Source organism: Streptomyces melanosporofaciens (assembly GCF_900105695.1).
GTDB lineage: Bacteria > Actinomycetota > Actinomycetes > Streptomycetales > Streptomycetaceae > Streptomyces > Streptomyces antimycoticus.
This window is the reverse complement of sequence record NZ_FNST01000002.1, coordinates 6,001,851-6,059,521: the sequence shown is the minus strand read 5'-3', so window position 1 is coordinate 6,059,521 and position 57,671 is coordinate 6,001,851. Positions and strand designations below refer to the sequence as shown.

Here is a 57,671-nt window from a genome sequence, read left to right as displayed (position 1 = left end):
TCAGCCGGTCGGCGAGCCGGGTCGCCGGGGGCAGATGCCGGGGGGCGCCGCGGACGAGCCAGCGCACCATCCGGATCTTCCAGCCCGGCTCGGGTCCCGGCGGGATGTGGTCGAAGAGGGCGTGGATATTGCCCGGGGAGTAGAACTCGGAGGGCGGGACGATCGTGGCGAACATCCCGACCATGCCGCTGCCGTGGTGCGGGCTGCGTGCCATCGCCCGGATGAACTCCAGCTCCTCGCGGTTGTAGTCGGCGAGCGCGGCGTGGTCGCGGGTGTACCGGAAGTGGCCGCTCACCAGGGCGTCGCGGCGCCGGGCGTAGTCGGCGAGCGCGGTGGCGAGGTCACGGTCGCCGGACAGGGCGGGCTCCACGGCCTCCACGAGCAGTTCGGCACCGCGCAGCGAGTCGGTGATGCCGGCGGCGGTGATGGGATCGCGGGTGTAGCCCGCGTCGCCGACCAGGACCCAGCCCGGACCGTGGCAGTGGCGCAGGAAGTTGGGGACCGCGCCGGTCATCCACTTGTCGACGCGCCGGGTCTCCCGCAGCCGCGCCGCGAACTCGGGGTCGACGTCCTCGAAGGCGGCGATGACCGTGGCGTCGCGCTCCTCGTCGGGCGACGCCTTGAAGTCCCCCACCGGCAGGGCCACTCCGACGATGGTGAGGCCGTCGTGGGTGGGCCAGGTGAAGGCGTGCTGATGGCGGTGGCGGTAGGTGCGTACCTTGCCGTCGTGCGGCAGATCCGCCCAGTACGACCAGTGGCTCTTGTTGAGCACCGGGTGGGAGTCGTACTTCTCGGCGCCCACCAGCCGGGCGACGGTGGAGTTGGAGCCGTCGGCGCCCACCACCAGCCGGGCGTGCTCGACGAGGGGGGTGCGGTCCTCGGTCTCGGCCCGGACGCCGATGACGGTGCCCTGGCCGTCCGTCAGCAGCTCGCGCAGTGCGACCTGCTCCCGCAGCTCCGCCCCGGCCTTGACGGCGGCCTCGAGCAGGATCTCGTCCAGCTTGGCGCGCTCCGGGGAGTACGCCTCGGCCACGCCCTCGACGGCGGGCAGCTTGGCCATCAGCTGGACGGGGCCGCTCTGCAGACCGTAGGAGTGGATGGGCGGGCAGCCGGTGGCCGCCACCTCGTCCAGCAGTCCCCAGCGCTTCAGCCGGAGAATTCCCGGGGGTGGACCAGATTTGTGGCGGCCCCCTTGCCGCCGGGGAATTTGGCCCGGTCGAGGAGAAGGACTCGGTATCCCGCTCGTGCCAGGAGCATCGCCGTCGATGCCCCACTGATGCGCGCTCCTACCACAATGACGTCGTACATAGCGACCCCCATACCCAACGGTCACCCGGGGTCCGGGGACCGGTGGATCATCTTTTTCGCTCTGTCTTCGCTCTGTCGAATTTAGTTGCGCGACCGACTCGGAAGGTTTCCCGGGTATGAATCTTCGGCGGCACCCGAAGAAATCACCTTCGTTTCGCCGGATACGGTGCGGCCGCGCGGTGCCGTGAGAATGGCCAGACAGCCGAGGGCGGCGATTCCGGCGCCGATCCAGGCGGCGGGCCGCAACCCGTCCACGAATTCCTGGGGCGAGCCGTATCCGCCCAGCGTGGTGAATACGGAGGTGAGCACCGCGACGCCGAGTGCGCCGCCGAGCTCCCGGAACGTGTTGTTGGCGCCCGAGGCTATTCCCTGGTCGCGCGGTGCGACGATACTCATCGCCATTTCCGCGACGGGCGAGAAGAACAGCCCGAGGCCGATTCCGCCCAGCACCAGGCCGGGCACCTGATCGGCATAGGCGGTGTCCGCGCTCACCACGGACGCCAGCCAGCCCAGCCCCACGGCCTCGAACAGCAACCCCGCCGCGACCACCAGACGGTTGCCGAGCCGGGCGGTCAGCAGCGCCGCCAGCGGCGCGACGACGACCGGCATCGCCGTCCACGGCAGCATCTTCACGCCCGCCTCCAGCGGCGAGAAGCCCTGGATGTTCTGCATGAACTGAGTGAGCAGGAAGACCAGTCCGAACATGGCCGCGAACATCAGCAGACTGGCCGCGTTGACCGCGCTGAACGCGCGGTTGCGGAACAGCCGCATCGGCAGCATGGGTTCGGCGGTGCGCAGCTCCCAGCCGACGAAGAGCGCGAGGACCACGAGGCCGCCGGCCAGGAAGCCGATCACCCGGCCGCTGGACCAGCCGTGTTCGGTGGTGGACACCAGCGCGTAGACCACGCCGAACACCCCGAGGCTGACCAGGACGGTGCCCACCGGGTCGAGCGAGGTGTCCGGGCGGGTGGACTCGGCCAGCTTCCAGAGGCCGAGCACCAGCACCAGCACGCCGATCGGCACATTGACCCAGAAGATCCACTCCCAGGAGATCTTCTCCACCACGGCCCCGCCGATCAGCGGGCCGAGCGCGACCGCGAGCCCGCTGAGGGCGCCCCAGACGCCCAGCGCGAGACCGCGCCGGCGCTCGGGGACGGCGACCGTCAGCAGCGTCAGCGTCAGCGGCATCACCACGGCCGCCCCGAGGCCCTGTACGGCCCGGGCGGCGATCAGGGCGTCCGCGCTGCCGGACAGCGCCGCGGCGGCGGAGGCCCCGGTGAAGACGACGAGGCCGGCCAGGAACACCCGGCGGCGCCCGAACCGGTCCCCGGCGGCCGCACCGGCCATCAGGAAGACCGAGAAGGTGAGGGTGTAGCCGTTCACCGTCCACTCCAGGTCCTGGAGGCTGGTGCCCAGGTCCTTCTGGATGGCGGGCAGCGCGGTGATGACGACGAGGTTGTCCAAGGCGGCCATGAAGACGGTGAGTCCGGACACCACCAGCGTCCACACGGGGTTCATTCCGCTCGGGCCGGAACGGTCAGTCATGAATACCTTTCCTATGACGGCGCGTTTGCTGTGCGACAGATTGGCTCACGTCGATATCCGGCCGACGGATAAACGGACAGACAGCGGCAACGCTAACCGGCCACGATCCTCCCGGGAACTGTACTTTGGTACAGGTGCCGGTAGCTGAGGGCGACGAGGCCGGCCTGTAGCCGCGATTCCACCTGCAGTTTCGCGAGTATTGAGGCCACATGCGCCTTCACCGTGCGCTCGGTCACCTGCAGCCGCAGCGCGATACGGCGGTTGGACCAGCCGGCGCCGAGCAGCGCAAACGCCTGGGCCTCCCTGGCCGATAACAACGGCACACGCTCCAGCTCCCGCGACCAGTTGGGCACCGGAATATCGGGCACGACGGCAAGACCGCCCCTGTCGGACACGGTGACATTTCCCCCTAGTGTGCGGCGCGTCGAGCCGCCGCTCATGCAAGAATCAGACTTGATTGCCCTCTTGATTATTGCGGCCGCACGCCCATACGAGTCAAGGATTTCCGACCCTTTCTCGCCTCGCGAGAAAGACCTGGTGAAGCGTGGGGAATGCGCTTCACATTTACTCCTGTTACCTTAAATTTACTTCATTCTCGAATCGTTTCCATCCGGGGTGGCGGGTTGCCCACGCCCCAGATCGGCCAGCGCCGCCGCCGTCTGCTCCACCGCCCCGATGACGGTCACCGGACACCGCGTCATGACCTGTTTGGGCTTCATCACCAGCACCGAGCCCATCACCAGCCCGTCCCAGGTGACCGGCGCCGCACACTCGTTCCACCCCGCCGCGCACTCCTCGTGGCCCAGCGCGTAGCCCCGCGCCCTGATCCGGTCCAGCGAGGCGAGGAGCCGCACATCGTCCCGGAAGGCCCCGGGACCGGCCTCGGTGGGCACCGGCCGGTCCAGCACCTCCGACTGGATCGTCTCCGGGAGATACGCCAGGATCGCCCGCCCCGCGGCGCCCACCCGCAGCGAGTGCTCGACGGTCTGCACCGCCCGCGGCGTCATCCCCAGCTCCGTCAGATCGGAGTCGCCGACGGCCATATCGGCGCACTGCCGGTGGGCGCCGCCGAACGGCGCCAGCAGATAGAGGAAGGCCAGCCCCCCGGTGGCCCGGCGCAGCGCCTCCAGCAGGGCGTGGGCCGCGTCCGGCGCGGGCGAGTGGGCCAGCGCCTTGAGACCGAGCTGCGGGGCGGCCGAGCCCAGCCGGTACAGCCCCCGGCCCTCGCGGACGAAGATGCCCTGGTGCACCCCGGACTGCAGAATCCGGTACACGGTCGAATCGTCCAGCTCCGCCGCTCTGGCCAGCGCCCCGGGCCCATGGGCCCGTCCGCCGAGCTGGGTGAAGGCCCGCTGCACGCGGAACACCCTCTCGGCATGGCTGCTTCCGCCCACGGCCCTGTTCTTGGCCACCCCGTTAGCCCCCCGTGCAGATTCCCCCGTTGCCGTGCCCAACGTGCCATGCGACCACACCCATTCCCGATCCGGGGTAGGTGGTCCGCTTGTGGACAACAAGGCCCCGCCGGGTTGCCCGGCGGGGCCTGATGCTTTATGGAGGCGCTGTTCCCGGAGCGGCTACTTGCCGGTCTCCTTCTCGTACGCCTTGATGACCTCGTCGGTCGGGCCGTCCATCAGCAGCTCGCCCTTCTCCAGCCACAGCACCCGGTCACAGGTGTCCCGGATCGACTTGTTGTTGTGGCTGACGAGGAAGACCGTGCCGGCCTCCTGGCGAAGCTCGCGAATACGGGCCTCGGAGCGCTTCTGGAACTTCCTGTCGCCGGTGGCCAGCGCCTCGTCGATCATCAGCACATCGTGGTCCTTGGCCGCGGCGATGGAGAAGCGCAGCCGGGCCGCCATACCGGAGGAGTACGTGCGCATCGGCAGGGTGATGAAGTCGCCCTTCTCGTTGATGCCCGAGAAGTCCACGATGTCCTGATAGCGCTCCCGGACCTGCTCACGCGACATGCCCATGGCCAGACCGCCGAGTATGACGTTCCGCTCACCGGTGAGGTCGTTCATCAGCGCCGCGTTCACACCGAGCAGCGACGGCTGGCCATCGGTGTAGACGCTGCCGCGCTCGGTGGGCAGCAGCCCCGCGACGGCCTTGAGCAGGGTCGACTTACCGGAGCCGTTGGACCCGATCAGGCCGATCGACTCGCCCTTGTACGCCACGAAGGTGACCCCGCGCACGGCGTGCACCTCGCGCATACCGGGAGAGCCCTTGCGGCGCAGTATGCGGCTCAGGGCGGCGGTGGCGCTGCCGCGCCCCTTGGGGCCGCCGTTGACGCGGTAGACGATATGGACGTCGTCGGCGACGACGGTGGGCACACGGGCCTCAGCGGGCGTCGCCCGCTCGACGGTTTCGAGTGTCTGTTCAGCCACGGCCGTACTGCTCCTCCGCCTTCCAGAAATATACGAAGCCCGCCGAGCCGGCCAGGACCGCCCAGCCGAGCGCGAAGGCCCAGACGTGATCCGGCAGGTTCGACGCGGAGTACCCGTCGATCAGCGCGTACCGGATGAGGTCCATATAGACGGCCGCCGGGTTCCACTGAAGGACGTCGGTGACCCACCCGGGCACGTCCTTCTCCGCCAGCATGTGCGGGATGCTGAACATCACCCCGGACGCGTACATCCACGTCCGCAGCACGAACGGCATCAGCTGCGCGAGGTCGGGCGTCTTGGCGCCCATCCGGGCGACGATCAGCGAGAGGCCGGTGTTGAACACGAACTGGAGCGCCAGCGCCGGGATCACCAGCAGCCACGACAGACCGGGGTAGCTGCCGAAGCCGACCATGATGACGACCAGCACGATCATCGAGAACAGCAGCTGCTGAAGCTGCTGGAGCGAGAACGAGATCGGCAGCGAGGCGCGCGGGAAGTGCAGGGCCCTGACCAGGCCCAGATTGCCCGAGATGGACCTCACACCGGCGAGGACCGAGTTCTGCGTGAAGGTGAAGACGAAGACACCCGTCACGAGGAACGGAATGAACACCTCATGCGGCATGCCGCGGCTGGTGCTCAGCAGCAACCCGAAGATGAGGTAGTACACCAGCGCGTTGAGGAGCGGCGTCGCCACCTGCCACAGCTGGCCCAGCTTGGCCTGGCTGTACTGCGCGGTGAGCTTGGCCTGCGAAAAGGCCAGGATGAAGTGACGTCGGCCCCACATCTGGCGGAGGTAATCGCCGAGGCCCACCCGGGCGCCGCTCACCGACAGCCCGTACTTCGTCGCCAGCTCGGACGGGGACAGGCCGTCGTCGGCCGATGGCGGGGCACTCACGGCTACCGCACCGTCGTGCGTAGTCTCGCTCACAGTTGACACTTTCGTCTTCAGGGTGCGCTGAGCGGGGCCGCGCCCCGGGTCGCGCCCGATGCTCTTCGATACGAGCTTGTCAGATGACAGGAGGTCGGCCCAGTCGGGTCAGGCGCCATACCGTACGCCACTTCATGGGTCGGCGGGGACCACACGGTGTCTTCCAGCCCTCCCTGAAGCCCCCGAACCAGGCCCGAAGTGCGGTTTTCGACGGACGCCTGGCCAGTGTGAGCAGCAGCCAGACGCCCAGATAGACGGGCACGAGCAGCGCAGGAAGGTTACGCCGGGCCAGCCAGACCCGGTTGCGGGCCACCATCCGGTGGTAGACCGCGTGCCTGCTCGGTGCGGTGGTCGGATGGTGCAGCACCATGTCCGACCGGTAATCGATCATCCAGCCGGCATCCAGCGCCCGCCAGGCCAGATCGGTCTCCTCATGCGCGTAGAAGAAGTCGTCCGGCAACCCCCCGACCTGCTGGAACACCGTGGTACGGACCGCGTTGGCCCCGCCCAGGAAGGTGGTCACCCGGGAGGACCGCAGCGGGTCGGAGGCACGCAGCCGAGGCACATGGCGACGCTGGGTGACGCCGGTGTCGGGGTCGGCGATGCGGAACGAGATGATGCCCAGCTCCGGATCATCGGCGAACGCCCGGCGGCACAGCTCGGCCGTGTCGGTGCCCGGCAGCAGCCCGTCGTCATCAAGGAAGAGCAGTACATCGACGTCCGAGCCGCTGGGCCCGAACGCCTCGATGCCGACATTGCGGCCCGCCGGGATGCCCACGTTCTCGGGCAGCTCGACGGTCCGGACGCCCTCGGGGAGCGCGGGCAGCGGCGAGCCGTTGCCCACGACGACCACCTCGACCGGGTCGCCGTCCTGCTTGGCGACCGAGTCGAGGAGTTCGCGCAGCTCCTCGGGGCGATTGCCCATCGTGAGGACGACCGCTCCGACCTTCATGGCGCTCATGCTCACTTGAGCCTGCTCGACGCGAGGATGGACACGAGGTGGAGCAGGGTTTGCAGCAGGGCGATACCGGCCAGTACGGCGACTCCCAGCCGGGTGAGGAACAGGTCCCCGCGCACCTGGTCCACGATCGCCAGCACCAGGATGAGCAGCGACGCCTCGACCCCGAGGACCAGCCGGTGGAACTTCAGCGCCGCGGCCGCCCTGCGGGCCAGCGCCACACCGGACGAGCGCGGCTCGGCGGCCGCCTCCTTGACCGGCGGCAGACCGCCCTGGTGCCGGGCGACCCCGACGAGATCGGTCTCGGCCTTGATCAGGATGGCACCGAGCGCGGCGAGGGTGCCGAGGAACGCCCACAGCCAGTCGATCCGCCCGGGGCCCCACAGGTCGGCGGCGCGCAGACCGAAGCCGACGAGCACCGCGGCGTCGCACAGGTAGGCACCGACCCGGTCCAGGTACACACCGCCCAGCGAGAACTGCTTCTTCCAGCGGGCTATCTCGCCGTCGACGCAGTCCAGCAGCAGGTAGAGCTGCACCATCAGCACCCGAGCACGGCGCCCGCGATCCCCGGCACCAGCAGGGCCGGGGCGGCGAGGGCGCCGAAGACGGTCATCAGATACGTGAGCTGGTTGGGCGTGACCCGGGTGTTCACCAGGTGCCGGTCGCAGCGCAGCGAGATTTCCCGCATGTACAGGCGCCCGGCCCAGTGCTCACCGCTCCGCCGGTCCTTGACCCCCGCGGGGTGGACGACCGGGCGGAGTTCAGCCACTGATGGCTTGACTGACTGCTTTGGCATAGTCGGCGTATGCGTCCCTGATCGCGTCGGATGAGAGGTCGAGGTGCTCGAGGATCGTGTAGCGGCCGGGGCGCGTCTTCGGAGCGAACTCCACGATCTGGACGAACTCGTCCACCGTGAAGCCGATCTCCTCGGGCAGCACGGGCAGACCGTGCCGGTGCAGCACCTCGGCCATGTGCTCCGACTCCTCATGCGCCCCGCGCAGCCGCATCGCGAAGGCGGCGGCCAGCCCGCACTGCTCGCCGTGGCTGGCGGCGCGCTTGGGGAAGAGGAGGTCGAAGGCGTGGTTGATCTCGTGGCAGGCACCGGAGGCCGGGCGGGAGTCCCCCGCGACCGACATGGAGATGCCGGTGAGCACCAGTCCCTCGGCCAGCACCTGGAGGAAGCCGTCGTCGCCGACCCCGCCGGGGTGGCGCAGCACGGCCTCGCCCGCCTGGCGCGCCATCGCGGCCGCGAGGCCGTCGATCTGCTCGCCTGTCTCGCGGTGGGACAGCTCCCAGTCGGCGACCGCGGAGATATTGGACAGGGCGTCGCCGATACCGGAGCGGACGAAGCGGACCGGCGCCTCACGGATCACATCGAGGTCGATGACCACCGCGATCGGGTTGGGCACCCCGTACGAACCGCGTCCGGCGTCGTTGTCCAGGGTCGCCACCGGGGAGCACAGACCGTCGTGCGAGAGGTTGGTGGCGACGGCGACCAGCGGAAGGCCGATGCGCGCCGCGGCGAACTTCGCACAGTCGATGATCTTTCCGCCGCCCAGCCCCACGACCGCGTCGTAGTGCCCCGACTTCATGGCGTCGGCGAGCTTGATCGCGTCATCCAGCGTGCCGCCGCCGACCTCGTACCAGCTCGCGCCCGGCAGCGCCGGTGACAGCCGCTCGCGCAGCAGGGCACCGGAGCCGCCGCTGATGGCGATGGCCAGCTTGCCGGAGGCGGAGATCCGCTGGTCGGCGAGGACCCCCGCGAGATCGTCCAGGGCGCCCGCGCGGATGTCGACGACGAGCGGCGAGGGGATGAGCCTCGTCAGTACTGGCACGCGATGTCACGGCCCTTCGCCAGATCGTCGTGGTTGTCGATCTCGACCCACTTGACGTCGCCGATCGGGGCCACGTCGACCTTGAAGCCGCGGTTGACCAGCTCCTGGTAGCCGTCCTCGTAGTAGAGGTCGGGGTCGCGCTCGAAGGTGGCCTTCAGCGCGTCCGCGAGATCGGCGGCGGCCTCGCCCTCGATGAGGGTGACGCCGATGTACTCACCGGTCGCCTCGGCCGGGTCCATCAGCTTGGTGATCTTCTGGACGCCCTTGTCGGGGTCGGCGACGACCTTCATCTCCTCGTCGGCGAGCTGCTTGACCGTGTCCAGGGCCAGGATGATCTTCTGGCCGTTGCCACGCGCGGCCAGCAGGGTCTTCTCGACCGAGACCGGGTGCACGGTGTCGCCGTTGGCGAGGATCACGGTGTGCTGGATCGCGTCACGGGCGCACCAAAGGGAGTAGGCGTTGTTCCACTCCTCGGCCTTGTCGTTGTCGATCAGCGTGAGCTTGAGGCCGTACTTCTGCTCCAGGGCCTCCTTGCGTTCGTACACGGCCTCCTTGCGGTAGCCGACGACGATGGCGACCTCGGTCAGACCGATCTCCGCGAAGTTACCGAGGGTCAGGTCCAGGACGGTGGGCTCGCCTTCCTTCCCCTCGGGCCCCACGGGCACCAGGGCCTTGGGAAGCGTGTCGGTGTAAGGGCGCAGACGCCGTCCGGCGCCGGCCGCGAGCACGAGGCCGATCATGCGGGTTCTCCTGTTTCGTCGTGTACGGCGGGTGCTCCTGAGGACACCCAGAAGCGGATGCTCTCGATGAGCACCGCCAGCGCGATGACCGCCGCCAAAGCGGTCAACGCGATGGTGAAACCTTGGTTCTGGTCGTGCAGCAGGGCAACGGCGGCCGTGACCACCACCGTCCGCCCCTCGTGCCCGCCGATCGCCCGCACCAGCCGGCGCGGGGGCGCCCCCGTGCCGCCGCGGATGCGGTACACCGTGTCGTAGTGATGGTAGGCGACCGCCGCAACCAGCCCGAAAGCAGCGGGCAAGGCACCGTTCATCTCCGCGTAAGCCGCCAGGATCAGGATGGTCCCGTATTCGGCGGCGCGGAAGAGTGGCGGCACCAGCCAGTCGAGGGGGCCCGTGAGCGGCGCGGCGACGGCGACGCCCGCGAGGACCGCGTAGAGCACGGCGCATCCCAGAGGCACCCAGGAGCCGAAACCGGCGGCCGCGGTGCCGGCCAGGACGGCCGCGGCACCGAGGGCGGCCGAGAGCGGGGCGAGGTACGAACTCGCCCTGTGCGGGGCGGCCTTGGCGACCAGTTCCGCCAACGGACCAGAGTCCGCGAGTTCGGCGAGGGCGTGGGCGGCCCGGTCCGTGCGCTCCGCGCGGCGGGTCAGCGAGCGCAGCACCCGGCCGGCGGTGGTGTAGCAGGCGGCCAGCGCACAGCCGATGAGCAGCACGTAGAAGGTGATCCGGGGCGTGGTGAACGCCGTCAGTACGGCGATCATCGCCCAGCGCTCACCGATCGGCAGCACGATCATGCGGCGCACCCAGACCGTCCAGCCGACGCTGTCGAGGCGGCCGGAGAGGGCGGCGGTTGGGCTGGTGTTGCCGGTGGCGTCGTGGTTGGCCTCGTTGAAGGCGAAGTCCACGACATGGCGGCAGGTCTGGAGGACCATCGCGCCGAGCGCGAGCGCCCATACGTCGTCACCGCCGCGGGCGGCGCCGAGGGCGAGCCCCGCGTAGTAGGCGTACTCCTTGGCGCGGTCGAAGGTGGCGTCCAGCCAGGCGCCGAGGGTGGAGTACTGCAGCGAGTAGCGGGCGAGCTGTCCGTCGGTGCAGTCGAGCACGAACGAGGCGATCAGCAGCACACCGGCCGAGACGAACCCGGGCCGGGTGCCGGTGGCGGCGCAGGCCGCCGCGATGAGGGCGGTGAGGAGGGAGGCGGTGGTGACCTGATTGGGGGTCAGCCCGCGCCGGGCGCACCAGCGGGCGATATAGCGGGAGTACGGGCTGATGCAGAACGTCGTGAAGAAACCGTCCCGCGCCTTCACGGCGGACCGCAGCCGCACCCGCTCCTCGTCCACCGCGGCCACCGCGTCGCGCGCCGCGGCCTGTGCCTCGGCGTCCGCGGGCACGTCGGCCACGAGCACACCGAGCTCGGGGCGGTGAACGGCGACGCCTTCGGCGTCGAGGGCGGCGGCGAGGTCGTCCACGCGGGAGTGGGCGGTGGCCGCTCCGTCCGTGGCGGTCGCCCCGGCGACGGCCACCGACCGCGCGGCGGAGCCGGTGGGGGCCGTCGCTTCGGTGCGCTCGGCGGCCGTCACCGCGCGGATCAGCGCCGTACGGGCCTCCGCCTGGACGCTGAGCGCGCCGCGCACCGCGGCCGCGGGGAAGCGGGGGTCGGTGAGGGCCAGCCGCAGGGCATGGACATGGCCGACGAAGCGCGGGTCCACAAGGGCCACCCGCTCATGCGTCGGGACCGTGGCGAGCTCCGCCGTGACCGCGGCGGCATCGGTCGCCGTACGCACGTCGAAGCCCAGCGATCGCAGGCCGTCCTCGAGGGACGAGCCGGCGACCGGCGCACCGGTGAGAATCGCGGTCGACAGACGAACTCACTCCTTGGCAGCTGACATGGTGGCCGCGCCACTGATGGCACTGGCCTGGGCCCTCCGGGCCATGGGCATCGCACGCCCTGACCCCGCGGGGCTGGCGGCACGTCCGGCAGAGGCTATCGGATTGATGGAAGCCGCCGTTCACCGCACATTCACCACACGATCGGGGGAACGACCACTTCCGCGCGCCGCGGATCATCATGGTGGATGGCTGCTGTCCTCCACAAACGGCGACCGCCCCGCCACGGATAGGGTGCGGGGCATGACATGGCTGATCACAGGTGGTGCCGGATATATCGGGTCGCATGTCGTGCGGGCCATGGCCGAGGCGGGCGAGACCGTGGCCGTGCTCGACGACCTGTCCAGCGGGGTCCGGGCGCGGCTGCCCGAGGACGTACCGCTGGTGAGCGGCTCCCTCCTGGACCGTGCGCTGCTGGACCGCACCCTCGCTGACCTGCGGGTCACCGGTGTGGTGCACCTCGCGGCGAAGAAGCAGGTCGGGGAGTCCGTGGAGCAGCCGCTGCGCTACTACCGCGAGAATGTGCACGGCCTCACGGTGCTGCTGGAGGCGGCCGTCGCGGCCGGTGTCAGCCGCTTCCTCTTCTCCTCCTCCGCGGCCGTCTACGGCATGCCCGATGTGGAACTCGTCACCGAGGACACCCCGTGCCTGCCGATCAATCCGTACGGGGAGACCAAGCTGGCCGGAGAATGGCTGGTCAGGGCGGCGGGCGCGGCCCACTCCCTCTCCACGGCCTGTCTGCGCTACTTCAATGTGGCGGGTGCCACGCGCCCCGAGCTGGCCGACACCGGAGTGTTCAACATCATCCCGATGATGTTCGAGCGGATCACCGAGGGAGAGCCGCCCCGGATCTTCGGTGAGGACTACGACACCCCCGACGGCACCTGCGTCCGCGATTACATCCATGTCGAGGATCTGGCCTCGGCCCATCTGGCCGTGGCCCGCCGGCTGGCCACGCAGCGGCAGCCGGGCGACCTCACGGTGAACATCGGCACCGGCCAGGGCGTCTCGGTGCGCGAGATGTCCGATCTGATCGGGGAGGTCACCGGCCGCCCGGAGCTCACCCCGGTGGTCGGGCCGCGCCGGGCGGGCGATCCTGCCCGGGTCGTCGGATCCACCGAACTGATCGCCAAGGAGCTGGGCTGGAGCGCCCGGCACGATGTGCGCGCGATGGTGGAGTCGGCCTGGGAGGGCTGGTGCCTGCACCACCCCGAGGCCCGGCGCGGCTGAGGGGGCACGGGCTGTCCCGAGCCGGGCGCTGGTGCCACTGCCGGGGCGTCCGCGCGGCTGACCGGGCACCGGCGCGGCTGACCGGGCCACCGGCGCGGCTGATCCGGCCGCGCCCCGGCGCCGTAGTTCACTGGTGAGTAGGGGACCGCGCCGCCGGGAGGAGGGCCCTACGCACATGGGCGCAGGTCATGACCACGCGCGCGGCCACACCACCGCCGGCGCCGCCCACCGGTGGCGGCTGCGGATCGCCCTGGCCATCACGCTCACGGTGATGGCCGTGGAGATCATCGGCGGCCTGCTCGCCGGCTCCCTCGCCCTGCTCGCGGACGCCGGCCATATGGCGACGGACGCGCTCGGGCTCGCGATGGCGCTGCTGGCGATTCATTTCGCGGGCCGTCCCCCGAGCCCGCACCGCACCTACGGCTATGCCCGCGCCGAGATCCTGGCGGCCCTCGGCAACTGTCTGCTGCTGTTCGGCGTCGGCGGCTACATCCTCTCCGCGGCGGTGCTGCGGTTCCTCACCCCGGCCGCCACCGAGGGCGGACTGACCATCGTCTTCGGCGCCGTCGGCCTGGCGGCGAACCTGGTGTCGCTCGCCCTGCTCAGGGGCGGCCAGCGCACGAGCCTGAACGTCCGGGGCGCCTTCCTGGAGGTCGCGGCGGACGCGCTGGGCTCGGTCGCGGTGCTGGTGTCCGCCGGGATCATCCTCGCGACCGGCTGGCAGGCGGCCGACCCCGTCGCCTCCCTGGTGATCGGCCTCATGATCGTCCCGCGGACGTACAAGCTGCTGCGCGAGACGCTGAACGTGCTCCTGGAGGCGGCGCCGCGAAATGTCGATATGGCGGCCGTACGCGCCCACATCCTCGGCCTGCCCGGGGTCGAGGGGCTGCACGATCTCCACGTGTGGACCATCACCTCGGGAATGCCGGTGCTCTCCGCGCATGTGGTGGTCGCTCCCGGGGCTCTGGACGCGATGGGCCACGAGCGGATGCTGCACGCCTTGCAGGGATGCCTGGGGGAGCACTTCGACGTCGGGCACTGCACGTTCCAGCTGGAACCGGGTGGGCATGCTGATCACGAAGCCAAGCTGTGCCACTGACACAGACAGGGGGCACATGTGCGGCAGACTTGGATGTTCACGAGTCGGAACTATGAGGATGGTCATGCCGATCACACCTGCCAGCGGCGCCTCCGCCGAGACCGCCGCGCCCTCCGCGCCGAGCGGTTCCGCAGACCCGATCATGCTCGAGCTGGTCGACGAGGACGGTACGACGATCGGCACCGCGGAGAAGCTCTCCGCACATCTCGCGCCCGGCAAGCTGCACCGGGCGTTCTCCGTCTTCCTCTTCGACGACCGGGGGCGGCTGCTGCTGCAGCGCCGTGCGCTGGGCAAATACCACTCCCCCGGGGTCTGGTCCAACACCTGCTGCGGCCACCCCTACCCCGGTGAGCCGCCGTTCGTGGCCGCCGCCCGGCGCACCGGTGAGGAGCTGGGCGTGGCGCCCGCGCTGCTGCGGGAGGCGGGCACCGTCCGCTACAACCACCCCGACCCCGCCTCGGGCCTGGTGGAGCAGGAGTACAACCACCTCTTCGCCGGGCTGGTGCGGGCGACCCCGCGCCCGGATCCGGAGGAGATCGGCGAGATCGCCTTCGTCACCCCCGATGAGCTGGAGAAGCTGCGCGACGAGGGACCGTTCTCGGCGTGGTTCATGACCGTGCTGGACGCGGCCCGCCCGGCGGTCCGGGAGCTCACCGGGACGGCGGCGGGCTGGTAGCCGCCCCGGGCAGCGGCAGGGCGGCCCAGACGATCTTGCCGCCGCTCGCCGTGTGGTCGACGTCGTAGACCCCGCCCGCCGCCTCCGTGATCGCCGTCACCAGCAGCAGTCCGCGCCCGCCCGTCCCGCCCTGGTCCGCCATCAGCGCGACGGGCCGGTAGGGGTGGTTGTCCTCGACGGCGATCCGGACCCAGTCCCGGCTCAGGGAGACCTCGACGGCGATCTCTGGGGAGAGCAGCGCGGCATGCCGTACCGCGTTGGTGACCAGCTCGGAGACGATCAGAAGCAGACTCTCCACCAGTTCGTCGTCGACCGGCACGCGCTGATGGTCCAGCAGATCGCGCACCGCGTGCCGGGCCTGGGGCACGGAGGAGTCCAGGGCCGGTGCGGTGAACCGCCACGTCCCCTCGTAGGCGACCGGTGGCGGAGCCGGGGGTGGGGCGTGTTCCGCTTCGGAGGGGACTCTCCCGAGGATCTCCATGTCCGATACCCACCCCTCGCCGCGCCCGACCACTCGTACCGAGTGTTGAGAAGGTCTGGTACGGACCGATGGAGTACGCACAACTTGACGCTTATCGAGCGTTTTTGATCGTTGGCGTATGCCACGGTCACGCGCTCGACTGTTCCTGCTCGCCAGGGTTCCGACCATGGCGACTCTGCCATGACCGGCCCGAATGCCCCCGGCCCCACTCCTGTCCCGCCCCGGTCCGGATGCCGTCGAAGGGGCCCCGCGCGGCCCGGATACGATCCGCCACATGGAGCCCTGTCTGGAGCACGAGGTCGCCGACGGCATAGCGACCGTCGTCATCCGCCACCCCGCCAAGCGCAACGCGATGACCCCCGGGATGTGGCGCGCGCTGCCTCCGCTGCTGACCCGGCTCGCCGCCGACCCCGCCGTACGGGCGCTGGTGCTCACCGGTGAGGGCGACACCTTCTGCGCGGGCGCCGACATCGGCTCGCTGAGCGCCACGTACGAGGAGTCCACCGGGCTCGCGCTGCCCGCCGAGGAGGCGCTGGCCGCCTTCCCCAAGCCGACCCTGGCCGTGGTGCGCGGCTACTGCGTGGGCGGCGGCTGCCAGCTCGCGGCCGCCTGCGATCTGCGGTTCGCGGAGGAGGGCGCCCGTTTCGGGATCACCCCGGCCAAACTGGGCATCGTCTACGCCCCCAGCTCGACCCGCCGGCTGGTCGAGCTGGTGGGACCGGCCACCGCCAAGTTCCTGCTGTTCTCGGGCGAACTGATCGACGCCGAACGGGCGCTGCGCACCGGGCTGGTGGACGAGGTGCTGCCGGCGGGCGGACTCGACAAGCGGGTGGCGGAGTTCACCCGGTCGCTGGTCTCCCGGTCACAGCTCACCCAGGCGGCGGCCAAGGAGTTCGCGGCCGGGCCCGTCGAGCCGGACCGGGCGGCGTACTGGCGGGAACAGGCGCGGCACAGCGAGGAGGCCGGCGAGGGCATCGCCGCCTTCCTGGAACGCCGCACCCCGCGCTTCCGCTGGACCCCGCCGGCCGGATGACCGCGGCCGGAAGATGGCCGGATCGAGCGGGCTGATGGGGTTTGGAGGGGATCGCGACGGCGTAAGGGTGGCCGGATCCCGCGGGCCCGATGGATCTTGGGGATACCCGGGCTACCGGGGGTCACTACCTGTCGGTAGCGTGCGGCCATGACCACACTTCCCGAGCTTGCCGCCCGTCGCTGTTACAGCGTCCTCAACCCGCTCCACTCCGCCATCTACTTCGCCCCCGACTTCGGCAAGGAGCTTGCCGAGCTGGGCCTGGAGGACGGCGCGGCCGTCTACTTCGTCGGGCGGGCGGCGCCGATGGGCCGGGCGGGCGCGGGCACCGTCACCGCGACCTTCTTCAATTTCAGCCATGACCTGATCGCCCGCCACATACCGGCCGCGTGGGACGTGGTCTCCCCCGAGGCCGCCCTGGAGGCCCGGCTGCGGGCCGCCGACTCGGTGCTGCGGCGGGTGCTGGGCGAGGACGTCATCGCCTCCAAGGAGATGGCCGAGGCCGCGGAGCTGGCGCTGCGCGCCACGGAGGCGTGTTCGCGCCCGGCGCGCCCCCTGTACGCCGCCCACGCCGATCTGCCCGTCCCGGACGCCCCGCATCTGGCGCTGTGGCACGCCGCCTCGCTGCTGCGCGAACACCGCGGCGACGGCCATCTGATGACCCTGGTCAGCGCCGAGCTCGACGCGGTCGAGGCACTGGCCTCCCACACCGCGACCGGGCAGGGCATGTCCACCAAGTGGATCCTGCGGACCCGCGGCTGGAGCGCCGAGGAGTGGGAGGCGGGCCGGCAGCGGCTGCGCGACCGGGGGCTGCTCACCGCCGACAACGAGCTGACGGAGGCCGGTGAGCGGCTGCGCCGGCACCTCGAGAAGGAGACCGACCGGCTGGACGCGGCGCCGTACGAGCACCTGGGCGCCGAGGGCGTGGCCCGGCTGACCGAGCTGGCCACCGCCTTCTCCACCACCGCCCGCGAGAACGGCGCCTTCCCGGCGGACCTCCGCGGCAAGAGCTGACGGCCGGCCGACGGGCCCGCCACGCGCCCGTGCCGCGCTTCCCCGGAAGCCTCTCCCGGGAGACGCGGCACGGGCGCGACCCGTCCGGCCATCGGCCCGGCACGGGCCCGCCCGTGCCGGGCGGAGTTTGGCAGGAGCACATCGGGATACCCGCTTGTCGTGCGCGATCGGCCGTCTGACAACCGGGCGCCCACACCGCGCGCCGCGTACGCCGGCACCAGCCCGTGCGCCGCGTAGCGAACGGTGCCCGGCGGCCGCCGCCGAGCCGCCACCGACCGACAGGAGGCATCCCCGTGTTCCGTGCCATCGCCGACGTGCTCCGTGCCATCGGTGCCGCCATCGCGACCGTGGTGACGCTCCCCTTCCGCGCCGTTGCCCGCCTCTTCGGCGGCGCCTCCGACGCGGCGAGCGGGCCGCGCCGCAGGCGGGTGTGATGACCGTTTCCGGCTGATACCGGTGTCCGCCCGGCCCGTACCCCGACCCTCCCGGCCCGCCGAAAGCGTCGGCCGCGACCGCTTCGTCAGCGCCACCTGCCACAATGCAGGAGCAGTGCAGACCGAAAGCGGAGCGTGATCGTGACGACGTCCATCGAAGGCAGGATCGCCGAGGAACTCGGCGTACGGGAACGGCAGGTCAAAGCCGCCGTCGAGCTGCTCGACGGCGGCTCCACCGTGCCGTTCATCGCGCGCTACCGCAAGGAAGCGACGGAAATGCTCGACGACGCGCAGCTGCGCTCCCTGGAGGAGCGGCTGCGCTATCTGCGGGAGCTGGAGGAGCGGCGCGCCGCGATCCTCGAGTCGATCCGTTCCCAGGGCAAGCTGGACGAGGCGCTGGAGGCGCAGATCCTCGCCGCGGACTCCAAGGCCCGGCTGGAGGACATCTACCTCCCCTACAAGCCCAAGCGGCGCACCAAGGCGCAGATCGCCCGCGAGGCCGGGCTGGAGCCGCTCGCGGACGGGCTGCTGGGCGACCCGACCGTGGAGCCCACGGCCGCCGCGGCGGCCTTCGTGGACGCCGAGAAGGGCGTCGCGGACGCCGCCGCCGCGCTGGACGGGGCGCGCGCCATCCTCACCGAGCGGTTCAGCGAGGACGCGGACCTCATCGGCGAGCTGCGCGAGCGCATGTGGGAGCGCGGCCGGGCGGCCACCAAGGTGCGCGAGGGCAAGGAGGAGGCGGGCGCCAAGTTCGCCGACTACTTCGACTTCGCCGAGCCGTTCACCGAGCTGCCCTCGCACCGGGTGCTGGCGATGTTCCGCGGGGAGAAGGAGGAGGTCCTCGACCTCACCCTGGAGCCGGAGGAGCCCTCCGAGGAGACCGGCCCCACCTCCTACGAGCGCTCCATCGCCCACCGCTTCGACATCGCGGACCGCGGCCGCCCCGCCGACAAGTGGCTGGCCGACACGGTGCGCTGGGCCTGGCGCACCCGGATCCTGGTCCACCTCGGCATCGATCTGCGGCTGCGGTTGCGGCAGGCCGCCGAGGACGAGGCCGTCCGGGTCTTCGCCGCCAACCTCCGCGATCTGCTGCTCGCCGCCCCGGCGGGCACGCGCGCCACGATGGGCCTGGACCCCGGCTTCCGTACGGGGGTGAAGGTGGCCGTGGTCGACGCGACCGGCAAGGTGGCGGCCACGGACACGATCTATCCGCATGTCCCCCGCAACCAGTGGGACCAGGCCCTCGACAAGCTGGCCGCGCTGGCGCGTGAGCACAACGTGGAGCTCATCGCGATCGGGAACGGCACGGCGTCCCGCGAGACCGACAAGCTGGCGGGCGAGCTGTGCGGCAGGCATCCCGAGCTGAAGCTCACCAAGGTGATGGTCTCGGAGGCGGGCGCCTCGGTGTACTCGGCCTCCGCCTTCGCCTCACAGGAGCTGCCGGAGCTCGATGTCTCGCTGCGCGGCGCCGTCTCCATCGCGCGCCGGCTCCAGGATCCGCTGGCCGAGCTGGTCAAGATCGACCCGAAGTCGATCGGCGTCGGCCAGTACCAGCACGACCTGTCCGAGGTGAAGCTCTCCCGTTCGCTCGACGCGGTCGTCGAGGACTGTGTGAACGGTGTCGGGGTGGACGTCAACACCGCCTCCGCCCCGCTGCTCAGCCGGGTCTCGGGCATCGGCACCGGCCTCGCGGAGAACATCGTCTCCCACCGCGACGCCAACGGCCCGTTCGTCAACCGTAAGGCGCTCAAGGACGTGGCCCGGCTCGGCCCCAAGGCGTATGAGCAGTGCGCGGGCTTCCTGCGCATCCGGGGTGGCGACGACCCGCTGGACGGGTCGAGCGTGCACCCCGAGGCGTATCCGGTAGTGCGCCGGATGGTCACCAAGGCGGGCGGCGACGTGTCCACCCTCATCGGGAACACGGCGGTGCTGCGGGAGTTGCGGCCGGACGAGTTCGTGGACGACGCCTTCGGTCTGCCCACGGTCACCGACATCCTCAAGGAGCTGGAGAAGCCGGGCCGCGACCCGCGTCCCGCCTTCAAGACCGCGACCTTCAAGGAGGGCGTCGAGAAGATCGGCGACCTGTCGGCCGGGATGATCCTGGAGGGCGTCGTCACCAATGTGGCGGCGTTCGGGGCATTCGTCGACGTCGGTGTGCACCAGGACGGTCTGGTGCACGTCTCCGCGATGTCCAAGACGTTCGTCAAGGACCCGCGGGATGTGGTCAAGCCCGGTGACATCGTCCGGGTGAAGGTCCTCGACGTCGACATCCCGCGCAAGCGGATCTCCCTGACGCTCCGGCTCGACGACGAGGCGGGCGCCGCGTCCGGCGGCAGCCGGGACCGCAACCGCTCCGAGGACACCCGCGGCCAGCGCGGCGGGGGCCGCCGTGGCGCGCCCCAGCAGCGCCAGGGCGGTGCGCCTCAGCAGCGCCAGGGTGGCGGCGGCCGTGGCCAGCGTGGCGGCGGAGGCCGCGACGCGGCCCCGGTGAACGGCGCGATGGCCGACGCCCTGCGGCGGGCGGGCCTGCTCGACCCGAAGAAGCGTTAGTCCTCCGGGCAGCACCGGGTTCGTCCCGCCGCCCGGCCCCGCCATGACGGCGGGGCCGGGCGGCGGCTGTTCTCCCCTACCCGCCCCTTCCCGGCTCCTGTCGATATGCGGCTGCGCCGCGCGGGGGCTCCGCCCCGGACCCCGGTCCTCAATCGCCGGACGGGCCGAATCTCAGCCCGCCGGGCGCCTGCCGCCAGCGGTCCACGGGCGTGACCCGGACCGCGTCGCTCGTGCGGGCCGTCAGGAAGGACCGGCCGCGGACGGCGCGGGGGTCCAGGGGGATGTGGTGGGTGCCCGGGGCCAGGACGGTGTCGAAGAGCTCGTGCGCATGGGGCCGGGACAGCCGGTCGAGGCGGTGGGCCGCCAGTCTCACCCGGCAGGCGGACGCGACCTCGACCACCGCCTCGGCGCCGCCCGCCACCGCCGTCAGGCCGAGGAGGCGGCGGCGGTCGTGCGGGGTGCGGTCCAGGGCCTGTTCGACCTGGGCGACGAGCAGGGGGACGATCGGGGCGAGCGCGGTGACGCACACCGCGTCGGAGCGCGCCGCCGCGAAGGCGTCCCGGACCGCGTCACACTCGCCCGGGCGCACCGTACGGCCGAAGACCACCGCACCGTATTTGCGCAGCTCATCCGCGTGGGCGCCGACCGCGTCCAGGGTGATCTCGGCACCGATGCCGATGGTGCGCAGCGCGGCGGCCAGCTTGGCGAGGACGGCGGCGCGCTGTCCGATCAGCAGCGCTCTCGGGCCGGTCGGGACCTCGGGCGCGGGCGCGCCGTCGGCGGTCAGCAGCCGCTTCAGCGCGGCCCGGTACTGCTCGCCGCGGAAGCGGTAGGGGCCGATGTCGTGGTAGCCGTCGCGCTCGACGTCCGGGGTGTCGCCGGTCTGCCAGACGAAGTCACGCCAGACGACGTCCGGGCCGTCCCGCTCGACGACGGCGGTGACGGCCCCGCACTCCAGCCCCTCGCACTCCGGGCAGCCGTAGATGACGCGCCGGCCTCCCTCCAGCGGCGCCTCCGCCTCCAGCAGCAGCCTCCGCACCTGCTCGGCGAGGGCGGAGGGCCCGATGTCGGCGGCGAGCGGTGAGACCGCGTCGAGGTCGGCGAGGCGCGCCAGCAGCGGCCTGCCGTCCACCACGAAGTCCAGGAAGTCGCGGTGGGTTTGGTACGCGCCATCGGCCAGCACACCGCCCGCGCGGATCGCCGGCGCCAGCCCGAACGTCACGTACTCGGAGGTCATGCCCCAAGTATTCCCGTTACGGGGCTTATCGGGGGGAAACCGGCGGTGCGCCGGGCGGCCCGGGTCGCCGCTTCAGCCCGTAAGGGGCGCCGCTGATACAACGCGCCGCCCGGACCGATCGGTCCGGGCGGCAGGTCACGGCCGCGCCCTGCAGGGCGGCCAGGGCGGCCAGAGCGGCTAGCGGCGCTCGGCCGCGGCGGTGCGATCGCCCGATCCGTCCGCGCCGTCCCCGTCCCCGTCCTCGTCCCCGGACGAGGCGTCGGAGTCGGCGTCGGGCGGGGTCGCCGGGCCGATGCGGATCTCGAACTCGCCGTCGTACTTCTCATGACCGGCGATGACCGCCATCTCGACGGCCTCCTCGCCCCGCTCGCCCCGCACGATCAGCGGGTCGCGGCGCAGATCCTTCAGCAGCGCCCAGCACAGCCCCACCATCACCAGCGTGAACGGCGCGGCCACCAGGATCGTCAGGTTCTGCAAGCCGGTGAGGGCGTCGCCCCCGCCACCGCCGATCAGCAGCATCACGGCCGCCACCGCGCCCGTGATCACGCCCCAGAAGATGACGACGAAGCGGGTCGGCTCGAAGGCGCCCTTCTGCGAGAGCGTGCCCATCACGATGGACGCCGCGTCGGCGCCGGAGACGAAGAAGATGCCGACCAGGATCATCACCAGGACGCTCATCACGCCGGCGATCGGGTACTGGTCCAGCACCCCGAACAGCTGCCCCTCGGGGGTGGATTCCTTCCCCAGCCGGCCCGCGGCCTGGAGCTTCATCGACGAACCGCCGAAGATGGCGAACCAGAGCAGGCTGACGGTGCTCGGCACCAGGATCACGCCACCCACGAACTGCCGGATGGTGCGGCCGCGGCTGATCCGGGCGATGAACATGCCCACGAACGGCGTCCAGGAGATCCACCAGGCCCAGTAGAAGACCGTCCAGCTGCTCAGCCAGTCCGCGACCGACTTGCCGCCGGTGGCCTCGGTGCGGCCCACGAGCTGCGGCAGATCGCCGATGTACGAGCCGATCGAGGTCGGCAGCAGATCGAGGATGATGATCGTCGGGCCGGCCACGAAGACGAAGACCGCGAGGAAGAGCGCCAGCACCATATTGATGTTGGACAGCCACTGGATGCCCTTGGCGACGCCCGAGACGGCGGACGCGATGAAGGCGACGGTCAGGATCGCGATGACGGCGACCAGCAGCCCGGTGCCCACGTCGCTCTTCCAGCCCAGCACCTCGATACCGCTGCCGATCTGCAGCGCGCCGAGGCCGAGCGATGCGGCGGAGCCGAAGAGCGTGGCGAAGATGGCCAGGATGTCGATGACCCGGCCGGCCCAGCCGTTGGCGTTCTTCGAGCCGATGAGCGGGGTGAAGACCGCGCTGATCGTCTGCCGGCGACCGCGGCGGAAGGTGCTGTACGCGATGGCCAGGCCGACGACCGCGTAGATGGCCCAGGGGTGCAGTGTCCAGTGGAAGAGCGTGGTGGACATCGCGGTCTGCATCTTCTCGGCCGCGCTGCCGGGGTCGGTCCCGGGCGGCGGGGAGATGAAGTGCGACAGCGGCTCACTCACGCCGTAGAACATCAGACCGATGCCCATGCCCGCGCTGAACATCATCGCGACCCATGAGACGGTGCGGAATTCGGGTTCCTCGCCCTCCTTTCCGAGGGTGATCTTGCCGTAGCGGCTCATGGCCAGCCACAGGGCGAAGATGACAAACCCCGACGCGGCCAGGACGAAGGCCCATCCGCCGTTGTGTATGAGCCCGGAGAGCATGCTGTCCGAGACTCTTTCCAGGGTGTCGCTGGCAACGGACCCCCAGATGACGAAGGCCAGCGTGAGCGCGGCGGAGACGCCGAACACCACGCGGTCCGTCCGGGGGGCCGCATGGGGCCCGGCGGAGTCGGCGCCGGGATTATCCACGGTGGCCGGGGGATCGCCGCCGACGTCCCCCGCGCTTGTACCTGTCTGCGGCACGCAAAAAACCTTTCACTGGGGGTTTGGCTGACGGATTTCCGGCTACCCAGGACTCTGAGATGCATGCCAACCGGCCACGTGGTCGGTGTTTTAGTATGCCATCAAAGCGTCATGTCAGCATTTGTCCACCGGCTGCCCGGCAGTGAGGTGGTACGCGGCGCGGCCGTCCAGCAGCAGCGGTACGAGCGCGCGGGCCGACTGGCGCAGCGGCACGAAGGCACCTTTGTCGCCCTTGGCGGGGCGGGCGGTCACCCCGTGAAGGGCCAGTTCGTCCCGCACCTCGCCGTATTGGGCGGCGTCCAGCCGGTAGCCGCACGGCGGATCCTGCAGGACCGTGCCCTCCTCCGGCGGTTCGTTGTCCGCGCCGCCGAGGTAGACCGGGCCCCGGTCCGCGTAGCCGGCCAGCCGCGCCGCCGTCGTGGCCGCCTCGATCCGGCCGCGCCGCTCGGTGATGAAGTCGAAGGCGCCGTTCAGGGCGGCCAGATGGGAGCCCACCCGGCGGCGGTTGTTGACGGCGGGGTCGGCCTTCTCGGCGTCGGTCAGCGGGTCGACCCGGGTCTCGACCAGCAGCCCCACGGAGTGCTTGACGCCTGCCGTGTTCCGCAGGATCCGCTCCTGCCCGTCGCCCGCCACCTGCTTGACCGGCTCCCCGGTCTCGGGGTCGGTCCAGATGCCGTAGACGCCGGTGGTGTGGCCCGCGGCCTCGACGCTGGGGCGCACATAGGTGTCCGACAGGGTCCGCGCCTCGTGGTGCACCGGGTCCTGGGTGTTGAGGTTGCGCGGCCACAGCGCCAGCAGGTCCTTCATGTAGTACGGGACGGTCGCCCCGTACTCATGCAGGTCGTAGACGGTGTCCGGGCGCCAGTCGCGGATGACGCCCGCCATCGCGCGGGACTCGGCGGTGCTGAGCGCGACATGGTCGCGGTTGATGTCCACACCGTCGGAGTTGCCACGGGTGTCGGCGGCGCGGCCGTCGGGGTTGGCGGTCGGGACGACGAGTACCTGGGTGCGCTCCAGGAAGCGCCGCGTCCGGCGGTCCTTGGCGTAGGCGAGGTCGCGGACGGTGGACAGACACGCCTCACGGCCGGAGGGCTCGTCGCCGTGCTGGGAGCAGATCAGCAGCAGGACGTTGCCGCGCGCCGCTTTGTCCGGGTCGGCGGGTGCGGCCGGGGCGCCGATCCGCACCAGCCGCAGCGGCCGCCCCTGCGCGGTGGCCCCGATCCGGTCGACGGCCACGCGCCGGGCGGATCGGTCGACGGCCGCGAGGAAGTCCGCCTCCTCGGCCTGGGTGGTCCACCGTGCGCCATGGCTGATCTCGAACCCCGTACGCGGCGGACGCTGCTCGGCCCGCGCGGGCGCGCTGAGGAACGACCCGGTCAGCAGCGCACCGATCGCGCCGCAGGCGGCGCTGCGGAAGAGGGGTGACCGCGAGAACACGAAGGACCTCCTGGGGTGAGAGGGATACGGGGTGGCGATGTCGGTACCGGCGTCCTGCCGGGCCCGCCGCCGGTGGGCCCCGCGCGGCGGCGGGGGCCCACCGGCACGGGTCAGTCGTGCGTGGACATGAACGGGAGCGGGGTGCGGTGCTGCGGCGCCCGTACGCCCTTCAGGGGCGGGGTGGCCGCCGTGCGCGAGGGGGCGGCCGCGGCCTTGGGGGCGCCGCCGACCAGCGGCAGCCGGGCCGAGGTGCGGGGCAGGTCCAGGGTCAGCCGCGGGGTGGTGGACGGCGGTTCGAGAAGGCCCGCGTCGGTGCCGGCGATGATCAGGCCGAGGCGGTGGCCGGCCGGGACGACATGGTCGGTGGCCGCGAGGTCCAGCGTGATGGTGTACGCCTTGCCCGGGGTCAGCGGGCGGCCCTTGCCGTCGTCCGCGAAGTTGCCGAGGTCGGCCCAGCCCCGGCTGAAGACCGTGTAGCCGACGTCGGCCCGGTCCGCGGCGGTCTCCTTGAAGCAGGCGCTGTCCCCCGCCGTGCTGCTGCCCCAGCAACTCCGCCGGTCGAGGGTGGTGATGCCCTCGCCGCTCCCCGTGTAGTTCCGGATGGTGGCCGGCCCGAGGTCGACCAGGACCGCGGAGAGATGGGCGCTCGCGGTGGAGGGCGTGGCGGTGACGGTGACCGTGCCGGAGCCGGACAGCCGCAGGTCCTTCTTCAGCGGACCGGTGGTGAAACCCGCCTTGCCGGGTGTCGAGGTGTCGATCGCCGCGGACCAGTCGGCCTCGCTCAGCGCGGGGTCGTCGGTGAAGGTCTCCGTGGCGCCGGGCTCGGCCCGCTCGGTGCCGAGCACGCCCACTCCGGCCGTGACGCCGCCGCGCGGACGCAGCGTGGTCTGCCGGGTGCCGGACGGGGGCCAGACCCGGTCGGTGGACCACTGGTCGGGGGCGCGCTCGACATCGGCCATCGGCTCGCGCTCGATGCCGTTGTCGATACCGAGCAGGTAGTGGTCGAACCAGCGGTGCAGAGTGCGCACCCACTCACCGCGCCGGAAGTCGAACGGGTCGACATGCCCGGTCTGCGAGAGCCAGATCTTGCGCTCGACGCCCGCGTCGGCGAGCGCGTTCCACCACTGTCCGAGGTGCTTGGTGCGCACGTTGAGGTCCTGCGCGCCGTGGACGGCGAAGACGCTGGCCCGCACCTTGTCCGCGGCCGGCACATAGTCGCGCTCGCTCCACAGACCGGTCCAGTCGCCGCTGCGCGGGGCGCCCTCGACGAGACGTTTCTGTACGGCGGCGCAGTGGGTGTGGGCGTCATCGCTCTCGACGGCGTCCGAGAGTCCGTCGGGGCCGGAGTCGTAGAGCGCGGCGCCCTTGGCGAAGTAGTAGTCGTACCAGGAGGAGATGGCGCCGATGGGCACGATGGTCTTGAGCCCCTTGACGCCGGTGGCGGCGACCCCGTTGGCGACGGTGCCGTCGTAGCTCTTGCCGATCATGCCGGTGGCGCCGTTGGACCAGCTCGCCTTGACCGGCTGCCCGCCGGTGCGGGTGGAGTACGCGGTGGCGCGGCCGTTCAGCCAGTCGACCACGGCCTTGGCGGACAGGATGTCGGAGCGGCCGCCGACGTCCACACAGCCGTCGGAGCGGTTGGTTCCGGCGAGGTCGACCAGGACGGTGGCGTAGCCGCGCGGGACGAAGTAGTTGTCGTAGAAGAGCGGGAAGAGGACCGGATTCCCGGCGGCGTCATAGGTCTTGGTCTGGCTCTCGTTGCCGCGCCCGCAGCAGGAGTAGTACGGGCTGGCGTCCATGATGACGGGGACGCGGCGGCCCTGCGCGGCGGGTTCGCGCGGCCGCACGATGTCGACGGCGACCCGGTCGTGCTCTCCGTCCGCGTCGCCGTCGATCGTGGTGTCCACCCATACCGATTCCCGGATGGCGTTCTCGTAGGAGTAGACGGGTCTGCTCTCGGATCTGCTGTCCGGTGTGCTCGACGCGGCGGAGGCGGCCGGGGCGCCGAGCGGTGGCAGCAGGGATATGGCGGCCGCGACCAGCGCGGTGACCGCCGACAGCACGAGCGTGGTCCAGGGGATGCGGGGTGTCCGCGTCTGTAGCAGCACGGCCGGACGGTAGCGCGAGTCAACTCCCGTACAGAAGAGGGCGATACGTGTCGCGATCGTGTCCGAGTCGATTCGCGTTGCGTCCGGATGTCGATTGGATGTCGGACGGCGTGATGGACGTGAGGTGCGTGTGAGGAGTACATAAGGTCACGAGTGATCGTTCTCCCCTACGAGTTGGAGGACTCGTGCGTCACCACAGACTTCTCGTCCCGGGTGCGGCCGCGGCCTGCCTGCTGCTGGCGATCCCGGCGTCGGCGGCCGATGCCACACCGGGCGCCCCCGGCATCGGGGACTCCTACTACCCCTCGTACGGGAACGGCGGGTACGACGTCTCCCATTACGACCTTCGGCTGAAGTACCAGCCGAAGACCGACCGGCTGGAGGGCACGGCGACGATCGTGGCCGACGCCCGGCAGGATCTGTCCCGGTTCAACCTGGACTTCGCGCTCGATGTGAACGAGGTGCTGGTGGGCGGGAAGAAGGCCGCCTTCACCAAGACCGGCGACCATGAGTTGGAGATCACCCCGGCCGCGCCGCTGACCGCCGACCGCCCCTTTACCGTGGTCGTGCGCTACAGCGGTACCCCCTCGAAGGTGGTGGCGAGCGGGTTCACCTCATGGCTGCGCACCCCGGACGGCGGGATCGCGGCCAACGAGCCGGAGTCGGCGTGGTGGTGGTTCCCGAGCAATGACCATCCGCTCGACAAGGCCACCTACGACGTGTCGGTGGCGGTGCCGGACGGAACGCAGGCGATCAGCAACGGCACCCTGCAGTCGACCAGCTCCCAACTGGGCTGGACCCGCTACAACTGGCGCTCCAGCAAGCCGCAGGCCACGTATCTGACCACGCTGGCGGTCGGCAAGTTCGACATCACGACGGACACGACCGCGAACGGTCTGCCGGTGATCAACGCCTACAGCAAGGACCTCGGGGACAACGCCGGGGCGGCGCGGGCGAGCGTGGAGCGGTCGGCGGAGATCGTGGACTGGGAGTCCACCGTCTTCGGCCCGTACCCCTTCGACGCGCTGGGCGGCTATGTGCCCAATGTGCCCACGGGCTACGCGCTGGAGACCCAGACCCGGCCGTTCTACAGCCCGAAGGGGTTCGCCAAGGGCGCGAACACCTCGCTGGTCGTGCATGAGCTGGCCCATCAGTGGTTCGGCGACAGCGTCTCGCTGAAGGACTGGCGCGACATCTGGGTCAACGAGGGCTTCGCCAGCTACGCCCAGTGGCTGTGGTCGGAGAAGGAGGGCGAGGGCACCGCGCAGGAGCTGGCGGACTACACCTACGCCTCCTACCCGGCCGACGACCCCTTCTGGAAGGTCGAGCCGGGCAACCCGGGGCCGGAGAACCAGTTCCATGACGCGGTGTACGACCGGGGCGCGCTGGCCCTCCAGGCGCTGCGGAACCACATCGGCGACAAGGACTTCTTCGCGATCCTCAAGGGCTGGACGACGGAGAACCGGTACGCAAACGCCTCGGTCGAGGACTTCGTGACCTACGCGGAGAAGGTGTCCGGCAAGCCGCTGGCCGCGCTCTTCGACACCTGGCTGTTCACCCCGTCGAAGCCTGCCGCGGCGCAGGCGCGGGCGGCGGAGCTGAGCCCGGCCAAGGCGCCGGTGCGGCCGAAGTCGTGGCAGCGGATCCAGGACACCCACCGCACCCACGGCCGCTGAGCCAAAAAGCCCCGGCCGGGTCCCCCACCCCGGCCGGGGCCCGGCGTCGCCGTGATGCGTCGGCGCTCGGCGTATCCCCTGGTCACGGCCGTCCGGCGCGGGCGCGGCGCCGGGCGTCACGCGCGATGGGCAGATAGCGCAGCCGCTCCGGCAGCAGCGGGACCACGACCCGGACGACCCTCCCGAACCACCGCAGCCGCCGCTCCTGCCCCCGGGTCCATCCCAGCCCGATCGCCTCCCGCGCGTCCGGCGGCATCAGCCCGACGGTGAGGAACGCGCGGAAGCGGGTGAACAGCGGGCGCAGCAGCGGCCACAGCAGCCGGGGCGGCAGCGGGCCCGGTGGAGGGACGGGCGCGTCGGGCGCGGTCAGTGCACGGGCGACGACGGTCGGTTCCAGCCGTTCGCGCACCATCGTGCGGTAGTAGGGCCAGAACTCCTCGACGGATCCGGGCATCTCGCGGTCGTCGATGCCCAGCACCCGTCCGATCCGCAGCCATTCCCCGTACAGTTGCCGCTCCTCGGCGGCGGTGAAGGGGCGGGTGCCCAGATAGCGCTGGGCGCGCAGATAGACCGGATAGCCGGTGGCGTGCACCCAGGCATAGACGGGCGGGTCCAGCGCGCGGTACGGGCGGCCGTGTGCGTCGACGCCCTGGATGGACGCGTGGAGCCTGCGCAGCCGGCGTCCCTCCGCCTCGGCCTGTGCCCCGCCGTACACCCATAGCTGCACGGACCGCAGGGAGCGCTCGCCGCGCCCCCAGGGGTCGGTGCGGAAGACGGAGTACTGGTCCACGCCCGCCCCGACGGCCGGATGTGCCACCTGCATGGTCATCGCGGCCGGCAGGGCGAGCAGGCTGCGCAGCTCCCCCGCCACGGCCCACAGGATGCCGCCGGCGGGCGGCGGGTCGTGGCCTTCGGTGGGGCGGCGGGGGCGCTGCGTGTTCATGGGGCCATCGGTGGTGCGGTTACTTCCCTCCTGTTCCAGTGTGCGCCCCCGCGCCGCCGCTGAGCGGGCGCAGGGTGAGCGTGTAGTCGTAGGCGCTGTCGGCCTTCACCCGGTACTGGTCGCGCACCGGGTTGGGGGTGTCGCCGGCGCCGGTGACCGCGTGGTCGGCGTGCAGGGTGTTCCAGCCGTCGTTGCGCTTGAGGAAGTGCGGATAGGCGGCCCGGTCGAGCTCGTCGTACGCGCTGGCGCCCGCCTCCAGATCGCCGGAGACCAGCAGTCCGGCACCGCCGCGGTCGGTGAGGGACGCCCAGCGCACATCGTCGTGGTTGCCGTGGTCCTGGGGCTTCAGATACTCGACGTACTGGTCCTCGACCGAGGAGGACCAGACGCCCATGGGCGTGCCGTCCTTACGGTCGTTGAAGTTCTCCACCGGTCCGCGCCCGTACCACCGGAAGGTGCCGTACCGCTCGGGCACCTTCAGCTGGAGACCGATCCTGGGCAGATAGGACAGGGTGCGGAAGTCGCCGCGCGCCTCGACCTGGTGCCGGATCCGGACCTGGCCCGCGCCGTCGATCCGGTAGGCCACGGTCTGGCCGAAGGACGCGCCGGTCACATCGGGCGCGGCGGCCGTGGAGCGGACGGTGACGGTGACCGTGCCGTCGTCGCCGGGGGTCGTCTCGACCCCGTCGACGGTGGTGCGCAGCCGGTCGAGGCCCAGGGTGCGCCAGCGCTTGCCCTCGGCGGTGCCCCAGTCGGAGCGCTCATTGCTGATCGGGGCGCGCCAGGCGTCCAGTTCGGGGCCGGAGCGGAGCAGTTCGCGGCCCGCCACGCGCATCGAGGTGAGCGTGCCCTCCTTCTTGCCGAAGGTGTACTGGAAGTCCTCGCCACTGACCCGCACGGTCTGCCCGCGCTCGACGGCCTTGGCTCGCCCGCCCGCGGCCGGGGCGGGGGCGGGCTCGGGCACCTTGTCGCCGCCGACCGCGAACTGGCCGAAGGACATCACATGCCCGGCCTTGGCCCAGTCGGTGGAGTGCGCCGTGACGGCCCGCACGGTCAGATGGCGCTCATAGCCCTTGGGGCCCACGGGCGGGGCCGGGAGCTGGACCGTGGCGCTCTCGCCGGGCCCGACGTCCAGGGCGCGGGTGCCGCTCGCGACGGTCCGCGCGCCCTCGGTCACCGTCCAGCGCAGGGCGAGATCATCGGTGCCGGTGAAGGCGCGCTCATTGGTGACCTTCACCTTGCCGGTACGGGCGCCCTCGCCGCCCGGGTCGGTGATCCGGATCGGGGCCTGCACCCAGGCCAGCTGGGCGGTCTCCGGCTCCGGGTCGCGGTCGGCGGTGACCAGACCGTCCACACCGGATTCATAGAGCCCGTAGGAGAGGTAGCTGCCCTTACGGGTGAAGTCGTCGAAGTCCAGCGCGATCAGGGCGTCGCCCCGGGGGTCCTGGTCCTGGACGAGCGGCTCCGCACCGAGCGCCCTGTCATAGACCCGGACCTGGTCGATGGTGCCCTTGGCGGTCCGGCCGGTCCAGCCGTCCTCCATGGTGTCGTTGTTCCGGCCGACGCCGAGGTCGAAGCCGGTGTAGTCGATGTGCCCGCTCCACTCGGTCTTGGCGAGCTCCTTACCGTCGGCATAAAGGCGCAGCGCGGTGCCGTCGTAGGTGCCGGTGACCCGGTGCCAGGCGCCGGTCCAGCCGTCGGGCACGGACGCGGTGACGGTACGGGGCTTGCCGCCGCTGGTGATCGTGAATTCGAGGGTGTCCTCGTCCTTCATCCGCAGGACGTACTGGTCGCCCTTGCTGAGGATGGTGAAGTCCCCGGTCCAGGGCCCGGCCGGTTTGACGCGGGCGTCGAGGGTGACGGCGGTACCGGTGAGGTCGAGCTTCGGATCGCGGTAGATCTCGACGAAGTCGTCCAGCCCGGACAGATACAGCGCCTTGCCCTTCCCGCCGTAGCCGTCGACCACCTTGGGCTTGCCGGAGAGGGAGGCGGCGATGTCGTTGCCGGAGGAGTCGGGGGTGGTGATCAGCGGACGGCGGATGTTCTGCTCGGCCCAGTCCCAGATGAAGCCGCCCTGGGCGCTGGGGTAGGCGCGCATCACCTCCCAGAACTCGCGGAAGTTGCCGAGGCTGTTGCCCATGGCGTGGGCGTACTCGCCCATCACGATGGGCTTGGTGAAGGTCTTGGCCTTGGTTTCGAGGGAGGCCGGGGTCGGATAGCGGGGTCCGGCGATGTCCGCGTAGGGCGCGTCGCCGTCGGGGCTGTTGGACTGGTGGTAGAGCGGGCGGGTGGGCTCGTTGGCCCGGGTCCACTTCGCCATCGCGTAGTGCGCCTTGCCCAGCCCGGCCTCGTTTCCGGTGTCCCACATGATGACGCTGGGGTGGTTCTTGTCGCGCTCCACCATGCCCTGGTGGCGCTCCAGGAACGCCTTCTGCCATTCGGGGCGCTCGGCCAGGCAGTCGTCCGGGCAGTTCTCGTGGCTGTGGGTCTCGACCTCCATCTCGTCATCGATCAGGATGCCCTCGCGGTCGGCGAGTTCGTAGAGGTACGGGTCCGACGGGTAGTGGGAGGTGCGGATCGCGTTGACGTTCAGCCGCTTCATCAGCCGGACGTCCTGTTCCATCCGGGCGCGGGTGGCATGGCGCCCGGTGGTCGGGTCGGTCTCGGCGCGGTTGACGCCACGGATCAGGACGCGCTTGCCGTTGAGCGTGAGCTGCTTGTCCTTGACCTCGATCTCACGGAATCCGACGCTCTGGCGCACGGTCTGGATCGCCTTGCCGTCCGGATCACGCAGGGTGAGCACCAGCGCATAGAGGTTCGGCGTCTCGTCGGTCCATTTGGCGGGGTTGGCGATCTGCCCGGTCAGCTCGGCCTTCCCGGCCTTCTCCTCGGCCGTCAGACGCCCTACCTCACGCCCCTTGGGGTCGTAGAGCACCCCGGTGACCTGATGGGGTCCGCTCTTGTCGCCTCCGGTGCGGGCGATGTCCACTTCGGTGCGCAGCGTGGCGTCCCGGTAGGAGGCGTCGAGATCGGTGGTGACGTACGCGTCCTCCATGCGGGTCGTGGGCGTGGAGTACAGCGATACGGAGCGGAAGATGCCCGCGTAGCGCCACTGGTCGTAGTCCTCCAGATACGATCCCGCGCTCCAGCGGTGCACCTGGACGGCGATCCGGTTGGTGGCGCCGGGACGCAGATAGTCGGTCACGTCGAACTCGGCGGGCACATAGCCGCCCTGGTCGTAGCCGACGTAGTGGCCGTTGATCCACAGGAACCAGCCGGAGGTGACCCCGTCGAAGCGGATCACCTGCCGGCGCCCGTCCCAGTTCTGCGGCACCGTGATGTCGCGGACATACGCCCCGGTCGGATTGGTGTCACGGGGCACCTTGGGCGGATCGTCCGGCGCCACCTCGCTCTGGACGTTGCGGAACACCGGATGGTCGAGGTCGTCGGTCTGCCAGGTGTGCGGGACCTGGACGCGCTGCCACGCCGAGGCGTCGTAGCCGTCCTTCCAGAAGCCGCTCGGGGCGTCCTCCGGCCGGTCGGCCCTCGCGAACCGCCAGGATCCGTCCAGGCTGCGCTCCCATGCCTTGCGGTCGGGCCCGTCCGGCCGCAGGGGGGTGTGCGGGGGTTCCTGGCCCTCGCCGGTCCGCTCCGGGTCCTCGAGGTACGTATGCACATCGGCGGGGAACTTGCCCGCGTCCGACGACCTTCCGACGGCCGTGTCCGCGGCCGTGAGACCGAGGCCGACAGCGGTGGTCATGGCGAGCACCGCCCCGATCAGTCGCCGTATCCCATATCTGCCGCGTTCCGAGCTCAATCCGACCCCACCTCACAGATTCGGAAGAAAACCAACACAGCTGAACAGCGACGCACGCTATTCATCGGTAAAGAGACCGTCAACAGGTCGTGCTGATCCCGGTGTTGAGCCAGTGGCGGCGGAAGGTTTCACAGCGGTGCTGCGACAGCAATACTGATGAACCCGATCGGGCAGCGGCCCGGCGAAGCAGAACGACGCGGAGAGCGAGGCACGGCCGATGACCACCCCCGGCACCGAGGAACCCACCCTCACCGTCGATGAACTGGCGGCCCGCGCCGGGGTCACCGTGCGCACCGTGCGCTTCTACAGCACCCGCGGACTGCTGCCGCCGCCGGCGATCGGCCCCCGCCGAGTCGGCCACTACGGCCCCGAGCACCTCTCCCGGCTCGCGCTGATCGAACAGTTGCAGCGCCACGGCATGACCCTGTCCGCCATCGAGCGCTATCTGAGCCAATTGCCACCGGATCTGAGCGAGGACGATCTGGCGCTCCACCGGGCCCTGGTCGCCTCCTGGGGCCCGGACGCCCCCGAGGAGACGACCCGCGAACAGCTGGACCGGCGGGCCGGGCGGGAGCTCACGGAGGAGGACATCGACCGGCTGGCCGCACTGGACGCCCTGGAGCGCACCGACGACCCGGATCGCTTCCGGATCGACCCCAAGGTGCTCCATCTGGGGCTGCGGCTGCTGGACGTGCCGATCGAGATGGAGACGATACGCACGGCCCATGCGGTCGTCCTGGAACACACCCGCTCCGCGGCACGCGAGCTCAGCCGGCTGTTCCGGGACGAGGTGTGGGGGCCCGAGCGTGATCACGAGTCCGGGAGCGGACCGGAGCGGATGCAGGCGAAGAAGTCGCTGTCGGCCCATATGCAGCCGCTGGTGGTGGAGGCGCTGGTGATCGCGTTCCAGCGGTCGATGAAGCATGAGCTGCGGGCCTGGTACGGGCAGGACGCGGACTGAGCAGCGGGCTGAGCCGCGGAGTGTGAAGCGGGGTGCGGGCGCGGACTGCGACGCGGCTGTCGCGACGCGGGCTGCGAGCGCGGGCTGTGACGCGGGCCGAGCGGGCCCGGGGCGGCGCGGCGGCCGACCGCCCCGGGCACCGGCGGTGGTCATTCGCCGCCGGTGAGCGCGGCGGCCAGCTCGTCGGGGCGGGCGGCGAACGGCGAATGGCTGCCCGGCAGCGACCGCACGGTGAAGGGCTGATCCGGCATGGCCGCGTCGGCCTCCGCGATCATCAGATCCTGCAGCGCGGGGGTGCACGCCCAGTCCTCGGCGCACCGGATGAAGGTGCGCGGGATCCGGCCCCACCGCTCCCGGGTCAGGGCGATCGGGGTGGTCGGCACCGCGAAGGGCAGATCGGGGCTCAGGGCGTGGTACCAGCGGGCGAAGGACTCGGCCGGGACGTCGTGGTAGTAGGTCAGCCGCAGTTCTTCCACATACGCCGGATCGACGGAGAACGGATTGATCCGGAAAGCGCCGATGGCCTCCGGGTCGCCCAGCATCAGCCCCTGCCCCCGTACGGTCGCGGTCTGCTCGGGGGCCGCCAGATAGTCGGCGAAGCGGGGGCGCCCGGCGGGGACGAAGGACGACAGATGGATCAGCTCGTCGACGAGCTCGGGGGCCCGCTCCGCCGCCAGGGACGCCGAGGCGCCACCGGCGCTGTGCGAGACCAGCGCTACCTTCTGGTAGCGGCGCACCGATCGCAACGCGGCGACGACGGCCGCGGCACTCTCCTCCAGGGTCAGCCCGGCCAGCGCCGACTTCTCGGTGGCGAAACCCGGCTGGCCGGGGAGGTGGTGGCCCGAGGGCAGCGGTGCCTCGAAGCCGTGCCCCGGCAGGTCGACGGCGAGGCTCGCCGCACCGCGCCGGGCCAGGGCACGCTGGGTGGGCGCCCACTGCCAGGAGGCGTGCCAGGCCCCGTGGACCAGCACGAACACGGTGCCGGAGGGGTCAGAGGCGGGGTGGATATCGCTCAGGGGGTGGGAATCGCTCGACGGCGTTCTGGGGCTCATGGCACTCATGGGGAACAGTCCACCGGCACGGCTCGGCATTATCCACCGCCATATCTGACAACCCCGCCGCCGATATCTCCTGGATATCGGCTCGGATATCCTCGGTCCGATGGAGTCACGACATCTGCGGTACGCCCTGGCGGTGGCCGAGCATCAGCACTTCGGACGGGCGGCCGCCGCCCTCGGGATCGCACAGCCCCCGCTGTCCCAGCAGATCGCGGCGCTGGAGCGGGAGCTCGGCGCCCGCCTCTTCGACCGTACGGCGCGTGGGGTGTTCCCGACCGCCGCGGGCGAGGCGTTCCTGGCCAGGGCGCGCCGGGCGCTGGCCGAGATGTCGGCCGCCGTATCGGACGCGGGCCGGGCCGCCCGGGGCGAGACGGGGCAGCTTCGGCTCGGCTTCATCGGCTCGGCGCTGCTGGAGCTGCTGCCATCCGTGCTGGGCCAGTTCATCCGGGAACGCCCCGAAGTGCGACTGGGGCTGCAGGAGATGTCGACGCGCCGGTCCACGGCCGCGCTGCTCGCGGGCGAGCTGGACATCGCCATCGGACGCGGTGCGCCCCGGGGCGCGGGTGCCGAGGATCTGGTGTCGGTCACGGTCGGCCGGGACCATCTGGTGGCCGTCGTCGGCGCCGCCCATCCGTTCGCGGGACAGTCCAAGGTGAGCGTCGAGCAGCTCAGGGGACGGCATCTGATCGTGGCGCCCGCGGACGAGGAGCCGGTGGTCGCCGCCTGGCTGACCGCGCTGCTGGACGAGGGCACCGAGGCGCCCGCGCGGGCCGGTGGGGTCACCGAGGCGTGGGATGCGCACACCATCATCGGGCTGGCCTCGTGCGGGGTCGGGGTGGGGCTCGGCCCGGCGTGTCTGCGGGTGGCGGCGCGTCCGGACGTCCGGGTGTGCGAGGTGAGCCCGCGGGTGGAGCTGCCGGAACTGGTGATGTCCTTCCGCGCCCAGGACCGCTCCCCCGTGCTGGCGGCCTTCCTGGACATCACCCGGGAGCGGTGCCCGGGGGTGGGCGAGCGCCTCGAACGCCGTCTGGGCGCGCGCTGACGGGCTGGGGAAGTTGGTTCCGTTCGTGGTTCGCCACCGTGGCCGCCGTCTGGTCAGTCGGCGCTGGGGCCGTGGCGGCGGGTGCACCAGACGGCCGTGTCCGGCGGTAGTGCGTGGGCGGTCGGCGCCAGCGGTGTGCTGGCGAGGAGGGGAGCGGCCTCCTCGGGCAGGGGGATCGGTTCGTGGCCGGGGTTGAGCACGCAGCGCAACGAGCCCACCGTGAAGTCCAGCGTGCCCATGTCGGCGGAGTTCCACAGGAGTTCGGTGTCGGCCGGAACGGTGCGGCGGATACGCAGGGCCGTGCGGTAGAGGTTGAGGACGCTGTCCCGGTCGGCTCGCTGGACCGCGGCGGACAGGGCGGCGAACGAGTCGGGTTGGGGCAGCCACGGTTCGGCCGTCCCGAAGCCGTACGAGGGGGCTTCCGTGGTCCAGGGCAGCGGCACCCTGCACCCGTCGCGGCCCTTGCGCCTTCCTCCGGAGCGGCGGCGCACCGGGTCGCGCAGCACGTCGTCGGGCAGGTCCGCCACCTCGGGCAGGCCCAGTTCCTCACCTTGGTAGAGGTAGGCGGCGCCCGGCAGGGCGAGCAGCAGGAGCGCGGCGGCGCGGGCCCGGCGCAGGGCCGCCCCGGCGTCGACGGCCGGCTCGGTGCCCCCGGAGAGCAGCCAGGCTTCCGGGTCGGTGCCCGGGGGGAGCCGGAGTCGGGAGGCGTGCCGGATCACGTCGTGGTTGGACAGGACCCAGGTGGGTGCGGCGCCCGTGCTCCGGGCGAGGGCCAGCGACCGGTCGATGGTGGCGCGCAGCGCTGCCGGGTCCCACGCGGTGGTGAGGAAGTCGAAGTTGAAGGCCTGGTGGAGTTCGTCCGGGCGTGTGTAGAGGGATCGCCGCTCCAGCGCCGCCCAGCATTCGGCGACGGTGACCCGTGCCGGGGCGTAGCCGTCGACGGTCTCACGGAAGCCCCGCAGCAGGGCATGTACCTCTTCGCGGTCCCAGAAGGGATGCCCGCCCTCCCAGCCGTCCCCGACGATGGAGTGGTGCACCTGGTGCGGCCCGAGATCCCGCAGGGGCTCGGTGAGGTCCTTGGCCATGCCGTGGGCGACGTCGAAGCGGAAGCCGTCCACACCGCGGTCGAGCCAGAAGCGCAGCGTGTCGTGGAACTCGGCGGCGACCTCGGGGTGGGACCAATCGAGGTCGGGCTGTTCGGGAGCGAACAGGTGGAGGTACCACTGGCCGTCCGGGACGCGTCCCCAGGCCGGGCCGCCGAAGACCGACTGCCAGTCGGTGGGCGGCAAGGCGCCGCCGTCGCGGCCGTCGCGGAAGACGTACCGTGCGCGGGCCGGGCCGCCGGGCGGCGCGGCCAGCGCCTCCTGGAACCACCGGTGCTGGGTGGAGGTGTGGTTGGGGACCATGTCGATGATCACCCGCAGGCCGAGGTCGTGGGCGCGGGCGAGCAGGGCGTCGAAGTCGGCGAGGGTGCCGAAGAGCGGGTCGACATCGCGGGGGTCGGCGACGTCGTACCCCGCGTCGGCCATGGGTGAGCGGTAGAACGGGGTCAGCCACACGGCGTCCGCTCCGAGGTCGGCGATGTGGTCCAGCCGCGCGGTGACGCCGGGCAGGTCGCCCACGCCGTCGCCGTTGCCGTCGGCGAAGCTGCGTACGTAGATCTCGTAGACGACGGCGTTGCGCCACCATGGGGACGGTGTGGGCATGGCAGGTCTCCTGAGCGGGTCCGTGAGCCGGTCGCGAACGGTGGGGCGACGCGGTGCAGGACGGACGTGGTGTGTCGGGCGGGAGGTCCGGTCGGCCGGCCTCGTGGTGTTCACGGGCGCAGTTCGGCGTACGCGACGGCCCAGGCGGCCCCGGTGGTTTCCAGGAGGGCGACGACCACGGCGTCGGTGTCCGCCGGGATCCACTCGGGTGGTCCGATGCCGGGGACTGCCCGGCGACCGGTCGCCGCCAGGCCCGCGCCCAGGTCGGTCGCCCCGGTGAAGTCGTCCGCCACGCAGCCGAGTCGGCTCATGCCCGCTCCTCACGCGCCGTCACGGTGGCGAGTTGAGCGGTCCCGGTGCGCGAGGAGGAGAGAACCGGCACGCTGATCCGTCCGCTCGTCAGGCGGTCGACGGCGGCGGCCATCGACGCCTGGGCGAGCACCAGCACGTCGTGGTCCGCGGCCAGGCGGTGCGCCTCCGCCGCGATCAGGTCGTCATGGCGGGCCGTGTCGCCCGAGAGGCGCGCCTGGTGGGCGCCCGGACAGATGGCGGTGGTCACGGTCACGTCCGCTCGGCGGGTCGCCGCGTGGCGGCGGACGAGGTCCGCGGTGGGGCGCAGCGTGGAGTCGAGCGTGGCGAGTACGGCTATGCGGGTTCCGTGTGCCACCGCCTGTTCTGCCATGGGCTCGTCGACCCGGAACACGGGGATGTCGACGAGGGGCCGGGCCGCTTCCGCGAAGGGGCCGACCGAGGAGCAGGTGACGAGTACGGCGTCGGCGCCCGCGTTCCGGGCCGCGGTCACGTAGGTCGCGAGGCGTGCGGCCGTGCGCGGCAGGGGTCCGAGGGCCACGGTGTCGGCGAGCAGGCTCTCGTCGACGACGTGGTAGGCGTCCACACCGGGTGCGAGTTCCCGTACGAGCGGGTCGAAGACCGGCGGCAGGGCGGCGACGGTGTGCAGGACGCAGACCCGGGGTCGGGTGGCGGGCATCAGGCGGTGACCTCCTTGACGGCGGCGGTCCACCAGGGACGGCCGTGCGCATCGACGACGTCGGCGAGCCGGCGCAACCGGTCGGCGCTGGGGCCGCGGAGGGCGGCGGTGGGTTCGGGGGCGTCCAGGGCGTTGGTCCACAGGGCGCGTCCGGCGAGGAAACCGGAGGCGCCGGCGCGGCAGGCGGCCTCGACTGAGCGGGGGAAGTCGTCGGCGGAGACACCCTGGGAGAGGACGACCCAGGGCACGTCGACGGCCGCGTCGATGCGCTCCGCCTGGGCCGCGATCTCCGCGACGGTCCCCCTGCCGCCGTTCGGGACCTGGCACTTGTAGACCGACGGCCCGGAGGGGGCGAGTTCGCGGGCGGCCTCGACGATGGAGTCGTTGAGGCGGAAGGTGCCCGCCGCCTCTTCCTCCGGGGTGGGCCGGGCGACGGGCTCGAGGACGGAGGCGAGACCGGCGTCGCGGCACAGCTGTACGAATCGGTGGGCCAGGGCGACGCGTCGGTCGCGCTGGTCGTCCCGGCGCCAGATGAGGAGGAGTTTCAGTCCGCGGCAGCCCTCGGCGGCAGCGGCCTTCAGGTCGGTCTCCTCGTCGAGGGACGTGTCGTGGACGGCGCCGCCGGGGGGCTGGTCGAGGACGTCGACGGCGAGGATGGGTGCGCAACCGGCCGGCAGGGCGCCCTCGGCCGTCACCTGGTGGTAGCCGTAGTCGCGGTCGAGGAGCAGCGCGGAGGCGAGGGGGCCGAGCTCGCGCGCGACGGCGAGTTTGAAAGCGGTGAGCCGGTCGTCGGGCACGGCGTCGCCGGGCACCCCGGCGCGCTCGGCCAGCATCGTGCGCAGTGAGTCCCGCTGGTCGGCGGCGACCATGGCGAAGGTGCCCGACGGACGGGCGAGGGCGGCCGGTGCTACGGAGCCTCCGGCCAGGGTGCCCGGGTGGCGGGGGGCGGTCATGAACGGTCTCCTCGGTGGTGGGGTCCGGCGTCGGTCGCGGACGGGCGCGGTGCCGTCTCCGGCAGGTCCGGCCCGGTGGACGGCTCGGTGGATCGGGTGACGTGGGGCAGGAACCGGTGCCGGTGCTCGGTGCGGTAGGCGCGGGCGGTGTCCGGGTCCGGGACGAGTTCGGTGGCGGTGGCCCGCAGGGCTGCGGGATCGTGGCCGAGGGCGGCGCCGGACCAGGCGGCGGCGCCGAGCGCGGGCGCCTCGGGTTCGTGACACAGGCGGACGGGCCAGGGACTGACGGCCGCCTTGACCGCGGTCCAGGTGTGCTGCCGCGTGGAGCCTCCGAGGAGGGTCACGGACGCCGGGGGGCGTGCGGTGAGGGCGGCCTGGGCGTCGGTCATCCACCGCACGTGGTGCGCGGCCCCTTCGAGCAGGGCCCGGGCCAGGTCGGCGAGGCCGTGGCGGGAACTCATGCCGAGGATGTCGCAGCGGGCGTCCGGGGCGGGTTCGGGGCAGGCCCGGCCCTCGGGGTAGGGCGCGAGGAGCATGCCTGTCGGGCCTTGCGGGGCCGCCTCGACGAGGCGGGCGAACGCGTCGTACCGTTCGGCGCCCCGGGCGGCGGCCATCCCCATGAAGCGGTCGCAGAACCACTCGACGAGTGCTCCGGAGCTGCGCATCCCGGCCAGCACGATCCAGTGGGCGCCGTCGACGTGGCGGCCGTAGGACATACCCTGCCGGGCCGCGGCGGTCGTGTCCGGCACCTCGGCGGTGACGGTGAGGACCGCCTCGGCCGTTCCCATCGAGTCGGCGACCTGTCCCGCCGCGCGTACGCCCGCCGCCCAGGCTCCGACCAGGTGGTCGTGGCCGGCGACGACGACCGGGGTGCCGGCGGTCAGTCCGGTGGCGGCGGCCGCCCCGGTGGTGACGCGGCCGACCGGGTGGCCCGGCGGACGCACGGGCGGCATATGGTCCTCGGTCAGCCCCGACTCGGCCAGCAGCCCCGGGTCCCAGGAGCCGGTGTGCGGACTCCAGGCCAGTGTGCGCTGGGCGAAGGTGGCGTCCGTGCCGAGCCTGCCGGTGAGGGTGTGGGCCACGAGGTCCGCGGCGCCCGCCCAGGCCCTGGCCCGGGACGGCAGGTCGGGGTTTTCGGCGACCAGGGCGCACCACTTGGCCAGCGGGACCTTCGCGCTGGGCAGGACCCCGGTGCGGGCGTGCAGGGCGAGAGCCCCGTAGGCGGTGCGCAGCCGGTCGGCGTGGGGGGCCGGCCCCGGGTCGGACCAGGCGAGCACGGGGGTGAGCGTGCGTCCGTCCGGCCCGAGCAGAGCACCGGCCTCGGCCATTCCGGTCAGCCCCACGGCGGCGGGTGCGCGTCCTGCCCGCCGTACGCAGCTGCGCAGCGCGTCCAGGGCGGCGTCGACGATTTCGCCCGCCGGGTGGGTGTGGCCGTCCGGGCCGCGCGGGGTGCCGCGCTGGGCGCGGGCCACCACGTTCCCGGCGAGGTCGGTGAGCAGCGCCTTGCAGTGGGTGCTGCCGATGTCGACGCCGGCGAGCAGCGGGGGGTCGGGGTACGTGTTCATACCGCCTCTTGTAGGGGCCGGGCGACCGGCGACGGCGGCGGCGCGACCGGGGGACGGCGCCCTGGCGTGCTTCGGCCGGTCCCGCGGGGTGCGCGGGTGGCGGCGTTCCGGCGCCCTTTGCCACGGTCGTCCGGCGGCCTCGTCGCCACTCGGAGGGGGTTCACCGGCCCGTCCCCGTGGGCGGGAGGACAGCGGGGATGGCGCCTTCCGCGGCCGCCCGCGCGTACCAGTGGCCGCTGTCCTTGATCGTGCGGCGCTGCGTCTCCCGGTCGACGTGGACGAGCCCGAAGCGGGGCCAATAGCCCATCGCCCACTCGAAGTTGTCCATCAGCGACCAGTGGTAGTAGCCCTCCACGGGCGCGCCGAGGGCGAGCGCCTCGTGGACGGCCCTGAGGTGGCCGTGGAGGAAGTCGATGCGGCGTTCGTCGTGCACGGCGCCGTCGGCGGCGGGCTCGTCGCGGTAGATGGCGCCGTTCTCCGTCACCAGCAGCGGTACGCCGGGGTAGTCGGCGTGCAGCCTCAGCAGCAGCTCCCGCAGGTCGCCCGGGACTATCTCCCAGCCGAGGTCGGTGCGCGGCACGCCGGGGCGCCCTTCGACGACCTTCCAGGGCCAGGGACCGTCGCCGTGGTCGGCGCGGATGATGCGGCGGGTGTAGTAGTTGACGCCGATGAAGTCGCTGCCGGCGGCGACGGTGGCGAGGTCGCCGTCCCGGACGAAGTCGAGGTCGCCGACGGCCCGTTCCCAGTGCCGGCGCATGTCCGCGGGGTAGCCGCGTCCGTGGACGGGGTCGAGGAACCAGCGGTTGACGTATCCGTCGGAGTGCCGCGACGCCTCCCGGTCGGCGGGGTCGACGGCGTCGTCGGGAGTGTGCGGGAAGAGGCTGTAGGCGATGCCGGCCCTGGTGCCGGCGTGTGTGCCGGCCCGCAGTTCGGCTGCCGCCAGGCCGTGGGCCAGGAGCAGGTGGTGCATGACCGTGACCGAGGCTTTGAGGTCCTTCTCCCCCGGTGCGTGCAGGCCGAGCTGGTGGCCGAGGAGGCCGACGATCCACGGCTCGTTGACGGTCACCCAGTCGCGCACCCGGTCGCCGAAGGCGTCCCGGCAGACGGCCGCGTACCGGGCGAAGTGCTCGGCGGTGTCCCGGTTGCGCCAGCCCCCGGCGTCCTGCAGCGGCTGGGGCAGATCCCAGTGGTAGAGCGTGACCAGGGGTTCGATGCCCTGTTCGAGCAGGGAGTCGATGAAACGGTCGTAGTGGGCGAGCCCGCGTTTCTCCACCCGGCCGCGTCCGTCGGGGAGTATCCGGGGCCATGCCAGGGAGAAGCGGTGGGCGTTGGTGTTGAGGCGGGCCATGAGGGCGACGTCCTCGTGGTGACGCCGGTAGTGGTCGCAGGCGACGTCGCCGGTGTCCCCGTTCTCGACGGCACCGGGCACGCGGCTGAAGCGGTCCCAGATGGACTCGCCCCGCCCGTCGGCGTCGACCGCGCCCTCGACCTGGTACGCCGAGGTCGAGGTGCCCCAGCGGAATCCGGGCGGGAAGCGCAGTACGGCAGCGTGTCCGGGACGGTCGGTGGTCACAGGTCCTCCTGGAATTCCGGCAGGTCGAGGGCGTGTTCGCAGGCGTACAGCAGGACGCCCGCGGACCAGGCGTGGGAGAGGGTGAGCAGCATGCCCTTGGCCTGGAAGCAGTCGGTCTGGTAGAAGCGTTCGCTGACCATGCCGCGGTAGGCGTTGAAGTCGCCGTCGGCGCGGGCGACGAACTGCCGGAAGCAGTCGAGGTTCTCGCGCGCCGAGCGCAGGTAGTACGGATCACCGAGATGCCGCGCGAGGCGGACGGTCTCGGGCAGGCAGATGAGCCCGAAGGCGTGCAGGTGCTGGTTGGAGGGGGACGCCTGGTCCGCGCCGCGGGTGCGGAAGCCGTAGCGGCCGAGCAGGGTATGCGGGTGGAAGCGGACGTCGTAGGTGTAGCGGAAGGTCAGAGTCCAGTCGGCGGCCCGCCGGGCGAGGTCGAGCCACCGGCCGTCCTCGTCGCCCGCCTCGTGCAGGAGGGTGTAGGCGATGACGGCGTTGTAGCCGTCCTCGGAGGTCGGGGCGAGAGAGACGTCCTCCGGCGCGCCGCACAGGAATTCGGAGGTGACGTCGGCCGCGAACGCCGCTCCCGCCCGCCGGGCGGCCTCCAGGTGGACGGGATCGCCGAAGAGGTCGGCGGCCTCGACGAGCGCGCCGACGAAGGCGAGCCCGGCCGAGCCGCGGTGGTCGACGGCGGCGCCGGTTTCGCGGTGGTGGGCCGCGGCGAGGCGTCCGGTGGTGGCGTCCTGGCCCTTCAGGGCGGCCGCCAGGTTGGACCGTACCGCCTGTTCCCACAGCGGGTGGTCGACGCCTCGGGCTCGTTCGGCGCGCAGGGCGCGCAGCGTGAAGAGGGTGGCATCGCCGAGGGTGCGGGCGTGCAGCCGCCCGCGGTGGCCCGTCCAGCCGGCGGACCAGCCGCCGTCGCGGGTCCACTGGCCCCAGAAGGTCCCGCCGGGAGTGAGGTGGGCGCAGATGTGGTCCAGTACGCCGATCGCGGCGTCGGCCCGGGTCGTGTCGCCGGTGCGGCGGGCGTGGAGCAGCAGGGCGTGCGCGTACGGTGCGCCGCTGATCCACGAGACGTGCATGGCCTGCCGGTCGCCGCGGGCGCCGAGCGCCTCCCGGTCGAAGGCGGCGGTCTCCAGCAGGACGGGCGGGTCGGGGCGGTAGTGCCAGCGGTGCAGGCCCTCCGCGCTCAGGGCGGCCGCCTCGCGCACGCCGACCCATGCGGCGGGCTCCGGCGGCGTACCGGTGGCCGTGTGCAGGGCGCGGAGCACGGGCGCGTAGGCGTGCGGGTCGGCGTCGAGGAGGTGCACGGTGAAGTGCAGGATGTGCCGCTCCCCCGGCTGCCACAGGTGCTCCGGGAGGTCCGCGGGGCGGGGCGTCTGCGAGCCGTAGTACGACACCGGCTCCTCGCGGTAGGGGGCGTGCAGCCGCAGGGCCGGACGGTCCCCCTCGGCCAGGGCGAAGCCGACGCCCTGCTGGCCCAGGCTGCCGTGTTCCGCGACGGCGAGCGCGGCGCCCCCGCGCCGGTCGCGGGCGAACACGGCGGGCGTGGCGCACCGGTCGGCCCGGAAGGACCAGGCGAGGGCGGTGAGGCCCGTCGGGTCCCCCTCCGGGGCCGCGAAACGCGGGAAGGGGCGCGTGGAGCCGGGCAGCCGGTTCTGCCCGTAGAACACGCCGGGGACGAGCCAGCCGGGGTCGTCGCCGGGGCCGAGCCGCAGCTCGACCCGGAGTCCGGCGACGGCGGCGTCGGGGGCGGTGCGGGTGACGGTCAGGGTCGCCGCGCGCAGGCCGGGACCGGCCGGTTCCAGATGCAGCTCGGCGTGGAAGCCGGCGGCGGTGCCCGTCGCGTCCACCGCACCCGTGGCGTCGCGCACCACCGCGTCCGGCAGCACGGGTCGGCAGGCCCCGTCGGGGGCCAGGAGGCCGACCAGGTAGGGGAACCGCGCCAGGCCGTCGGCCTCCTCGCGCAGGACGAGCTCCGGCGGCAGGGGTATGCCAAGGGCCGGCGGGGTCGGGTCAGTCGAGGACGCGGGCACGGATGTTCCAGCCTTCGAGAAGCAGGGCGCGGCCTTCGGTCGGGGCGTCGCGCCAGGTGACGGGGATGCGGATGCTCTCTCCCGGCAGCAGGTCGAGCATCGAGTCGTCGGGTGTGCCCCAGCCGGGGGCCGTGATGGGCCGGGCGTCGGACAGGCACAGCCCGAGTGCCGCCGGGCCGCCGGTGTGGGTCAGGCGTACGGCGGTGAGCCCGGGTTCGGTCGCGGCCTCGATCCCGGCCGGTGCGAGGTCGAACAGCGGTCCCAGGTCGCCGGTCGTGCTGTGGACGTAGCGGTTGGCCGCGAGGAGCGTGCCGTCGTCGTCGCGCAGGGCCAGGTCGAGGAGGAACAGCTCCCCGGGGATGTCGGTGCGGGGGACGCTCAGCGTGCCGTCGCTCTCGCCGACGGTCTCGCCCCGTGCCGTCAGGACGCGGGCCAGCACGGTGGCACCGCGCGGGGGGCCACCGGAGCCGGGACGGCCGCGCCAGGCGTGGGGAGTGGCCGTGAACACGGTGTGACCTCCCCATGCCTGGGTGGCGAAGGAGGCGCAGACGTGGTCGGGCCGGTAGGCGCGGCGTACTCCGTAGTAGGCGGGTTTGGGATCACCCCGGTGGTCCACGGCGCTCGTGCACCAGGCGTTGGGGAACGGTTCGTCGAACTGCCACGGCAGGGCGCCGCTGCTGCGCGGGGCCCGGCGGAGGTTGGCCTCGACGGCGTACCGCAGGCCGTCGTACTGGAGTTGCTGGCTGGCCCGGCGCATGCCGTCCACGTCCGTGGGCCGGCCGCCGAACGCGGCCCGTACCAGCGGGGTGTTGTTCCACCAGGCGCCGAGGTGCTCCATGAGGGGGTTGTCGCGTCCGGTGGGCCACTGGCGGTCCGCGGGTACGACGGCGTCCCAGGTACGGCGATTGGCCATGCCCTCGACTCCGAACTCCGAGTGCAGCAGGCACGTTCCCGCGTCGTAGAGGGATTGGTGGGCGCCGTGTCCCTGGTGCTCCCACGGCCCGTGCACGTCGTGTTGCGCGTCGGGGTCGGCCCGGATCAGGTCGAGCCGGTTCAGGAAGGCAGCTCCGGAGGGGGAGCCGGGCAACCAGGCCCGGCCGGGGTCGAGTTCGGCGACGACGCGGGCGAGGACGGCGATGACGGGGGCGTCCGCCTCCGCCAGGGGGCGCGCGGTCGCGGTGTCGTGCAGCTCGTTCCCCGGGCCCCACACCGCCAGTGCGGGGTGGTGGCGCAGCGCGGGGACGATGTGCCGCGCCTCGCGCTCCATGAGCGCGAGGTAGGCGGGGTCCGCCGAGGGCACGCTGTCGATGCCGGAGCTGGACAGGCTGAACTCCTGCCACACCAGCAGGCCCAGCCGGTCGCAGGCGGCGTAGAACTCCTCGGTCTCGATCAGCCCACCGCCCCACACCCGCAGCAGGGTCACGTGCGCGTCGGCGGCGAGCGTGAGCAGGTGGTCCAGGCGGCCCGGACGTGCGGCGCCGTACAGGGCGTCGTGGGGGACCCAGTTCCATCCCTTGGCGTACAGCCGCCGGCCGTTGACCTCCAGGCTGTACGGGAGCGCGCCGGCGGGTGCGCCGGGGTTGGGGCGCAGCGCGACGGTGCGGAAGCCGCAGTGGCGTTCGGCCCGGCCGACGGTGTTTCCGGCGCAGTCCCGCAGGTCCACGGTGACCGTGTACAGCGGTCGGTCGCCGTGGCCGTTGGGCCACCACAGGCGCGGCCGGCGGACGGTGAGGCAGGCCGTGACCTCGTCGGTGCCGGCCGTGTGGTCCGCCCGCGTCCGCGCGACGACGTGTCGCTCGGGGTCGCGGACGGTGATGTGGACGCTGCCCGGTGCGGCGGCGTCGAGGTGGACCGAGACGTCCACCGTCGCGTGGGTGTGGTCCTCGGCCAGGGTGGCCGCGACGGTGGTGTCCGCCAGGCGCAGCGGCCCGGCGACCTCCCATCGGACCGGCTTCCATATGCCCTGGTGGATCATGCGCGGACAGAAGTCCCAGCCGTAGCCCATCCGGGACTTGTGGGTGCGGACCCGGTCGGTCCTGCCCACCTGCGGCTCGCCGGGAGGCGCGGCGTGGACGGCGACGGCGAGCAGTACGACGCCGCCGCCGTCGGGTACCCGGTCGGTGATGTCACACGTGAAGGGCGTGTACATCCCGGCGTGGTGGCCCACCTCGGCGCCGTCGACGAGGACGGTCGCCTCGTGGTCGACCCCCTCGAAGTGCAGCAGCACCCGGCTGCCGGACTCGTGCGGCGGTACGGTCAGCCGGCGCCGGTAGAGCCAGGTGCGCTGGGGCACCCACTCACCGAGCAGGCTGTCCGCCGCGTGGTACGGGTCGGGTACGGCGCCGGCTTCGCGCAGGTCGTCGAGGACGGATCCGGGGACCCGGGCGGGCAGCCACCCGGGTTCTCCTTCCGGCCTGCCCGGACCGCTCAGCCAGCGCCAGGTGTCGCCGAGACAGCCGCGCAGCTCCCAGCCGTCTGTGGGGAGGCGCACGTCAGGCGTCCTCGGCGGCGGTGGTGTCGTCCGGGGCGAGCTCCAGCAGGTCGGTCTCGATCACCGGCAGTGCCGGGTCGCGCGGCACCCGGAACGTCCTGATCTCGTACGGCCCGAAGTCGGCCTCGATCGCGCGTTCGCCGAGCAGGGGCAGCGTGATCCGGGCGGCAGCCGCCCGGCCGTGGGACTCGTAGGCCCGGACCACCAGGTCTCCCGAACCGTCTTCGGCGCCCTTGACCACGCTGACGGTGACCGCTCCCGCACCGTCGTCGACATTGGCCCGCACCTGCGGGATCGGGCCGTCGTGGAAGGTCTCCAGGAGGGTGAAGACGGGCTGGTTCAGTTCGGCGGCGCGCCGTGCGGGGTCGGCGGCGCGCCAGTCGGCGCCGTGCGGCAGGAGCAGGTAGCGGAACTCCTGCCGGCCCTGGTCCAGGTACGCGTACACGCCGTCGTCATCGAGGACCTTCGGCTCGTGCCAGGCGTAGACGGGACTGCGCAGCGCGGTCATCCCGATCTCGCCGCCGTGCACGTCGTGGCCGTACTTGCTGTCGTTGACCACGGTCAGTCCGGCCCGCGCGCCACCGGGCAGGGTGCCGGTGACGTCCACCCACGCCTGGGTGGGCTCCTCGGTGCCGTCGGGGGTGCGCTCCAGATGCCCGTAGGGGATCTCGTGGGTGGCGGTCACGTCGGTGAGCGCGGTGGGGAAGCGCAGCTTGAGCAGGGTCAGCCGCTCGTGCCAGTCGACGACGGTACGCACCTCCACGTGGCGCGAGCCGGCGGACAGGACGAGTTCCTCCGCCATCTCCGAGCGGCCGTAGGCGCTCTCGACGCGCAGGACGGCACGGACGGGGCCGGACTCGACCAGACGGCAGCGGCGGGCCGTGAAGGCGCCGATCGCCTTGTCATACGAGTGGATCCGGTGCCCCCAGGTGTCGCTGGGGTCGTCGACGACGACGGCGTGGTCGCCCGGGGCCCCGGGCATCAGCTCGGCGCCGGTCTCCTTGTCGACCAGGGAACGCAGCCAGCCGGTGGCGGGGTCGATCTCGATGCGGAGGTACTCGTTCTCCAGGCTGGTGTCGGTGGCGGCCACGGGCCCCTCACTGTCCCGCTCGGCGCCGGTCAGGAGGTGGTGGACGCGGTGGCCGAGCGGCGGGACGCTCGCGCGGAAGGCGAGGCGTCCGCGACTGCCCGCCATGGTCGACTCCGAGCGGGTCGGCTGGACGGGTACGGCAGCGCCGGTGTCGTCGGTCAGGCGCACGGTGGCCGCCTGACCGAACTCGAACTCCACGTCGCCGTCGAAGGTCCAGGGGTGCGGGTTGAAGACGACGAGGGGCGTGGTGCCCTCCCGCATCGGGATGCCGATGCGGCGGGCGATGGCCTGCACGGACCGGTTGAGGACGTCGGCGGCGATCGAGCGGGCGTGGCCGTACTCGTCGCGCGCGTCCTCGTACGCGGACCGGATGGAGGTGCCGGCCAGGATGTCGTGGAACTGATTGAACAGCACGAGCTTCCACGCCTCGGTGAGCCGGTCGCCGGGGTACGGCTCCCCGGCGACGGCCGCGACGGACGCCCACTTCTCGGCCCGCATCAACTCGTTCTCGGCGCGGCGGTTCCACGCCTTCACCCCGGAGTGTGCCGAGTAGCAGCCGGGGCCGTGGTGCTGCAACTCCCCGGCGTGCACCGGGATGTCCTCGCGGTCGCGTATCCGCGCGAAGAACGCCTCGGGGTGGCTCAGGCGGAGGGTGGGCAGGCCACCGAGGGAGTCCAGGCGGCGGATGGACTCGAGGTTCGCCTTGGTGGGTCCGCCGCCGTGGTTGCCGACGCCGTAGAACACCATGAGCTCGGGCTCGTCCGGCGGCATCAGCGCCAGGGACTTGTCGAGGTGGTTGCCGATGTCGGCGCCGGGCGCGCAGTACTCGTTGGGCAGGCGGTAGGCGGTGACGCGGGAGCCGTCCGGGGACTCCCAGTGGAAGAACTGGCCCGGCAGCACCTGCTCGTGCGGGCCGGGACGCAGGAAGACGTAGCCCTCCATGCCCGACCTGCGCAGCAGTTGCGGGATGGTGGCGTTGTGGCCGAAGGGGTCGAGGTTGCTGCCGATCGTGGCCGCCCTGCCGAACTTCTCCAGCAGGTAGCGCTGTCCGTACAGCGCCTGGCGGACGAAGGACTCGCCGGCCGGGATGTTGCAGTCCGGCTCGATCCACCAGCCGCCGATGACCTGCCAGCGGCCCTCCGCGACGCGCTTGGCGATGGTGTCGAACAGCTCGGGGTCGTGCTGTTCGATCCACTCGAGGTACATCACGGAGTCGCACGTGAACACGAAGTCGGGGTACTCCTCCATGCGGTCGACGGCGGACTGGAAGGTGGCGCGTATCTCCTGGAGGCCCTCGGGCTTGCGCCACAGCCACACGGGGTCGATGTGGGCGTTGCCCACCAGGTGCAGCAGCCGGTCGCGGGAGGAGGGTCGGGGCGTGCTCATACGGCGGCGGTCTCCTGTCGCTCGTCGTGCGGTGCTGTCGTGGCGTCGTCGCCCGTCCCGTCGGCTCCGGCGGCCCAGGCGTCGACGTGTTCACTGAGCAGGTGCAGGAGGGTGAGGTGGGTCTCCTGGATGCGGGCGGTGGTGGTGGCGGGGGTGACGAGGGCAAGGTCCGCGTGTTCGCGGGCGGGCATGCCGTCCGCGGTCCCGCCGGCGAACAGGACGGTCACGGCTCCGCGGTCGCGGGCCTCCTGCAGGCCCCGGACGACGTTGCGGGAGCGGCCGGAGGTGGTGAAGGCGATCACCATGTCCCCGGGCGTGGCGAGCGCCTTGATCTGGCGGGCGAAGACCTCGTCGAAGGAGTAGTCGTTGCCGATGCACGACACGACGGTGGGGTCGGTGACCAGCGAGACGGCGGGCAGCGGGCGGCGCTCGCGCAGGTAGCGCCCGATCAGCTCGCCGGCGAGGTGCTGGGCGTCGGCGGCGCTGCCGCCGTTGCCGAAGGTGTACAGGCGGCCGCCGCGGCGGTAGACGTCGATCAGCCGGTCGCCCACGGCGCGGAGCGCGGGCAGCAGGGCGTACAGCCCTTCCACGGCGGCGAGGTGGTCGGTGAGCTGGTCGGCCGGGGCGATGGGCGCGCCGGAGCGGGCGGTAGGGGTGGACATGCGTCTCCTGGGAGGACGAGCGTGCGCTGTGGCCGTGCGGTACGGCCGTGCGGTACGGCCGTGCGGGGGCGTGGTGGGACGGGCGGAGCCGGTACGGAGAGGCGCGCGCCGGGTGCGGCGCGTCCTCCTCCGGGCAGGGCCGGGTGCGGTGGTCGTGCGGGTGCGGGCGTGCCGTGTCCGGCCCGCGAGCGCGGGCCATCCGGCCCGCGGCGGAGAGGGCTGTGGGGAGCCGGTTCAGTTCGACGCTGCCGCCTCCTGGACCCGCCGCAGGTCGCGGGCGTCGGGCAGCCGTTCGAAGGCGATCGCGGCGGCGCCCAGCACGCCGGCCCGGTCGCCGTTCGCGGCCCGCACGATGCGGACCGCCCGGGCCGCGGGGCCCATGGCGAGGCGCGTGACCGTGCGGCGCACGGGCTCCAGCAGTTGCTCCCCGGCACGGGTGACTCCGCCGCCCAGGACGGCGACCTCGGGCTCGTAGAGGTTGACGATGGAGGTCAGGCCCTGGCCGAGCAGGGCGGTGGTCTCGTCCCACAAGCGGACGGCCAGCGGGTCGCCGGCGCGCGCCTCGCGGGAGACGTCGGCGGCGGTGGCGTCGGCCGGCAGCGAAGTGGGTTCGCCCCGGGTGACGGCCTCCCGGGCCCGCTCGCCCAGGGAGGTGCCGGAGGCGTACGCCTCCAGGCACCCGGCCCTGCCGCAGCCACGGCAGGGCCGGCCGTCGGAGCGGACGGTGATGTGGCCGGGCTCGCCGCCGTTCCCGGCGGCGCCGCGGTAGGTGCGCCCGTCGATGACGAAGCCGCCTCCGATTCCCGTCGAAACGGTGAGGTAGACAAGGTGCCGCGTACCGCGCCCGGCTCCGAAGCGCCACTCCCCCGCGGCACCCGCGGTGCCGTCGTTGTCCAGGACGGCGGGCAGGCCGAAGGTGCTCTCGGCGAGCCGGGCGAGGGGGACGTCGATCCAGCCCGGCAGGTGGGGCGGGCACAGCACCACGCCCCGCTCGGGGTCCAGGGGTCCGCCGCAGCCGATGCCGCAGCCCGTCAGCCGTTCCGGTGCGGCGCCCGGGTCGACGCCCGCCCGGTCCAGCGCGTGCTTGCCCAGGTCGAACAGGCGCGCGAGCGAGGCATCGGGCCCGCCCGCCGCGTCGGTGGGGCAGGTCACGAACGACAGGACCTCACCGTCCGGGCGTACGACACCGGCGGCGAGCTTGGTGCCGCCGACGTCCAGTGCGAGTACGGCGCCGCGGGCGCGGTCGTGTGGGGGGTGGGTCATTGCTTCCTCATCCCTTGTTTCCGGTGGTCGCCACGCCCTCGGTGAAGTGCCGCTGGCAGACGAGGAAAGCGATGATCATGGGCACGGTGACGACGACGGACGCGGCGCACACGATCTCCCAGCGCAGCTCACCGCCGGCGCCGAACTGATCCAGCACCGCCTTGAGACCACGGGGCACGGTGTACAGGTGCGGGTCGCGGAGGTAGATCAAGGGGCGTACGAGGTCGGTCCAGGATGCCTGCACCTCGAAGATGAAGGTGACGACGAGTGCCGGCCGGCACAGCGGAACGGCGATCCGCCAGAACAGAGCCCAGTAGCTCGCCCCGTCGACGCGGGCGGCCTCGAACAGTTCACGGGGCAGTCCGAGGAAGAACTGGCGCAGCAGGAAGATGTAGAAGGCGCTGCCGAACAGGTTGGGTGCCCACAGGGGCACCTGGCTGCTGGCGAGGTGCAGCCAGTTCCACACCAGGTACTGCGGCACCATCGTGACGGCGGCCGGCAGCATCATCGTGCCGATCACCACGGCGAACAGGGCGTTGCGCCCGGGGAAGCGGAAGTAGGCGAACCCGAAGGCCACCAGCGCGCTGCTCACGGTGACGCTGACGGCGGCGGCGAGGGTCACCGCGACACTGTTGCCGACCCAGGTCAGCAGCGGCACCGCGTCCCAGATGGCGGAGTAGTTCCGCCACTGCCACACGTGCGGGACGAGCGCGTTGTCGAAGACGTCTTGGGAGGGCTTGACGGAGGCGCTGAGCAGCCAGACGAAGGGGTAGAGGAACACCACGGCCGCGGCGGTGAGACCGAGCCGGTGCAGGGCCCGTCTCAGCGGCCTCGCTCCGTCCCGGCCCCGGCGTGCGCCGTCCTCGGTCTCGTGGGGTGTCTGCTCGCTCCGGTCGTCCCGGTGTGCGCGGCGGACGTCCGCCCCGGTCGCGGAGAGCTGTGTCACCGCTCCTCCCCTTCGTAGTAGACGAAACGCTTGCTGACCTTGGTCTGGACGAGGGTGATGGCGACGATCACGAGGAAGAGCAGCCACGCCATGGCGGAGGCGTACCCCATGTGCAGGTACTGGAAGGCCTGCTGGAAGAGGTAGACGACGTAGAACAGGGCCGCGTCGTTGCTGTACGTCTGGGAGTTGGCGCTGCCGAAGAAGGCGGTGTAGGCCTCGGTGAAGGTCTGCAGCGACGCGATGGTGTTGACGATGAGCGTGAAGAAGAGGGTGCCGGAGATCTGCGGCACGGTCACGTGGCGGAACCGGTTCCAGCGCCCCACACCGTCGAGCTCGGCCGCCTCGTACAGCTCCCGGGGTACGTTGCGCAGCGCGGCGAAGTAGATGATCACCGTCGATCCGACCGACCACAGGCTGGTCAGCACCAGGCCCGGCTTCACCCAGGACGCGTCCGTCGTCCAGCTGGGCCCGGTGATCCCCACCCAGCCCAGCACCTCGTTGATCAGGCCGACGTTGCCGTTGAACAGCAGCAGGAAGAGGATGCCGACGGCGACGGGCGGGGTCATCACCGGCAGGTAGAAGAGGGTGCGGAAGACGCCCGACGCCCGGCCGGCCTTCATCAGCAGCATCGCCAGCACCAGGGCCAGGGCCATCTGGAGGGGGACGCGCAGCGCGGTGAACACCAGGGTGTTCATGAGGGCCTTGGCCACCGAGGGGTCGTCGAACAGCTGCCGGTAGTTGGCGGTTCCGACGCTGTGCGTGGTGCCGATACCGTCGTAGTCGGTGAACGACAGGACGAGGCTGGCGATCATCGGGCCGGCGGTGAAGACGAGGAAGCCGATGACCCACGGGGACAGGAAGCCGTAGGCAGCCCAGGTCTCGCGGCGGACGCGGCGCTTGCCGGCCGCGGTCGCGGCGACCGCGCGCGGTGCGGTGGTGTTGGTCATGGGCCCGGTCACCTGCCCTCGTTGGCGATGTCCAGGGCGCTCTGGGCTACCTTCTGGGCCTGGTCGAGGGCCTGCCGCGGGCTCTGCTCACCCGACAGCACCCGGTTCACCGCGTTCTGCCAGGCGTTCTTGAACTCCGTACCGGCGGCGTTGGAGGGCACGGCGAAACCTTCCCGGGAGATGTCGAAGAGGGTGCGGCTGGCGCGGTCGAACGCCGGGTTGCCCGTGGGTTTCCATATCTCGTGCTCGATGATCCGGTCGGCCTGAAGATTGCCCGTCACGTCTCCCGTGTAGGCGTGGCCCGCGTCCCTGACCTCTTGGGCTTTCGTCCGTGCGGCGTGTACCCAGGTGCTGGTGGCGGTCATGGTCTTGATGAACGTGCAGGCCCGCGCGAGGTGGCGGGTGCCCCGAGGGATGGCCCATCCGAAGCCGGAGGTCCAGTTCAGGGCCTTGCCCCGGCGGTCCTTGAACACGCCGGTAGCGAGCCGCACGTCGGGGGAGGAGTCGGCGAGGACGTCGACGTACCAGTCCTCCATCGGCATCGCCCCGATCTGGTCCGTCGCGAACTGGTTCTTGGCGCCGAACTGGTCGAACGAGTCGCGCAGGGACTTGAAGCGGCCCCAGCCTCCCTGCGCGTTGATCAGGCCGACCGCGTAGGTGAGTGCCTGGACGACCTTCGGGTCGTTCAGGTGCGCGGTGCGTCCGTCGGCGCTGACCAGGTCCGCGCCGTTGGCCTTGGCCCACAGGGGGAAGAACTCGGGGATCTTGGGGTCGAAGCCGATGCGGGTGAGCTTCGCACCGTCGGTCTTCTTCAACCGCTCGGTGAGTGTCCGCAGTGCGTGCCAGTCGTCGGTGCGCACGTCGGACTCCCGCATGCCGTTCTGCTTCACCACCTTGTCGTCGATGAGCAGCAGGCGGCTGTTGTACGAGTCGGGCAGGGCGTAGACGGCGCCGTCGAGCGAACCCTCGGTGAGAGCGGTCCTGTTGAATGCGCCCAGGTCGATGTGTTCCTTCTTGATGCAGTCGGTCAGCGGTACGAGGGCCCCGCGGGCGGCGTAGCCGCCGATCAGGGTCCGGTCCATGTGCACGGCGTCGGGCGGATCGCCGGCCGCGACGGCCGACAGAAACTGCTGCTCGTCGAACTGCCCCTCATTGACCTGGAGGTGCAGACCCTTGAGCGCGGTGCGCGCTGTGGCCACACGGTCGGAGGCCAGGGCGTCGTCCATGCCGTAGCCCAGGGTGGTGAACGTCTTGGACTCGGTGTCCGCGAAGCTCACGCCGCCGCACCCGGCGAGGGCGGGGAGCGTGGCGGTCACGGAGACCAGCGCGAGGATGCGGTGTGCGGTGCGGTGATGTGCTGCCACCATCGACTCTCCTTTGAGGAAGCTGGCTACACGGGGAGATCGAAGGCTGACGCGACAGCAGGCTGGTCGAGCGACTCAGGATGTGGCATCGATCCCACATGAGAACGTAACCACACAGCGTCCGCGCGTCAACGGGTCGCAAGGGACCGATCATGCGGAAGGCCCCGCATCGTTATCCCGCTACGGCCACGGGCCGTTGGCGGCATCGGCGGAGGACGCGCCTCGGCACCCGGCACAGCGTGCGAGGCAGGCGCTGCGGCACGCCCCGGCGCGGTGAGCGGACCGCGTCGGGCGGTCGAAGGGGTATGAGCGGTTGCGGGAGAACACGTCCCGGCCGCCGGCGGCCCCCTTCGGGGGAAGTCTGCGGGCTCAGCCGCGAGGCGCGGACGTGGAGTCGCGTACCGCCAGTTCCGGCTCCAGGACATCGGAGACGCTACGACCGCCACCACCACGGCGTACCCGCTCCAGCAGCAGCCCGGCGGCACGCTCCCCCATGGCGAACACCGGCTGGCGCACCGCCGTCACGCCGGGGTCCACCATGCGCATCCACGGCAGGTCGTCGAAGGAGACGAGGGAGTACTGGTCGGGCACGGACACACCCCGCCGTTTCAGCTCCAGCCACACCAGCTCGGCCACGACGTTGTTGGCCGCGAAGACCGCGGTCAGCGTGGGCTCCGAGTCGAGGAACCGCCCCACTTCCTCCTGCGCGGGGCGAGCGGTGTGCCCAAGGTCGAGGACGTGTCGGCGCCCGGCGGTCACTCCCGCGGCGCGCAGCGCGGCACGGTAGCCCTTGAGCCGGTCGCGCCCGGTGTCCCAGAACGTCTCGTCGACGACGACTCCGATGGCCCGGTGCCCGAGCGCCAGGAGGTGGTCGACGGCGGCGCGGGCACCCGCCCGGCTGTCAATGGTGACCACGTCGCATCCCCGCACTCCGGAGCGGCGGTCGACCTCCGTCACCGGCATGCCGTGCTCCACAAGCAGTTCGGTGGCCCCCCGGCCGACGGGGGCGATGAGGACTCCGTCGGCGCGCATCGCGAGGAAGGCACGGGCGGCGTCCACGGCCCGCTCCGCGCTGCCGTGGTCGTCGACCAGCACCACCTGGTAGCCCTCGGACGACAGGGTGTGCTCCACCCCGGCGGCGAGCTCCGCGTAGAACTGGTTGCGCAAGTCGGAGACCAGGAGTCCGATCACACCGCTTGAGCGCCCCTTCAGGGTGCGGGCGGACACGTCGGGTACGTAGCCGAGGCTGTCCGCCGCCGCCTGCACACGCTCCTTGATGTGCTCCGCGACGTAACCGGTGCCGCTCAGCGCCCGGGACGCGGTCGAACGCGAGGTACCCGCCAACTCGGCGACGTCGCGCAGAGTTACCCGAGACCGTTTGCCCCGCGCCGATCCGCCGCCTGCCATCGACCCCCGCCTCTCTCCATGCCCCGGAGACGCGCACGCCACCGGCTCCACAGCTCACGCAGCGCAGCGTAGTCGAGTTCCTGGAGCGGCTCGCCCGTCCTGTCCAGATGGCTGGAGACATACAGGGCGGGAACCCCGAGCTGGTCCTTCACGCGGGTATAGGCGCGCCACTGTCCCAGGTCGGGGGCGCACCAGTCGTCGGTGTCGATCAGGGTCCCGGGGCAGGCCGCCGCGGCCACGGCGGCGCGCAGGCGCATCTGCGGCACCACCGGCGCGTACGGGTCGGGATCGTCCAGGCGCAGCATGTCGTTCAGGCGCACCATGTCCGTCACATCGGCGAAGCCGGGATGGGGGGTGTGCGTGACGATCAGCGCGTCGGACCTGGCCGACTTGGCGGACCGGTACAGAGTGTCGAGGTACTGGTGCAGCAGTGCGATGCCCCACCGCCCCCCGCCTGCGGTCAGGGATTCCCCGGTGGGGCTGTCGGCGGTGAAATCGACCTTGAGCCCGTCGGCGCCCAGACCGTCGGGGGCGAGGACGCGGCGGACGTTCTCGGCGAGCCAGGCACGGGCGTCGGGGTGCCCGGGATCGAGGGTGACGGGTCTGCCGTCCGGCGTGCGCACGCACAGCTCGTCGGGCACACCTTCCGCGGACCACGCCCGCCACCACAGCAGCACCCGTCGGCCGTGCCCGTGCTGCTCGTCGATCCAGGACCGCAGATCGGGCCAGCGCCGCTGGTCCGGCTCCCAGGAGCCGTACCGAAGCTGCCACTTGTCGTCCACGACGACCGTACCCGGGTCGAGGCCGTGTCGGCGCAGCTTCTCCAGGTGGGTGTCGTACTCCGCCCGCGTGCTCATCTCCGGGGCCGGCAGGCCGGTCTCGCGGGCGCGGCCCATCTGGGCACCCCACCCGCAGAACATCGGCTCGCTCCACCAGGCCGGCCGTTCGGTG

Annotated in this window: 45 protein-coding genes and 1 pseudogene (2 of these 46 cut by a window edge); 10 read left to right on the top strand and 36 right to left on the bottom strand. The window is 71.9% G+C overall.

What is annotated here, in order from left to right:
* The 12 genes and pseudogenes from BLV72_RS29080 to BLV72_RS29025 form a co-directional block, all read right to left on the bottom strand.
* Positions 1 to 1,135: the 5' portion of an NAD(P)/FAD-dependent oxidoreductase gene (locus BLV72_RS29080; protein ID WP_425288538.1), read on the bottom strand. Its footprint begins 65 nt before the window's first position; 1,135 of the gene's 1,200 nt are visible here — the first part of the coding sequence; its start codon is at positions 1,133 to 1,135; the stop codon falls past the left edge of the window.
* 11 nt (positions 1,136 to 1,146) lie between these two features.
* Positions 1,147 to 1,308, bottom strand: coding sequence for an FAD-dependent oxidoreductase (locus BLV72_RS52110; protein WP_161559465.1), 162 nt, complete (start codon positions 1,306 to 1,308; stop codon positions 1,147 to 1,149).
* Between the two features lie 81 nt (positions 1,309 to 1,389).
* Positions 1,390 to 2,853 (bottom strand): MFS transporter, encoded by a 1,464-nt coding sequence (locus BLV72_RS29070; RefSeq protein ID WP_093465950.1) that lies wholly within the window; start codon positions 2,851 to 2,853, stop codon positions 1,390 to 1,392.
* Positions 2,854 to 2,945: 92 nt separating this feature from the next.
* The gene (locus BLV72_RS29065; RefSeq protein ID WP_093465948.1) at positions 2,946 to 3,293 is read right to left on the bottom strand and encodes a response regulator transcription factor; all 348 of its coding nucleotides are present in this window, start codon (positions 3,291 to 3,293) and stop codon (positions 2,946 to 2,948) included.
* 144 nt (positions 3,294 to 3,437) lie between these two features.
* Positions 3,438 to 4,211, bottom strand: coding sequence for an IclR family transcriptional regulator (locus BLV72_RS29060; protein ID WP_244321061.1), 774 nt, complete (start codon positions 4,209 to 4,211; stop codon positions 3,438 to 3,440).
* 216 nt (positions 4,212 to 4,427) lie between these two features.
* Positions 4,428 to 5,234, bottom strand: a complete 807-nt coding sequence (locus BLV72_RS29055) for an ABC transporter ATP-binding protein (RefSeq protein WP_093465944.1) — start codon at positions 5,232 to 5,234, stop codon at positions 4,428 to 4,430.
* A complete protein-coding gene (locus tag BLV72_RS29050) occupies positions 5,227 to 6,162 on the bottom strand; it encodes an ABC transporter permease (protein ID WP_093465942.1) in 936 nt (311 codons plus the stop codon). Before BLV72_RS29050 ends, BLV72_RS29055 begins: the two co-directional genes overlap by 8 nt.
* 79 nt (positions 6,163 to 6,241) lie before the next feature.
* A complete protein-coding gene (locus tag BLV72_RS29045; protein WP_093465940.1) occupies positions 6,242 to 7,114 on the bottom strand; it encodes a glycosyltransferase family 2 protein in 873 nt (290 codons plus the stop codon).
* Positions 7,115 to 7,125: 11 nt separating this feature from the next.
* Positions 7,126 to 7,808 (bottom strand): annotated as a pseudogene (locus BLV72_RS29040) (CDP-alcohol phosphatidyltransferase family protein).
* Positions 7,809 to 7,881: 73 nt separating this feature from the next.
* The gene (locus BLV72_RS29035) at positions 7,882 to 8,955 is read right to left on the bottom strand and encodes an iron-containing alcohol dehydrogenase family protein (protein WP_093465938.1); all 1,074 of its coding nucleotides are present in this window, start codon (positions 8,953 to 8,955) and stop codon (positions 7,882 to 7,884) included.
* Positions 8,943 to 9,695: a phosphocholine cytidylyltransferase family protein gene (locus tag BLV72_RS29030; RefSeq protein WP_014056048.1), complete on the bottom strand. Its 753-nt coding sequence runs from the start codon at positions 9,693 to 9,695 to the stop codon at positions 8,943 to 8,945. The genes BLV72_RS29035 and BLV72_RS29030 overlap by 13 nt, the downstream gene beginning before the upstream one ends.
* Entirely contained in the window at positions 9,692 to 11,557 is a 1,866-nt protein-coding gene (locus BLV72_RS29025) for a DUF5941 domain-containing protein (RefSeq protein WP_093465936.1), read from the bottom strand. The genes BLV72_RS29030 and BLV72_RS29025 overlap by 4 nt, the downstream gene beginning before the upstream one ends.
* Before the next feature lie 268 nt (positions 11,558 to 11,825).
* On the opposite strand from BLV72_RS29025, the gene galE reads away from it, so the two are divergent.
* The 3 genes from galE (at position 11,826) to idi (ending at position 14,587) form a co-directional block, all read left to right on the top strand.
* Positions 11,826 to 12,812 (top strand): UDP-glucose 4-epimerase GalE, encoded by a 987-nt coding sequence (gene galE / locus BLV72_RS29020; RefSeq protein ID WP_093465934.1) that lies wholly within the window; start codon positions 11,826 to 11,828, stop codon positions 12,810 to 12,812.
* Positions 12,813 to 12,987: 175 nt separating this feature from the next.
* Positions 12,988 to 13,911, top strand: coding sequence for a cation diffusion facilitator family transporter (locus BLV72_RS29015; protein ID WP_093465932.1), 924 nt, complete (start codon positions 12,988 to 12,990; stop codon positions 13,909 to 13,911).
* 64 nt (positions 13,912 to 13,975) lie between these two features.
* The gene (gene idi / locus BLV72_RS29010) at positions 13,976 to 14,587 is read left to right on the top strand and encodes an isopentenyl-diphosphate Delta-isomerase (RefSeq protein ID WP_093470612.1); all 612 of its coding nucleotides are present in this window, start codon (positions 13,976 to 13,978) and stop codon (positions 14,585 to 14,587) included.
* Here the strand turns inward: idi and BLV72_RS29005 are convergent.
* Positions 14,562 to 15,068, bottom strand: coding sequence for an ATP-binding protein (locus tag BLV72_RS29005; protein ID WP_093465930.1), 507 nt, complete (start codon positions 15,066 to 15,068; stop codon positions 14,562 to 14,564). The genes idi and BLV72_RS29005 overlap by 26 nt on opposite strands.
* Before the next feature lie 274 nt (positions 15,069 to 15,342).
* Between BLV72_RS29005 and BLV72_RS29000 the strand changes: the two genes are divergently transcribed.
* The 4 genes from BLV72_RS29000 (at position 15,343) to BLV72_RS28990 (ending at position 20,096) form a co-directional block, all read left to right on the top strand.
* Positions 15,343 to 16,101: an enoyl-CoA hydratase/isomerase family protein gene (locus BLV72_RS29000; RefSeq protein ID WP_093465928.1), complete on the top strand. Its 759-nt coding sequence runs from the start codon at positions 15,343 to 15,345 to the stop codon at positions 16,099 to 16,101.
* Positions 16,102 to 16,248: 147 nt separating this feature from the next.
* Complete coding sequence (locus BLV72_RS28995; protein WP_093465926.1) at positions 16,249 to 17,112, top strand: SCO6745 family protein; 864 nt, start codon at positions 16,249 to 16,251, stop codon at positions 17,110 to 17,112.
* Between the two features lie 293 nt (positions 17,113 to 17,405).
* Positions 17,406 to 17,546 carry an LPFR motif small protein gene (locus tag BLV72_RS48070; RefSeq protein ID WP_157857073.1) on the top strand — a complete coding sequence of 47 codons (141 nt, stop codon included), beginning with the start codon at positions 17,406 to 17,408 and terminating at the stop codon, positions 17,544 to 17,546.
* 141 nt (positions 17,547 to 17,687) lie between these two features.
* Positions 17,688 to 20,096, top strand: a complete 2,409-nt coding sequence (locus BLV72_RS28990) for a Tex family protein (protein ID WP_093470611.1) — start codon at positions 17,688 to 17,690, stop codon at positions 20,094 to 20,096.
* Positions 20,097 to 20,244: 148 nt separating this feature from the next.
* Here the strand turns inward: BLV72_RS28990 and BLV72_RS28985 are convergent, their stop codons facing one another.
* From BLV72_RS28985 to BLV72_RS28970, 4 genes are all read right to left on the bottom strand, one after another.
* Positions 20,245 to 21,333 (bottom strand): oxidoreductase, encoded by a 1,089-nt coding sequence (locus BLV72_RS28985; RefSeq protein ID WP_093465924.1) that lies wholly within the window; start codon positions 21,331 to 21,333, stop codon positions 20,245 to 20,247.
* Between the two features lie 177 nt (positions 21,334 to 21,510).
* Positions 21,511 to 23,253, bottom strand: coding sequence for a BCCT family transporter (locus tag BLV72_RS28980; RefSeq protein ID WP_093470610.1), 1,743 nt, complete (start codon positions 23,251 to 23,253; stop codon positions 21,511 to 21,513).
* A 168-nt stretch (positions 23,254 to 23,421) separates the two neighbouring features.
* Positions 23,422 to 24,744 (bottom strand): M14 family metallopeptidase, encoded by a 1,323-nt coding sequence (locus BLV72_RS28975; protein ID WP_093465922.1) that lies wholly within the window; start codon positions 24,742 to 24,744, stop codon positions 23,422 to 23,424.
* A 110-nt stretch (positions 24,745 to 24,854) separates the two neighbouring features.
* Entirely contained in the window at positions 24,855 to 26,852 is a 1,998-nt protein-coding gene (locus tag BLV72_RS28970; protein ID WP_244321059.1) for a Xaa-Pro dipeptidyl-peptidase, read from the bottom strand.
* Between the two features lie 185 nt (positions 26,853 to 27,037).
* On the opposite strand from BLV72_RS28970, the gene BLV72_RS28965 reads away from it, so the two are divergent.
* Positions 27,038 to 28,528: a M1 family metallopeptidase gene (locus BLV72_RS28965; RefSeq protein ID WP_093465919.1), complete on the top strand. Its 1,491-nt coding sequence runs from the start codon at positions 27,038 to 27,040 to the stop codon at positions 28,526 to 28,528.
* A gap of 82 nt (positions 28,529 to 28,610) precedes the next feature.
* On the opposite strand, the gene BLV72_RS28960 is transcribed toward BLV72_RS28965, so the two are convergent.
* Together BLV72_RS28960 and BLV72_RS28955 are read right to left on the bottom strand one after the other, a co-directional pair.
* A complete protein-coding gene (locus BLV72_RS28960) occupies positions 28,611 to 29,471 on the bottom strand; it encodes an oxygenase MpaB family protein (protein ID WP_093465918.1) in 861 nt (286 codons plus the stop codon).
* Positions 29,472 to 29,490: 19 nt separating this feature from the next.
* Positions 29,491 to 33,231: a glycoside hydrolase family 2 TIM barrel-domain containing protein gene (locus tag BLV72_RS28955; protein WP_093470609.1), complete on the bottom strand. Its 3,741-nt coding sequence runs from the start codon at positions 33,229 to 33,231 to the stop codon at positions 29,491 to 29,493.
* A gap of 274 nt (positions 33,232 to 33,505) precedes the next feature.
* Between BLV72_RS28955 and BLV72_RS28950 the strand changes: the two genes are divergently transcribed.
* Positions 33,506 to 34,249, top strand: coding sequence for a MerR family transcriptional regulator (locus tag BLV72_RS28950; RefSeq protein ID WP_059144311.1), 744 nt, complete (start codon positions 33,506 to 33,508; stop codon positions 34,247 to 34,249).
* 149 nt (positions 34,250 to 34,398) lie between these two features.
* Here the strand turns inward: BLV72_RS28950 and BLV72_RS28945 are convergent, their stop codons facing one another.
* Positions 34,399 to 35,310, bottom strand: coding sequence for an alpha/beta hydrolase (locus tag BLV72_RS28945; protein ID WP_244321057.1), 912 nt, complete (start codon positions 35,308 to 35,310; stop codon positions 34,399 to 34,401).
* A 100-nt stretch (positions 35,311 to 35,410) separates the two neighbouring features.
* Between BLV72_RS28945 and BLV72_RS28940 the strand changes: the two genes are divergently transcribed.
* Positions 35,411 to 36,349 carry a LysR family transcriptional regulator gene (locus tag BLV72_RS28940; RefSeq protein ID WP_093465917.1) on the top strand — a complete coding sequence of 313 codons (939 nt, stop codon included), beginning with the start codon at positions 35,411 to 35,413 and terminating at the stop codon, positions 36,347 to 36,349.
* Positions 36,350 to 36,402: 53 nt separating this feature from the next.
* Here the strand turns inward: BLV72_RS28940 and BLV72_RS28935 are convergent, their stop codons facing one another.
* The 16 genes from BLV72_RS28935 to BLV72_RS28860 all read right to left on the bottom strand — a co-directional run.
* Positions 36,403 to 38,055 carry a glycoside hydrolase family 13 protein gene (locus BLV72_RS28935; protein ID WP_093465915.1) on the bottom strand — a complete coding sequence of 551 codons (1,653 nt, stop codon included), beginning with the start codon at positions 38,053 to 38,055 and terminating at the stop codon, positions 36,403 to 36,405.
* Between the two features lie 110 nt (positions 38,056 to 38,165).
* On the bottom strand, positions 38,166 to 38,366 hold the full coding sequence (locus BLV72_RS28930) for a four-carbon acid sugar kinase family protein (RefSeq protein ID WP_093465914.1): 201 nt from the start codon (positions 38,364 to 38,366) through the stop codon (positions 38,166 to 38,168).
* Entirely contained in the window at positions 38,363 to 39,043 is a 681-nt protein-coding gene (locus BLV72_RS28925; RefSeq protein ID WP_093465912.1) for an aspartate/glutamate racemase family protein, read from the bottom strand. The genes BLV72_RS28930 and BLV72_RS28925 overlap by 4 nt, the downstream gene beginning before the upstream one ends.
* Positions 39,043 to 39,996 (bottom strand): hypothetical protein, encoded by a 954-nt coding sequence (locus tag BLV72_RS28920; protein WP_093465911.1) that lies wholly within the window; start codon positions 39,994 to 39,996, stop codon positions 39,043 to 39,045. The genes BLV72_RS28925 and BLV72_RS28920 overlap by 1 nt, the downstream gene beginning before the upstream one ends.
* On the bottom strand, positions 39,993 to 41,561 hold the full coding sequence (locus tag BLV72_RS28915) for an FGGY-family carbohydrate kinase (protein ID WP_093465909.1): 1,569 nt from the start codon (positions 41,559 to 41,561) through the stop codon (positions 39,993 to 39,995). Before BLV72_RS28915 ends, BLV72_RS28920 begins: the two co-directional genes overlap by 4 nt.
* A 160-nt stretch (positions 41,562 to 41,721) precedes the next feature.
* Positions 41,722 to 43,134, bottom strand: coding sequence for a GH1 family beta-glucosidase (locus BLV72_RS28910; protein ID WP_244321055.1), 1,413 nt, complete (start codon positions 43,132 to 43,134; stop codon positions 41,722 to 41,724).
* Complete coding sequence (locus BLV72_RS28905; RefSeq protein WP_208905768.1) at positions 43,131 to 45,164, bottom strand: hypothetical protein; 2,034 nt, start codon at positions 45,162 to 45,164, stop codon at positions 43,131 to 43,133. The genes BLV72_RS28910 and BLV72_RS28905 overlap by 4 nt, the downstream gene beginning before the upstream one ends.
* Complete coding sequence (locus tag BLV72_RS28900) at positions 45,145 to 47,655, bottom strand: glycoside hydrolase family 2 protein (RefSeq protein ID WP_093465908.1); 2,511 nt, start codon at positions 47,653 to 47,655, stop codon at positions 45,145 to 45,147. The genes BLV72_RS28905 and BLV72_RS28900 overlap by 20 nt, the downstream gene beginning before the upstream one ends.
* A gap of 1 nt (position 47,656) precedes the next feature.
* Positions 47,657 to 50,131, bottom strand: coding sequence for an alpha-mannosidase (locus BLV72_RS28895; RefSeq protein ID WP_093465906.1), 2,475 nt, complete (start codon positions 50,129 to 50,131; stop codon positions 47,657 to 47,659).
* Entirely contained in the window at positions 50,128 to 50,793 is a 666-nt protein-coding gene (locus tag BLV72_RS28890; protein WP_093465905.1) for a D-sedoheptulose-7-phosphate isomerase, read from the bottom strand. The genes BLV72_RS28895 and BLV72_RS28890 overlap by 4 nt, the downstream gene beginning before the upstream one ends.
* Before the next feature lie 234 nt (positions 50,794 to 51,027).
* Positions 51,028 to 52,056 carry an ROK family protein gene (locus BLV72_RS28885; protein ID WP_093465903.1) on the bottom strand — a complete coding sequence of 343 codons (1,029 nt, stop codon included), beginning with the start codon at positions 52,054 to 52,056 and terminating at the stop codon, positions 51,028 to 51,030.
* A 7-nt stretch (positions 52,057 to 52,063) separates the two neighbouring features.
* Complete coding sequence (locus BLV72_RS28880) at positions 52,064 to 53,002, bottom strand: carbohydrate ABC transporter permease (RefSeq protein WP_208905766.1); 939 nt, start codon at positions 53,000 to 53,002, stop codon at positions 52,064 to 52,066.
* A complete protein-coding gene (locus BLV72_RS28875; RefSeq protein WP_093470604.1) occupies positions 52,999 to 53,949 on the bottom strand; it encodes a carbohydrate ABC transporter permease in 951 nt (316 codons plus the stop codon). Before BLV72_RS28875 ends, BLV72_RS28880 begins: the two co-directional genes overlap by 4 nt.
* Before the next feature lie 8 nt (positions 53,950 to 53,957).
* The gene (locus tag BLV72_RS28870; RefSeq protein ID WP_093465902.1) at positions 53,958 to 55,316 is read right to left on the bottom strand and encodes an extracellular solute-binding protein; all 1,359 of its coding nucleotides are present in this window, start codon (positions 55,314 to 55,316) and stop codon (positions 53,958 to 53,960) included.
* 366 nt (positions 55,317 to 55,682) lie between these two features.
* Positions 55,683 to 56,720, bottom strand: coding sequence for a LacI family DNA-binding transcriptional regulator (locus BLV72_RS28865; RefSeq protein WP_093465900.1), 1,038 nt, complete (start codon positions 56,718 to 56,720; stop codon positions 55,683 to 55,685).
* Positions 56,678 to 57,671 carry the 3' portion of an alpha-amylase family protein gene (locus tag BLV72_RS28860; protein ID WP_093465898.1) on the bottom strand. The gene runs 881 nt beyond the window's last position, so only the last 994 of its 1,875 coding nucleotides appear in the window; its start codon lies off the right edge, out of view; the stop codon is at positions 56,678 to 56,680. The genes BLV72_RS28865 and BLV72_RS28860 overlap by 43 nt, the downstream gene beginning before the upstream one ends.

Coding starts and splice junctions, on each gene's coding strand:
- BLV72_RS28890 (WP_093465905.1), bottom strand. CDS start 50,793: ATGTCCACCCCTACCGCCCGCTCCGGCGCGCCCATCGCCCCGGCCGAC.
- BLV72_RS28985 (WP_093465924.1), bottom strand. CDS start 21,333: ATGACCTCCGAGTACGTGACGTTCGGGCTGGCGCCGGCGATCCGCGCG.
- BLV72_RS28950 (WP_059144311.1), top strand. CDS start 33,506: ATGACCACCCCCGGCACCGAGGAACCCACCCTCACCGTCGATGAACTG.
- idi (WP_093470612.1), top strand. CDS start 13,976: ATGCCGATCACACCTGCCAGCGGCGCCTCCGCCGAGACCGCCGCGCCC.
- BLV72_RS29000 (WP_093465928.1), top strand. CDS start 15,343: ATGGAGCCCTGTCTGGAGCACGAGGTCGCCGACGGCATAGCGACCGTC.
- BLV72_RS28935 (WP_093465915.1), bottom strand. CDS start 38,055: ATGCCCACACCGTCCCCATGGTGGCGCAACGCCGTCGTCTACGAGATC.
- BLV72_RS28895 (WP_093465906.1), bottom strand. CDS start 50,131: ATGAGCACGCCCCGACCCTCCTCCCGCGACCGGCTGCTGCACCTGGTG.
- BLV72_RS28865 (WP_093465900.1), bottom strand. CDS start 56,720: ATGGCAGGCGGCGGATCGGCGCGGGGCAAACGGTCTCGGGTAACTCTG.
- BLV72_RS28875 (WP_093470604.1), bottom strand. CDS start 53,949: ATGACCAACACCACCGCACCGCGCGCGGTCGCCGCGACCGCGGCCGGC.
- BLV72_RS28925 (WP_093465912.1), bottom strand. CDS start 39,043: ATGCCCGCCACCCGACCCCGGGTCTGCGTCCTGCACACCGTCGCCGCC.
- BLV72_RS28885 (WP_093465903.1), bottom strand. CDS start 52,056: ATGACCCACCCCCCACACGACCGCGCCCGCGGCGCCGTACTCGCACTG.
- BLV72_RS29015 (WP_093465932.1), top strand. CDS start 12,988: ATGGGCGCAGGTCATGACCACGCGCGCGGCCACACCACCGCCGGCGCC.
- BLV72_RS29065 (WP_093465948.1), bottom strand. CDS start 3,293: ATGAGCGGCGGCTCGACGCGCCGCACACTAGGGGGAAATGTCACCGTG.
- BLV72_RS28920 (WP_093465911.1), bottom strand. CDS start 39,996: ATGACCGCCCCCCGCCACCCGGGCACCCTGGCCGGAGGCTCCGTAGCA.
- BLV72_RS28995 (WP_093465926.1), top strand. CDS start 16,249: ATGACCACACTTCCCGAGCTTGCCGCCCGTCGCTGTTACAGCGTCCTC.
- BLV72_RS29045 (WP_093465940.1), bottom strand. CDS start 7,114: ATGAAGGTCGGAGCGGTCGTCCTCACGATGGGCAATCGCCCCGAGGAG.
- BLV72_RS29030 (WP_014056048.1), bottom strand. CDS start 9,695: ATGATCGGCCTCGTGCTCGCGGCCGGCGCCGGACGGCGTCTGCGCCCT.
- BLV72_RS28945 (WP_244321057.1), bottom strand. CDS start 35,310: ATGAGTGCCATGAGCCCCAGAACGCCGTCGAGCGATTCCCACCCCCTG.
- BLV72_RS28870 (WP_093465902.1), bottom strand. CDS start 55,316: ATGGTGGCAGCACATCACCGCACCGCACACCGCATCCTCGCGCTGGTC.
- BLV72_RS28960 (WP_093465918.1), bottom strand. CDS start 29,471: ATGAACACGCAGCGCCCCCGCCGCCCCACCGAAGGCCACGACCCGCCG.
- BLV72_RS29070 (WP_093465950.1), bottom strand. CDS start 2,853: ATGACTGACCGTTCCGGCCCGAGCGGAATGAACCCCGTGTGGACGCTG.
- BLV72_RS52110 (WP_161559465.1), bottom strand. CDS start 1,308: ATGTACGACGTCATTGTGGTAGGAGCGCGCATCAGTGGGGCATCGACG.
- BLV72_RS28940 (WP_093465917.1), top strand. CDS start 35,411: ATGGAGTCACGACATCTGCGGTACGCCCTGGCGGTGGCCGAGCATCAG.
- galE (WP_093465934.1), top strand. CDS start 11,826: ATGACATGGCTGATCACAGGTGGTGCCGGATATATCGGGTCGCATGTC.
- BLV72_RS28955 (WP_093470609.1), bottom strand. CDS start 33,231: ATGACCACCGCTGTCGGCCTCGGTCTCACGGCCGCGGACACGGCCGTC.
- BLV72_RS29005 (WP_093465930.1), bottom strand. CDS start 15,068: ATGGAGATCCTCGGGAGAGTCCCCTCCGAAGCGGAACACGCCCCACCC.
- BLV72_RS28930 (WP_093465914.1), bottom strand. CDS start 38,366: ATGAGCCGACTCGGCTGCGTGGCGGACGACTTCACCGGGGCGACCGAC.
- BLV72_RS28915 (WP_093465909.1), bottom strand. CDS start 41,561: ATGAACACGTACCCCGACCCCCCGCTGCTCGCCGGCGTCGACATCGGC.